This window comes from Motilimonas sp. E26 (assembly GCF_021278025.1).
GTDB lineage: Bacteria > Pseudomonadota > Gammaproteobacteria > Enterobacterales > CBDFNC01 > Motilimonas.
Genome location: NZ_JAIBHJ010000009.1, coordinates 1 through 57,671, shown reverse-complemented (window position 1 = coordinate 57,671; position 57,671 = coordinate 1). Strand labels below are relative to the sequence as shown.

The following is a 57,671-nucleotide window of genomic DNA, read 5'->3' as shown; positions in this document are numbered from 1 at the left end:
ACGCTGCGCCGCAAAACGACTCGGCAAGTGAGCATAATTAAAGGTGGTCAGGCGCGCAGGCTCAATTTCCATCACTTTAGTTAATGTGCGCGCAAAGCTCTCTTTGGTTTGATAAGGCAAACCATAAATCAAATCTAAATTGGTTGAGCGAAAGCCATTCGCTTTGGCACGTTCGAGCAACTGAAAAATAAAGCCTTCGTCTTGCTCACGGTTTACGGCTTGCTGTACTTTTTTATCAAAGTCTTGAATACCTAAACTCAGGCGATTAAAGCCTTGTTGCGCTAACAGATCAATGGTGGTCAACTCAATTTCGCGAGGATCAACTTCAATACTCATTTCGGCGTCAGGCAAAAAGGTAAATTCACTACGCAATATTGCCATCAATCGTTTAATTTGTGCTGGGTTTAAAAACGTTGGCGTACCGCCCCCCCAGTGTAGCTGACTGATCTTTCTATCTTTAAAGTACTGAGCTTGAAAACGAATTTCTTTTTCAAGATAGTCTAAGTATTGATCGGCCTTATGTTGGTGACGTGTAATGACCTTGTTGCAACCACAGTAGTAGCAAAGCTTATGGCAAAACGGGATATGCACATACAAGGATAAGTGGCGTGTAGGATAGCGCTGCGCCGCGAGTAATAAATCATCATGGCTAAATGCTTCATCAAACTCGAGCGCTGTTGGGTATGAGGTGTACCTCGGACCGCTATAGTTATATTTCTCGATGATCCCTTGATCCCAAACCAATTTTTCCACTTGTTACATCCTATTAGCAAAACTGTGACAAAGTATGGCATAGCCACTTAAACGCAAAGCTGAGCAAGAACAAAAAAGTGTAGATAAGGCCTATCTCTTTAGAGATAAATTACTGAAGCTAGATCCTGTCAGCCTTTATGTGATGGCGTATACAGATACAAAAACGGCAGTGAGGGCCCCACTGCCGTTTTTATCTTTTTGAAAACCACGATAGCTTGCTAGGGTAGCTGCCACTCTTGCAGCTGCTGCATCTCAGCCATAATCTCTTGCTCTAAGCGCTGCTCAGCTTTTTCGCGCTTTTCATCAAGTTGGCGAATTTCTTTTTTACTGCGCTCTTTACGTACTTCATGGGTTGGCATGTCTTTAACCACTTGGTACAACTTATTTAACGCTGGATATTGCTGATCAAAATCGATCGGCTTGGCTAACTTCAACTCGCCAAGTAATACGGTCAATCTAATAGCGCCTTCTGACAAATTACACTGCCCTTGCACCATGGCCTTAGCGATTAAGGTAATACTGTCCATTAACGTGTTATTTCGTTTTTCAACAGCCTTAGCTAAGGCTAACTGCTGATCTTTTACTTTGCGTAATAAAATACCGGCATAAGCTGATAAACCAATGATGACGATTAAGCCAATACCAGCAAGGATCCACCACAACATTATTTAGTCCTTTTCTCTTTCATTTTTAACATCTTGCAGCCAGCTATCATCTAAATTGCTGAACGCATCTAACATTTCATCTTCATCCCGCGATGAGTCATCTTCGTCTAGCAAGCCAAGTTGCTTTAGTAGCACTTGGTGACGCTCCATTTGCTGGTTTACCCAAGCCAGATCTTTGCTACTGACTTTTTCACCTTCGTCTATTTTATCAAGCAAGCTACCTAAGCGTTCGTCAGCTTCAAGTCTAGCCAGCTCTTTCTCAGGAGAAAGGGTTGTTTTAGGCTTAGCTTTGACCAATTTTGCTTTTGGTTGATGCTGAGCTAGTTTTACTGGCGCTAACTCAACGGCTTGCTCAGGCGTTAAAGCAATTGGCTTTTTACTGCCGGCACGAGGGTCGATTGGCTCTTTTGTTTGAGCGGATGTGACCGCTTTCTTCTCTTCTGCGTTACGGTTACCAGCTTTTAATCCTTTACGCTTTTGCAGCTTCTTTTGTAACCTTGCTTCTTCTTGATTGACTTTAATTCGCTCACCCATTTTTGGGCCATTAGCGTTTACTTTACGGGTCTTCTTCTGACGTGACATATTTTATTCTCTACTTTGAAGCAGCATCACGGCTGCATCATAAAATTCTAGCTGGTTAGTTGCATTGCTTGGCAATCCAACACATGGTTTTATTGGCTATAAAAGCTAATATGGCAGTCGTAAGCTACCTTCTCGTTTTGCTGAAACAAAATAACACCGACTTTAAACAGGTTTTGCATCTACTAAAAAGTAACAAATAGAAAGCCTTAAGCAACGCAAACTCAATTCAAAAATATTAAACCCCAGAAACACAAAAAACTGTACAAGCAACAAGGCTGGTACAGTTAATAGTGCGGCTAATTGCATTCACTAACGGCCAATCACTTGGCCCGTGACAATTGCCTAGTGCAGACCTGCGATATATTTAGACAAGATAGCAATATCTTCGTCTGTTAACTTTTTCGCGATGTCGCCCATCATACCATTCATATCGTTATTACGCTCACCACTGCGAAATAGCTCAAGCTGTGATTTGATATAAGCAGGATGCTGGCTTGAAATTTTCGGGAAACCAGACAATTCAGTACCTTCACCACGAGGGCCATGACAAGCAGTACAAGCAGGAATACCACGAGCAGCATCACCGCCCATGTATAATTTTTGTCCTGCTTCAACTACCTCTTCAGGCGTGGTCGCTGGAGACATACTTTTACCGCCATAATAAGCAGCTAAGTCAGCCATATCTTGCTCGGTTAAGCCAGCAACCATACCACCCATAATGGCGTTATTACGGCCTTTTTCACCGCCCGTTTCCATTGCCAGCTTAAATTCTTTAAGCTGCTTTTCAAGGTACTTGGGATGCTGGCCTGCCAATTTAGGGTACATATCTGTTGGTGAGTTACCATCAGCCCCGTGACAAGCAACACATGTTGCTGATTTAGTTTCTCCTGCAGCAGCATCACCTTGTGCTAAAGCGGCACCGCTGAACCCGATCATTGCTACTAGAGCTAGCGCTATGTTTTTCATGGCAATCCAATTTTATTATTAAGCTTCCAGATCACATGCTTATCCGTGCATGCTACAATCATTATTTTTATGAACACGCATATTTTACACAATTTTAAAAAAAAGTAATCAATACGTAAAACTTTCCCGCTGGAGTAAGCATTTTGACCAAGCAAACCATGAACTACAACCTTGCCCACTTTATTACAAGTGCGCCTGATATTCGCCAAATGCCCGACGATATTGGTATCGAGGTCGCCTTTGCTGGTCGCTCTAACGCAGGTAAATCCAGCGCGCTGAACACCCTAACCAGACAGAAAACCTTAGCGCGCACCAGTAAAACTCCGGGCCGTACTCAGTTAATTAACGTCTTCGAACTAGCTGAAAACAAACGTATTATCGACTTACCCGGCTACGGTTACGCGAAAGTACCAGAAGATATGAAAAAAAACTGGCAAAAAGCACTGGGGGAGTACTTACAAAAACGCGAGTCACTTAAAGGTTTAGTGGTGTTAATGGATATTCGCCACCCTTTTAAAGATTCTGACCAAGATTTAATTTACTGGGCTGTTGATAGTAACTTACCAGTACTTTGTTTGTTGACCAAAGCCGATAAGCTCAAACAAGGCCTAAGAAAAACCACGTTAAAACGGATGCGTGAAGAAGCAAAAACATTTGAAGGTGATGTAGAAGTTGAAGCATTTTCTTCAACCAAAGGTATCGGCTTAGAAAAATTAATGATTAAGCTCAATCAATGGTACTGCCCGGCCATTGAAGATGCAGAGCCAGAGCTCAAAGACGCAGAATAAATCCGCTAATACTTAGGCCGGACACATGAATGTACAATATTTGAGCACATCCTTAAACAAGTCACATTTTATTATACGAAACGCCGTGAAATCATCCTTCAAAAGCTGTTGATGGCTTAACTGCCGCTTCCCTGCGGCAGATATTCGTCTAAAAACGTCACTTATCGTTGCAAAATCATTCATGCGTTTGCCCTGCGCGAATACTGGTTTTTGATCATCAGAATAACGACAGTCTTATTTCGATAAGACTGTAATTATTTAACAATACCGTATCTTTAACACCGTTTTGAGTGAACAAATGATCTGCCTGAATGCAGATAAAGCTAATTTCTAGGCAAAAAAAAGCCTTGGTAAATTACCAAGGCGCTTAATATAGCTTTATTCAATAAGTGAAATAAAAGGTCTGAAAGATAAAATCTTAGATAAGCATCTTAGATTGACTACCTTTCCCTCTGTACCCTACAGCTAAAACTATAGTTAAAGGGGTTGAACATTTAAAGCGCTAATTTGTAATTTATTTACATCACTTGATCTAAAACATTAAATTTCACCCGCACCCAATCACAACTTCAAGTTCGCCAACCAGCGTTAGCGAACTGAGCGTTTATTAGTGTGCCTGATTCCAGTTATCACCTATGCCAGCTTCCGCCACTAAAGGCACATCGAGGGTCATCGCTTGCTCCATTAGCTGTTGTAATGTTGGAACATATTGCTCCAATTTATCTTCTGCAATTTCAAACACCAATTCATCGTGTACTTGCATGATCATTTGAATGGAGTTGTCAGATTGCTGCTCAATCCAATCAGCGACGTGGATCATGGCTAACTTGATAATATCAGCCGCAGTCCCTTGCATCGGCGCATTGATTGCTGCACGTTCAGCGGCTTTTTTACGCATCGCATTGCGTGCTTTAATATCAGGCAAATGCAAGCGTCGACCTAATAAGGTTTCCACAAAACCATCTTCCATCGCATTAGCGCGCGTGGTTTCCATATAACGTAAGACACCAGGGTAGCGTTCAAAATAGAGATCCATGTACGTTTGCGCTTCGGCGCGACCGATATTTAGCTGCTTAGCTAAACCAAACGCACTCATGCCATAGATTAAGCCAAAATTAATCGCTTTAGCACTGCGACGCTGTTCAGTGGTTACATCATCCAACGACACCGAAAACACCTCGGCAGCGGTTGCTTTATGAATATCTTTACCATCAGCAAAAGCACTCAGCAGGCCAGCATCTTGGGATAAGTGCGCCATGATCCGCAGTTCAATTTGACTGTAATCGATTGCCACTACCTTAAAGCCAGGCTTAGCAATAAAGGCTTCACGGATGCGGCGACCTTCTTCATTACGAATCGGGATATTTTGTAAGTTAGGATCGCTCGACGATAAACGGCCAGTCGCGGTGATAGCTTGATGGTAAGACGTATGTACTCGTCCCGTTGCAGAATTGACCATTTTAGGTAACTTGTCGGCATAAGTAGATTTCAGTTTACTTAAACTACGATACTCTAAAATAACCGCTGGCAGTGGGTAGTCGTATGCGAGTTCTTGCAATACTTCTTCCGCCGTAGAAGGCGCCCCTTTTGGGGTTTTTTTCACCACCGGTAATTTCATTTTCTCAAATAAAATTTCTTGTAGCTGTTTCGGCGAGCCTAAGTTAAACGGTTGCTCGGCAATAGCATGAGCCTTGGCTTCAAGGGCGATAATTTTTTCACCTAATTCATGGCTTTGCTTGTTTAATAAATCAGAATCAATCAACACCCCCGTGCGCTCAATGGTCGATAGCACATTGGCCAGTGGTAATTCCACCTCATGAAATAGTTTGGCCAGTGATGGCTGCTGCTCTAACTTAGGCCATAAGGTTTGGTGTAACTGTAAAGTAACATCAGCATCCTCTGCAGCATACACCGCAGCGGTTTCCAATGGCACTTGATTAAAAGTGAGCTGTTTCGCGCCCTTGCCCGCTACATCTTCAAAGCTAATGGCTTTATGGCCTAAATATTTCAGTGCAAGGCTATCCATGTCATGGCGATTAGACACACTGTTAAATACATAAGATTCCAACATAGTGTCAAAATCAGCACCGCGTAAAGTCACATCGTATCGCGCCAACACACTGGCATCGTACTTTAAGTTTTGCAGCACTTTTGCTTTACTTGCATCTTCCAAGATGGGCTTAAGTTGCGACAACACCTGATCCAGTGTTAACTGCTCTGGCGCATCGGGATAATCATGTGCCACCGGAAGATAAGCGGCGTCACCGGGGGCGACAGCAAATGAAAACCCAACTAGCTCAGCGAGCATGTAGTTAACACTGGTGGTTTCTGTATCAAAGGCAAATAGGGGGGCTTGCTGTAATTTAGCTAGCCATGTATCAAGCTGAGTTTGAGTTAAAATTGTTTCATATTTTGAGCTATCTAAAGTAGCCGCAGAAACCAGCTCTTCAACTTCTGCTGGCGTTGCCGAATTTGATACCACAGGCCCATCAAGCACTTCCGCTAACCAGCGCTTAAATTCCATTTTTCCGTAAAGCTCAATCAATTTATCTTTATCGGCAGGCTTGGCACTGAGATCTTCATAACGCTCAGCCAGTTCAACATCCGTTTTAATGGTTGCTAAGGTATAAGACATACGTGCTTCTGCTTCATTTACACGCATTTTCTCTGGCATCGATTTTGAGCCGCGAAAGCCCAGAGCGGGCAGCTCATCTAAGCGTTCATAAATTTCATCCATGCTACCTATACCTTGCAGCATAGCGATGGCCGTCTTCTCACCCACCCCCGGCACTCCTGGTATGTTATCTACCTTATCGCCCATTAACGCGAGATAGTCGATGATCAAATCTGGGCCGACACCAAACTTTTCCACCACACCGTCACGATCAAGCACGGTATTGGTCATGGTATTAATCAATAGCACATGATCATCCACCAATTGCGCCATGTCTTTATCGCCGGTACTGATCAAGGTATTGATGCCTTTTGCACTGGCTTGGCGCGCCAATGTGCCAATCACATCGTCCGCTTCAACCCCTTCATGGATGATGATAGGTAGGCCTAAAGCGCGAATAATGTCATGCAAAGGCTCAACTTGAGAGCGCAGATCATCTGGCATCGATGGCCGCTGCGCCTTATATTCGGCAAACATTTCATCGCGAAATGTTTTACCTTTCGCATCAAACACAACCGCAATATGACTGGGCGAAAATTGGTTCAATAAACTGCGCAGCATATTCACCACACCATATACCGCCCCGGTTGGTTCACCGGCTGAATTTGTTAAATGAGGCGGCGCATAAAAAGCGCGATAAAGGTAAGAAGAACCATCAACAAGGATGAAAGGATTTTCAGGTATCTGCGGCATAAAAAGCGTCTATTGAAAAATGATGTTGCTAGGATGCCACAAGCCCCGCCTAGGCTCTATGTTTGAACCTGTTTTTTTTATTTTCAATAGCGATAGCCTGTGGATATCTCTGTTCACAAAAACGTCTCATCTGTAACATTTACATAATAAAGTACTAGTACAAAAAGATAAGTGACTGAAAAATAAAAATAATAACCTTTAAAGTTACTTCCTAAAATAAAGCATAAAAATATAATAATTGTGGAAAAGATTTCTTGAATTTTTTCAAACTCTGTAAAACTCATTAAAATTCAGCTGAAAAATCTAAAGTGAAGGCGGTTTTAAAGTGAGATATATCGTGGAATAAATGACAGAAAGAAAAGAGGTGGGCACTACTTACACTCTGGCTGGATAGTGAATGACAGAAGCCATCATGCAAGTAGCCCCCAAACTCAACGAAACGCTGAGAAAAAGCAATGTGAGCAATGTCGTGCTTGCACTAAAACAGAAAGCGATACAAAAACCTGTAAAAGATATTTGTTAAAAAAATCTGCCGTGCCAACAAATCAAATGATAATAAATATCATTTACAAAGTAAATAACTTTAGATACTTTCTTTGTATTTGAAATTTAAGTAAAAAAAAGCCGACTATAAGAATAGTCGGCAAACTGGAAGCAATGTGAGCAATGTCGTGCCATTTGCCTAGAACATTAAGCCATGATTAGCTCGTCGCTTTAGGAGTGCTTGGACAACGAGATAGATACTAATGATATTAATTATCATTTGCAACTGTTATTTTTATCTTTTCCGCCGAGCTCTTAGGTTTACTCGCTAAGACCCCTATCGCTACCGACCTTTAAGACATAAACAACCAAGCTGAAATCGCGCATTTGCATGATATTTGAGTATAATGAAGACGAAAATTATTAAGGGGTATCCAAATGAGAGTTTGTGGCGTTGAAATTCAGGGCAGCGAAGCTGTTATTTCACTATTGGCACTCGATAAGGGGCTATTTGAGCTACCGGAATGTCGCACACGTAAATTTTTACTAAAAGACGATGCTGATCAGGCACTATTTAAAAAGTTTCAGTTTGATTTTGCAAAACTAGTCGAAGACTACAAGATTGAGAAAGTGGTGATTAAATCTCGCCCGCAAAAAGGCAAGTTTGCTGGCGGCGCTGTCGGTTTTAAAATTGAAGCAGCGATCCAACTTATTGATGGCTTAACCGTTGAGTTTATTAACGGTAACACTATCAAAGAACAAATAAAGCGTAACCCAATTGCTATCGACTTTGCCGTAACGGGCCTGAAAAAATTTCAGGAAGCTGCATTCACAGCCGCTTACGCTAACATGACCGAAAGTATGTATAGCAAAGATTAACTTGTGGCGACAAGGCAGCTTTAGTATCAAAGCTGCCTATTTCAGGCAAAGAAAAGGGGCGATGTTTTTCAACATCGCCCCTGATAGTCATAACATCTACTCCGTGATGTATGGTGCTCCCTGCACTTTGACTATGTTAGCAGCCTATCCTTTGGTTGCATTTCTCGGTTATCCATAACCTAACAAATCATCCTGATTTGCTTTCTCTCTCCATCCTGGAGGTGTCCCTTACTGCATCCTGCAGTTGTCCTTACTTCTTCCTTGATTGTCAAACATCCTGTCCGACATCGACGTTCAACATCCTGTTAAACATCTTTTTGCTTCCTGCGAGGCTAAATATAAGGGAAAACCCCAGTTAAAATACCTATAAATACCAAACAAAAATTACAATGTAATAACGCTACACCCAAAATAAAAAATAATATGATTAAAAAACAACACCTTACAAGAAAACGCCAGTTATCACCATCTACACAAAACGAAATAACCCTAGCTATAAAAGGTAAAAAATCACAATTGTAATAGCCGATCTCTCACAGCCATAAATAGACCCATTTTGACACAGCTGAGTCGAACCAATAAAACCGATACATAAACAACCTTTGGAAGCGACTCAGCCAATTCAAATGAGGCTCAATTCCCCCTGTTCGATACTCACACCGAAAAAATAAATTAAGCCTAACCTATTATTGTTAAAACACTTTATTTCTATCAGTAGGATTTAATCGAATTAAGCTAAACGAACAACAAAATTGATACTAAAGTTACAAAGGTTTGATCAATTCAGGACAAAGAATATGCAGCTCAAATATAAACTAGGCTTGCTGTTTATAGCCATTGGTTTGATCCCTGCTATTTTAAGCAGTTTCATCGTCGAGCAAATTGCAGCTAAAGCCCTAAAAACACAAGCTCATGAACAGCTATCTGGGCTTTGGAAAATCAAACAAGTACAGTTAAAAAATTACTTCGATAATAAGCAGAATGATCTTGCCGTACTTAGTAGCCTATTGAGTAATCTACAAAAAGAAAACCAAGGTCAAAGTGCACAAGAGTACATCAACCGCTATCATGCGTTACTTGAAATTTTTATACTCAAGAAACATTACTACGACTTATTCCTCATTGATCAGCAAGGCCTAGTTTTTTATTCGGTCACAAAAGAAGCCGACTACCAGACAAATATGCGCAACGGGCCCTATAGCACCTCTGGCTTAGCACAGGTTTTTAATAAGGCCACCCAACAGAAAAGCTTTCAGATTGTTGATTTTGCTCCCTATAGCCCAAGCAATAATGAGCCAGCCTCTTTTATTGCAACTCAAGTTACGCTTAACAATCAACCATATGTGCTAGCGCTACAGCTTTCTATTGATGAAATAAATAGCATCATGCAGCTGCGTGAAGGACTAGGCGACACGGGAGAAACCTACCTAGTCGGCCCAGATAATTTAATGCGATCCGATTCTTTCCTCGATCCTACAAACCGCAGCATTAAAGCGTCATTTGCTGGAACCGTTGCCAACAATGGCGTTAACACCGCAGCAACCCAAGCCAGCTTTCGCGGAGAGCAAGGTTTCGCGGTGATCCAAGATTACAATCAAAACGCGGTTTTATCTGCTTATGGAGATGTGCGTTTTGGTGAAATCCAATGGGCTTTATTAGCCGAGATCGATGAAGCAGAAGCGATGGCTGCTGTAGCCAAACTTACCAACAGTACCTATTACATTATGGGCCTATCAAGCCTAATTATTTTATTGGTTGCTTGGTTAACCACACGCAGCATTACTCGGCCACTGGGCGGCGAGCCCAGTGATATGTTGCACTTAACCAGCAATATATCCAATGGCGATCTCACTTATAATTTTACCTTTAATCCGCAAGATAGCAGTGTTTACTCCGGCCTAGGAAAAATGCAGCAAAACCTGTCTGACTTACTCAGTAAAATAGCTATCGCCAGTAAAACAATGTCAGAAAAAGCCGAAGAAACATCAGTGGTATCAAATCAAACTCGCATTTCAGCAGCAGAACAAACTAAAGAAATTGAGATGATGGCTACTGCAATGGAAGAAATGAATGCGGCAGCCAATGAGATCAATCATCATGCTAATTTGGCCGCAGAAGAAATTAGCGATATCAACCGCCATCTCAACGATGTCGATCAAGCGATTAATGACACACTAGCCTCAATGGCTGACTCCTTAAAACTAAATACCGATACAGCTGATGATATGGAACATCTCAATTTGCACAGCCAAAAAATTGGCCAAGTACTAGAAGTGATCCAAACCATCGCTGAACAAACTAACCTACTTGCGCTAAATGCCGCCATTGAAGCGGCCAGAGCCGGCGAGCAAGGACGGGGCTTTTCTGTGGTGGCCGATGAAGTGAGAGAGTTAGCGAAAAAAGTACAGATTTCCACTAAAGATATCGAAGTGGTCATTGGCGAGTTAAACAACCAAGCATCCAGTGTATCGAACTCAATGCGCGCCAGTGCCAGCCAGTCAGAGCACACCTTTAGTAAAGCCAAAGAAATGCAGCAGGCATTAAGTGAAGTGGCGAAAACCATGAACCAAATTAATGAGCATGCCATGCAAACCGCCGTCGCTGCCGAGCAGCAATCGCAAGTCACCGCCGATATTGCCCGTAGCATCAGCAATATTGGCGTTGCGGCAGAGCAAAGTAGTCAAGGCGCACTACAAACATCTGAAGCCAGTAGTAATTTAGCGCAACTTGCCGGTGAGCTGGAAAGCGTCACCCAGCTGTTTAAATTAAAGCAACCCCATTCCGCACGGGTCAGCACTTAATTCCCGTTGAGATACGATATAACCGCAACTTCAAAATGCGAGCTTCACAACATTTGAAGCTGTATGGATAGGTGATGAGCCAAGGAGCGTCATAAGCCAACCTTTAAGATCAATAGGTTACGTAAATTTAGCAACCATACGATGACATAAAATGTAACCATAGAGTGACATAACGAACGCTAACCGCTTAACAAAATAATGAGACTGTAATTTTATTACAGTTATACCGCACACTGAATAGTATCGGTATTCTGGGCCAAAGGGAGCCACTATCGGCACAGGTAACCATTGCTCTCGATAATGCTGCAGGTCACAAGGTGGTTAGCCATTCTTCATTTTCTTCACAGCCACTGGAGTTTGCGGGTGAGCACCAAGCGGATATGAACCGTTTTAACTTCTCCCCAATGCAGACTAAGCAATTGCATCACCAGCAGGCTAGGTTGGAACTCAAGTATACCAACAACAATATGTTCATCGTTGAAACTAGGGCAAATAGCGTGGCGGGCGAGAGAAAAGTACAGTAGTACCAGTTTGTCAGACGCGTGTAACCAGGGATAATATGAACCTATTGCCTAGATGGGTTTTCGCGACTGACAATTCATTCCTTGACGGACTTTACATTTGCTACCTGAGTTACTGTTCGGGTCGTTATTGTGCCCTTTGTGAGAGCCACACACTGTTGTGTTTTGTCACCCGAACCTAAAGTCTCCCTTTCAAGCTAAAAATAGGCTCAAGCAGCCACTCCAACAAGCTACGCTCTTCCAGCTTGATATCCGTTTCGAGCGTCATTCCTGGCATTAGCATGGTTTGTTCGCCAAAGGTGTCAACCCATTGTTGGGCCAGCTTTACTTGAACCCTATAGACAGGTTCATTTAATAGTACTGAGTGCTTTCTAGCTTCTTCTGGCATGATTACGGTTCGCTCAATACTCTCAATTTTGCCGTCGTAAATACCAAATTTCTGAAACGGATAAGCATCATATCGAATTGAGACGTCCTTCCCTTTTTTCAAAAAACCGGCATTTCTTACAGGAACAAAAATTTGTGCAGAGTAGGTAGTGTCAGAAGGAATAATCGTTACCAAAGGGCTATTTAATGGGGGTTTTTGACCGGGTTTTACCTGTAACCCCGTGACAATCCCAGCAATCGGGGCTTTGAGTGTATAACTCTGTATAGCTTCCTGTTTTAAAATTTCTTCGTCAATATCTCGTTGCTGTTGCAGCAGGGCTGCTATTTTATCTTCCTGTGTGCCGGGCATCAGCTGACGCTTCCCCTTCAGCTCTGTAAGCTCAAACTCTCTGACCGATTTAGAGCGTTTTAGTGCCGCTAAATCGCTTCGGATCATCGAAACTTTTTCCTGTTGCAGAGAGAGGGCTTCAGTAGATATGTGGCCCTTTTTCTCGAGGCTGGCTGCACTTTGGTAAAGCTTGTGAGTAATCTTGTATCTTTGATCAAGTGCGGCGATTTGCTCCTCAATAAACATCAGTTCAGACTGAATAGACAAAATGTCATTGTCTATATTGGATATTTCTATTGGGTGTCGAACTCTGGCCCTTTCTATGGAGGCAATAACGCTCTTTCGTTCTTCTCTGAGTGATGTGAGCAGGCTTTCTGTCAATGCTCTCCCGTCACCTAAATACTGATCGCCGTTTATTAATATTAGTGGGCTGTTTTCATCGATAAAGTCACCAATCCTGACCTTCACTTCTCGAACAGTGCCTGTGCGCTCAGCATAAACCTTACTTAAGCCCTCATCAGGCTCAATAACACCAAAAGCAGTCACTTTCCTTGGGTAGGTGCCATTCGCCAGAAACAAAACGATAGCAATTAGAAAGAGCAAAATAACGAAAGTAAGAAGTAATGAAGAAATTGTGGGTAACACGACCACATCACCATGCAAGCGATGGGAGGCGTGCTGAACTGCTTTTTCTCTGAACATAGTTATTCCCATAGTGCATTCAGTGTTACCACTAAGTTGGTTTTGTTAAATCTATGCTTTTCATAGGTTTTTATTAGGTAGGATTCTAATGCTTTTTTCCTTGATAATAAATTTTCACCTATTTGGTTTTTTATTCTAATTAATAGATTTTTACTGAGCTTTATTTTGATAATTATTTAACATTTAATCAAATATACTTTTTATTTAACGATACTTAGGTATAAAAACTTTTTCCTTATTAGTATCTTCTTAAAAAATACAAAAATTGAGGGTTTTATACATTATTCGTTTGGTTAATTATCTTTCCGGTCTTAAATAGGGAGTTTTATTAAATGTTTGCTAAATCTGCACTTGATAAGCTGAAGCTATCTGGTCACTCACGACTTTCAGTTGTGCGCCAGACTGAAGCTGCAGAATGCGGATTGGCATCTCTGACAATGATAGCGGCCTATTATGGTTACGATAAAGATCTTATATCTATGCGCCGTCAGTTCAGTGTTTCAACTCATGGTTTAAATCTTAAACAACTTATGGAAATGGCAAGAACTATAGGATTATCTTGTCGGGCATTAACCCTAGAGTTAAGTGAGCTAAAGGAGCTTCAGTTACCCTGTGTTCTGCATTGGGATATGAACCATTTTATTGTACTAGCGAAGGTAGGGAGAAGCAGTATAACGGTTCATGATCCGGCAGCAGGAAAACGAAAAATAGCATTGGCAGATGTGGGTAAACATTTTACCGGGATTGCTATGGAGCTTTCGCCAACTTCAGAATTTAAACAGATAAAGGAAAAGAAGAAACTCACCATCTCTCAGTTTTGGAGCAGTATAACAGGCATAAAACGAAATTTGGTACAGGTGCTATGTCTGTCTATTTTCCTTCAGGGTTTTATCATAATCGCACCTTTTTATATGCAAACGGTAGTCGATGATGTGATCCTGAGAAGTGATAGTAATCTCCTGCTGGTGCTTACATTAGGTTTTGTGCTGATGATGTTAATTAGGATATCAACCAGCTGGATACGTCAGATTGTAATATTGCGCCTTTCTAGTCAGTTGAATATTCAAATGGCAGCTAACCTTTTTCGCCATCTTATTTTTCTACCGCTGGATTATTTCGAAAAGCGACATATTGGCGATGTTGTTTCCCGTTTTGGTTCGTTGCAGGCTATCAGAAGCATGCTTACCAGTGGGCTTGTTTCTGCCTTTATCGACGGTCTGATGGCCGTTATTACCCTGACAGCCATGTTTGTCTACAGCCCAAAGCTAGCGCTAGTTGTATTACTGGTAGTGGCGATTTATGGCGCAATACGGGCATTGCTTTATCGTCCCCTAAGAAACCTGACTGAAGAGTCTATCAATGCTGGTGCAAAGCATGACTCGGTTTTTATGGAGTCAATACGCGGTATACAAACCATTAAGCTATTTCAAAAAGAGGGGGACAGGCAAAATCTCTGGCAGAACCGTCTGGCAGATTCGATGAATGCCGATATACGTATTGCCAAATGGAATATCACTTATGGAAATATTAACTCCGTGTTATTTGGTTTGGAAAATTTTTTGGTGATTTATCTCGCCGCGATGGCTGTGATGGAAAATACGATGTCACTGGGCATGTTATACGCCTTTTTAACCTATAAAAACCAGTTTGTTGACCGCATGGATGGCATTATAAATCAATTTATTAACTTCAAAATGCTAGGCCTACACCTAGAGCGTCTCGCTGACATTGCTTACTCTGAAAAAGAGAGGGGTAATCAGCTCCTTATGCAGGATAAGTCAGAAATTAAAGGTGATATTTCGGTAAAAAATCTGAGCTTTTCGTATGGTGAAATGGATCAGCCCGTGTTTAGCAATGTCAGCCTTGATATTAAATCGGGTGAGACTGTCGCAATTACAGGTTCATCTGGGTGTGGAAAAAGCACTCTTATTAAGTGTCTGATGGGGTTGTTTACTCCCAGTGCAGGGGAAATATTAATAGATGGTACCCCCTTACATCAGCTACCTGGATATCGGCAACAAATTGCGGCCGTTATGCAGGAAGACCAATTATTTGCTGGCAGCATAGCTGAAAATATAGCCTGCTTCGATGCTGAGACTGACATAGCACGAGTACAGGAAAGTGCTTTTCTGGCAGCAGTGCATGACGAAATTATGAATCTGCCCATGCAATATAACACTCTGGTGGGTGATATGGGATCAAGTTTAAGTGGCGGTCAGAAACAACGGATTATTCTGGCAAGAGCCCTCTATCGTAAACCAAGAATATTGTTCATGGATGAGGCGACCAGTCATCTTGATATAAATAATGAAGAGAAAGTGAACACTAACATAAAAGGGTTGAATATTACCCGAGTGATAGTAGCCCACAGGCCGGAGACGATTGCTTCTGCAGACCGAAAAATTGATTTTATTGCTTTATGTAAGAAGTCTGCTGAAACAAACACCTAATTGAGTAGTTATTGATATCGCTTAATGCTCCAGGCGGTATTTAAAAAGTGATGGGGCTAATATAGTTAAATTTGGAGATACAATGAAAGTTTTAAACGAAACGCAACTAGAAGTGGTTAATGGTGGTGGCTGGTGGGTACACAGAAAAGATGACACTAATAGTAGTGGATATTGCGTAGCTGATAAAAAAGAAGCTGACAGACATGTGGAAAACAACAACCGTAATGATCCTGGCGCTGATGGAAAGGATAAATGGGACGCTTCTATCGGTTGTAGTCCGGAAAAGCAGAATAAGGAAGCTGAAGATAAGCAAAATGGCTAAGTTCCATAGAGACTATTAAATAGTAAAATTCGAGCCTTATACCTTTATACATATAAAGCTCGAATTTTACCTTAATGATGTTTGTAAATATTGACTATTTTTTACACCACTAAAACCTATCACGATAAAAAATCATCGATCATAATTAGTAAATCGTTTAGCACCATATCACTAGGAGCCAGCCTTTTTATATAGGCATAGCGGCTTAAAAAACGGACACAGTACTCACCGTACAAGGTGTCATGCATTAAGATAACGGGGACGATATTAGAAATTAGCTGAGTACGAAGCACCAGTTCATGCTCAAATTTAGGTGTGTTTTGTGCTTTTTCAATCCGCCTGTACCTTTCTTCACCAATGAAAAGAGTGTCTGCTAAGCGCTTCTGACTTAGCCCAATACATCCTCTTAGCCGCTTCAGGTTTGCGCCGTATGCAGCATAGAATCTTTCTAGGATCTCAGCTTCAATATCCAGTTCACTATAGTTATCCAGTCGTTTCTCTACTAACGCGAGGTGACACATAGGCAACTGGTTAGAGGATTCTGCATGCTTTTGTGCATACTTAGCCAGCTTTTCAAAACTGGAAAAGCCGAGTTTGCTCAATCCATTTTGCAGCTTGAGAGATTTTTCATCGGATATCACATCCAGCTTTATAAGTGGCTGATAGGCCGTGTTCTTAAATAGCAGATAGGGATGCACAGCAAAAATGACATTCCAGCGTGCTATCTCATGGGCAGGCACTTTGGCTTTACCAATCTCCCACGCGTTGAGTTTACTGGGCAGTATATTGAGTCGTTTTGCCAGCGCACTTGAGGTCTTAAAACCTCTTAGTTTGCGGGTGCTTTTAAGGTTAACACCTACTGTTTGTGCCACATCCCGTGACAGTTGATTGAAGTTAAGTGACGCATTAAAACTAAAATTTTCCTTAATGACTTGCTCAAAGGCTTTATCTCTTTCCGGGGCCGTTAAAGAGAAAAAGTCGTAGAGTTTTCTTCCATCCATTGGTATCGGCTCTTGATTTTAGGGAGCGCGTTATTATAAGGATCGTGATAGATGAAAAAAGTTAAATATCAATATATATTATGGATATAAACACATAGAATTTATATTTTCATTATGCAATTGCACAGGCCGTCAACTCCTGATACTGGGTGATGTTGTTCTGGTCTAATCCCATCGGACACTTAATTTTAAGACAATATCGTCAATAGATTAAGGAAATGATATGAGCCTGAAAAAAATCACATAAAAGCTATCCTCAAGATTTTAAGGATGAAGCTGTTCTGAATATTCCACTCGCGATTGTTTCTTATTACCACAAGAGCAACCTGCACCAACCACTATCGAGTTTTGAATAGACTAACAAGACGGGCACTTTTTATATTCAATAAATATAGTGCCTTAATCGATGGCGTTTAAGGGCTAATTTATTTATGTCACTGCATGGTTTATTTATGTCAAACTATGGTTTCATTTACACTCAATGGCGAAAAGTGCATCGCCAGCGCGGTGTCTAGCATACGATTTGCAAAGCCCCATTCATTGTCACACCAAACCAATGTTTTCAATAAATTACCGTTACTTACGCGAGTTTGAGTGCCATCAATAATGGCACTGTGAGAGTCATGATTAAAGTCAACGGAGACCAGCTCAGCTTCGCTATAATCAACAATACCTTTATAAAACGAGCTGGTTTGCTGCTGCAACAGCTGATTTACCGCGTTAACGTCTACTTGTGTTTTTAAGCTAACACTCAGATCCATCGCGGTGACATTTATAGTAGGCACCCGCACTGCAATCGCTTCAAATTTATCGGCAAACTCAGGCAGAATACGCTCAATTCCCCTAGCTAGCTTGGTATTAACAGGAATAATTGAACTACTGGCAGCACGTGCGAGACGCAAATCAGAGTGGTAAGCATCAATTACTTGCTGGTCGTTCATTGCCGAATGAATAGTAGTGATAGTGCCTGACTCAATGCCAAAGGCTTGATGCAGTAAATTGATCACTGGCACAATACAGTTTGTGGTACACGAGCCATTAGACACGATGCGGTCGGCTTGGGTTAAGCTTTGATGATTCACGCCATAAATAATGGTGTGATCTAAGTCTGCCGCCCCAGGATGTGAAAATAACACCTTGCCTGCCCCCGCATGAATGTGCGCTAAACCATCGGCGCGGCTGCCAAATTTACCAGTACAATCGAGCACAATATCAACGTCTAAATCGTGCCATGGTAGTAGCTGAATATCGGCTTGATGAAAGATAGCTATCGAATGTTCTGCAACATAAAGATGTTGTTGATCAAAGTCGACTGACTGCTCAAAACGGCCATGGCTGGAGTCATATTGCAGCAAATGAGCCATCGCTGCTGGTGTAGCCAATTCATTTATCGCGACGATTTGAACTTGCTGGGTATAATTATTTTCATATAACGCCCTTAATACACTACGTCCAATACGGCCAAAACCATTTATCGCTATTTTTAACATTCCCCTACCTTAACTAATCAAACGCAACTCGCCAGCACACCTTACTTAATCTACTTGTCACAATAAAGTGTGAACTTTGTCTATATCAATTATTGTGTGTATATTGAATAATCAGCGCGGTTTATTTTTACTTTACCTTTTAGGTGCTTATTTATTGTTTTACTTAGTCAGGTTCACTCAATTCACCTTGCTAGTTTGTTGCTTTATTAGCAGCTCGGCTAGCTATGCTAATGATTTAAAACTGACACCTGAAGAAGAAGCATTTCTGACCGAACACCCAGTGATCCGAGTGTCGAACGAAACCGACTGGCCCCCTTTAGATTTTGTGGATAATCAAACCCCGGCAGGCTATTCCATTGATTATCTAGATATCATCGCCGATAAAATTGGAGCTAAGTTCGACTACGTTAATGGTTATAGCTGGTTTCAATTACTGGAACAAGCCAAAGCGAAAGAAATCGATTTAATGCATGTGGTGGCCGATTTACCTGAGCGGCAAGATTTTTTATTGTTCAGCAAGCCTTATTTTGAGCTTCATTCCGTCATTGTTACCTCCCCAAATAACGCTCATCTATCTCATTTAGCCGCACTACAAGATAGAACCTTAGCGGTTATTTCGGGCTATTACTCCACTAAATTTATTGCTAAACACTACCCGAATATTAAGCTGCTTAACGTCGCCTCTCCGGTGGAAGCTTTACGCGCAGTGGCTACCAATAAAGCTGATGCATACATTGATAATTTAGCCACGGTCAACTACCTAATCGAAAAGCATTTACTGGCAAGCTTAGTTGTCGCGGGCAGCGTTGATGTTTCTGAAGGTAAAGCCGAGACCCTACACATAGGGGTGCGTAAAGATTGGCCGTTACTCCATAGCATCATCAATAAAGCGATGGCCGAGATAAAAGAAAGTGAACTGATCGCGTTAAGAAAAAAATGGCTCGGTGAATTCGATAAGCTATCCCAAGCAAACGCCCTTAATTTAACCCAAGTAGAGCAAGACTATTTAAGCACATTAGGTATTCTTTCGTTATGTGCAGATCCCGACTGGATGCCCTACGATAAAATTGATGAGCAAGGCCGACATCAGGGACTTTTTGCCGACTATATTCAATTGATCAGTAAACGCTTAAAGCTGGATATCCTTCTTAAACCAACAGATAGCTGGCAAGCAACACTTGATGAAGCTCAAGCAGGCAATTGCGACCTTATTTCAGGTATTATTAATACCCCACAACGCCAGCACTACCTTAATTTTAGCCAGCCATTTCTTAGCTCCCCCGTTGCTATCATTAGCCAAAGTGATGCCCCCTATTTCACCTTAGAGCAGCTCAATGGTAAAACATTGGCACTCGTTGAAGGCTACTCGGATGAGGCAGAAATCACCAGAAGTTACCCCGAAATAAACATAAAACGCTATAAAGATGTGAGCGCAGGATTGGTAGCAGCCGCTACTGGCGAAGTAGATGCTACTTTAGGCACGTTGTTTGTTAGCCTGTATCACATCCAAGCGCAAGGTTTAGCAAACTTACGCTTGCACGGCTTTACTCCATTCAATAACCACTTCAGCGTCGGTATTGGCCACAAAGACCCTATACTAACGAGCATTATAAACAAAGCGCTAATCAATATAGCACCAGAGGAACACATAGCCCTACGTAAACAGTGGCTTAGTACCAATGATGCGCAACACAACTCGCAGCTGATTGAGAACAGCTTAAAAGCGGGTTTAGATATTGAGTTTAATAACGAGCTATTTACCTTAGAGCAGCAAGCTTATCTAAGCCATAAGCCTTGGATTACCATGTGTGTTGACCCAGACTGGGCTCCCTTTGAATGGATAGATCAACAGCAACAACATCAAGGTATCGTGGCTGATACTATCAAGCTTTATGAAGCAAAGCTTGGCAAGCAATTTAAGTTGATACCCTCGCGCAACTGGACGCAAACATTAGCCAAAGCAAGACAACGAGAATGTGACATCATTTCAGCTGCCGCTAAAACACCAAGTAGAGTTAAATACTTAGATTTTGGCGAAGCGTTTATGAAGCTACCAGTAGTGGTGGTAACCCGTGAGCTGCCCTACTTTATTGGTAACCTAGGGCAGATAGAGGGGGAGCCAATTGGGGTTGTTGCTGGTTACTCGCTTATTGAGTTAGTAAAAGAAAAGTACCCTAGGGCTAACATTGTTGAGGTCCGTAATGTGGAGAAAGGCATTGAGATGGTCTCCAGTGGCGAACTTTTCGCTTTCTTGGATACTGTGGCCTCGGTAAGCCATGTAATTCAACAAGGTAAAATCAGTAATGTAAAGATCAACGGAGCCACAGGCTTAGAGTGGTCTATTGGCGTCGCCACCCGTAATGATGAACCACTGCTGCGCGAGATATTTGATATCGCAACTCGCGATATCAAACCCACTGAGCACGACGAAATATTTAATCGATGGATTAATATTAAATACCTATATGAAGGCGACTATCGCAAGCTGTGGCCTATTGCACTCTCATTATTCGCTTTACTGAGCTTATTCATCTACTGGAACCGCAAGCTAAGCGCCTTAAACAGAAAAATAAACAACTACTTGGATATCATTGACCACCATGTACTCAATTTAAAAATTGATACCAATCAAAATATTATTGATGTCAGCGATGCCTTTTGCCAAACCATAGGTATCGCCAAATATAAACTGTTAAACAGTGACTTCAGGTTGTTATACGACAACATCAATTCAGAAGAAACAGAAGACAGCTTTTTTAACGCCATACAGCAGCAGCAACATTGGCAAGGTGAATTCAGCTACCGTTATAAGAATAATCAAAAGCTCACTACCCAAACCTTTCTCTCACCACTCAAACGAGGTCATCAAGTGATCGGTTTCAGTGTTATCCAGCAAGACATTACTGACAAAAAACGCATTGAAAACATCACTCGCATTGATGAACTCACAGGTTTATTTAACCGCCGTCATTTCAATGAGATTTTTCCAAAGGAGTTAGCCAGAGCTAAGCGAGATAATAAGCTGTTTGGATTTATGATCATCGATGTTGATAATTTCAAAGCCTTTAATGACACTTATGGCCACCCGAAAGGAGATCAAGTATTGATCGACTTGGCGAAAGCACTAAAAAGCAATCTTCACCGTGCCTGTGATTATGTTTTTCGCCTTGGCGGCGAAGAGTTTGCCGTGATTGTTTCTGGAGCCGTTCTCGATAGCGACATATCCGACATTGCCTATCGCCTAAAGGAATCTGTTGAAGCATTGCAAATTACCCATGTTCGTAACCAACCTTACGATATTATTACTATCTCCGTCGGAGTAAATATTGTTCATTTTGATCAAGATATTGACCAAGAAACTATTTACCAACAAGCCGATGACGCCCTTTATCAAGCCAAGGGCCACAATCGTAATTGCGTCCTACTGGCCAAACAATAAAACAAAACTATCGAAAAATTAAAGTTAATAGCCAATAGCTATTAAACCCATTGTTCTAAACCATTTCTCAAATACCAAACTATTATCCATAATAGCTTCATCAAAACGACAAACCTTTTACGAAATACAAGGAACACAATATGTTAGACAATAAAGAAGGCCAATCAGTACCTCAAGTTACATTTCATACTCGTGCTAACGATGCTTGGGTTGACGTAACTACTGACGAAATTTTCAAAGGCAAAACAGTGGCAGTGTTCGCACTACCAGGTGCATTTACGCCAACTTGTTCATCAACGCATTTACCACGCTACAACGAGCTAGCGGGCGTATTAAAAGAAAATGGCGTTGACGAAATCGTATGTATTAGCGTTAACGACACATTCGTCATGAACGCATGGTTAGCCGACCAAGAGGCTGAAAACATCCGTGTTATTCCAGACGGCAACGGTGAATTCAGCGCTGGCATGGGCATGCTTGTTGATAAAGATGACCTTGGCTTCGGTAAGCGCAGCTGGCGTTACTCGATGCTGGTTAAAGACGGCATCATCGACAAAATGTTTATCGAGCCAAATGAGCCTGGCGACCCGTTCAAGGTGTCAGACGCTGATACTATGCTGAACTACATTAATGCCGATGCCAAAGCGCCAGAAGCCATCAGCGTTATCACTAAGCCAGGTTGTCCTTTCTGTGCTAAGGCTAAGGCACTATTAAAAGAAAAAGGCTTAGTATTTGAAGAGATTGTATTGGGTAAAGATGCTAGCAGCATCACCCTAAAAGCCATCAGTGGCCGCACCACAGTGCCACAAGTGTTTATCGCGGGTAAACACATAGGTGGGAGTGATGAGCTAGCGACTTACTTCGCTTAATCAGCAACACTTAGGGCGGTAAACCCGCCCTTTACTAATCTAGCTTTTTTCCCTGATTTTATTTAATCGGCAGTGAATTCAGGCAAACAAATTCCACTTATGAGGTTGTTATGAAAATTAAACAGTTAGATGTAGCTATAATCGGTGGTGGCACAGCAGGTTTAGCAGCCTATCGTTCAGCCAAAGAGTCAACAGATTCAGTAGCCATTATTGAAGGCGGTCCATTTGGTACAACCTGTGCGCGGGTAGGCTGCATGCCAAGTAAACTATTGATTGCCGCAGCAGAAAATGCCCATCAATATGAAAAATCTGCCGCTTTTGGTGTTCACTTAGGCAAGCCAAATATTAACGGTAAAGAAGTAATGAAACGTGTACGCGATGAACGCGACCGCTTTGTTGGCTTTGTACTGGAATCCGTTGATAGCATTCCCGAGTCAGATAAAATTCAAGGTTACGCTAAGTTTGTCGACGAAAACACCTTACAAGTAGGTGATGACTTACAAATTAAAGCAAAACGCATTGTTATCGCAACAGGCTCTCGCCCTAGCTGGCCGGCCCCTTGGAATGATTTGGGCGATCGTTTGGTGGTAAATGATGACGTATTCAATTGGGACGATTTACCTGAGTCGGTGGCCGTGTTTGGTCCAGGTGTGATTGGCTTAGAGCTAGGCCAAGCATTACATCGCTTAGGCGTGAAAGTGATCATGTTTGGTGTTGGTGGCCAAGTGGGCCCATTAACCGATCCCGATGTGATGGCTTACGCCTATAAAACCTTTGCCGATGAGTTCTACTTAGATGCTGATGCTAACGTTTCAACAGTGCAGCGTGAAGGCGACAAGGTTTATATTAAATACACAGATAAGCAAGGGGTCGAGCAAGAAACCTTAGTGGATTACCTAGTTGCAGCCACGGGCCGTCGCCCTAATGTAGATAAAATAGGCCTGGATCAGCTCGACATTCAACTAGATGAAAAAGGCGTGCCGCTTGCTGATAAATACACCATGCAAACCTCGATACCGAACATTTTTATCGCAGGCGATTCCAGCAATCAAATTCCATTGCTACATGAAGCCGCCGATCAAGGCAAAATTGCTGGCCACAATGCCGGTGTTTTTCCAGATATTCGCGCCGGCCTTCGTCGCACGCCAATTGCTGCCGTGTTTAGTGACCCACAAATTGCTATGGTCGGTGAAAGCTACCGTGAGATTGAAAAGCGCCTTGGCAGTTGTGGCTGCTTTACCACAGGTGAAGTGAGCTTTGAAAACCAAGGCCGTAGCCGCGTGATGTTAATAAACAAAGGCCTATTAAAAGTGTACGGCGAAAACGGTACAGGGCGTTTTTTAGGAGCGGAAATGACCGGACCTAATGCCGAACATTTAGCACACCTACTGGCTTGGGCTCATCAAAATAAAATGACCGTGGCACAAATGCTCGATATGCCTTTCTACCACCCAGTAATAGAAGAAGGCGTAAGAACGGCATTACGTGACCTCAACTCGAAATTACATTTGGGACCAGAAATGACGCAAATGTGTATGGAATGTGGCCCAGGCTGTTAGCCCGTATATACCCTTGCTACTTGAAGCTGCAACGGAGTTGGCTAAGCTCGTTCACCTCAATCACATAGTTTATCTATGCTCATGGGAGTTGCTCACTTGCCGCCTACCTGCAACTCCAAGTAGTTTGGATATAGTTATTGCTACACAAAGCTTCGTCACGCTGACGGAGCTTTTTATTATCTAAACTGCTGAAACTTGTTCTACCTCATCAAAACACTTTCCACTGGTTGACAGAGAGCCAAATACCCTGAAAATATGACGTTAATTTTATTTATTATTCACAGGTATCCGTGGCAATGAAAATTTATCAATTTGGGCTGTTATTTGCAGCGCTTTCTCTCACAGCATGCGGTGGCGGAGATCCGATTAATTTATCAGGTAAGCCTGTTGATGGCGGCAATCCAACTACCCCCATCGAGCCAACGGCCGAATTAAAAGTAGCGATATCCAGTAGCCCCCATGCCAGCACGTTAGTAAAGTGTGTTAAAGCACAAACCCGCGCGGACTCATGCTCCCTTAACGAGCTGTCGTTTATTTATAACGAGAACCCCAATCCGACGATTGATGACATAATGAATCGCCTAGTCGTGTCTGATGATTGGATGATTAACCGTTTTCGCGATATGTTAACGGATAACAATATGCCTAATACCATCATGCCACTGTTCCAAAGTGTGCGCGCCATTGTAATTAGCTCTGATGTTCGTCCATCTTATTTTACTCCTTACTCAGGCGCTATCTATCTTGATCCAGACTATTTATGGTTAACCAATGCCGAAAAAGCCACTATTAAGAAAGAGGATGATTATCGCGCAGCATATGCGAAAAAATTCCAATTTTTAGCCACCGAGCGTTTTGTTTTTAACAATACAACTATCTCTGCGCCAGGCTCATTAAGTGATAAAACGGAGCGTAGTTTAGGTGCGGCGCTACCTGAGTTTGCGGGATTATTATTTCATGAGTTAGCCCATGCCCGTGATATTTATCATGACTCTTTTATGGTTACTTTGACCCCCTCCGATAAAAAGTTGTCAGAAATTTATCATGACCGCGACACTCCCCAAATGAGTGACCAAGTATTTGTTAGCACCTATAAACTAACCAATTCCGATATGCAGGCAATCTCTCTCAATCTCTACGGTGGGGAAGAATCTAAAGATAAAGACCAACAAGCAAGAATATTAACCTACACCGCAGCAGAGGTCGGTTCATTACTTGAGCGAGAAGGGGCTAATGACCAATACGCCTACTACAAAACCGAAGAAGATTTTGCCATGCTATTTGAAGAAAGCATGATGAAAAAACACTTTAATGTTGATCGTGATGTTGCGTATTTAGAGGTTCCTGACATCACCGACCCTAAATGTGATGATTACATTATCGGTTGGGGTCAACGCAATCGTATTGCAGCAAGTGAAGTGCGCCCACGCGCACTGGCCGTAGTGAAAAAAGCACTAGCCAATGCCAGTGGCACTGACTTAATAGAAGTAGAAGATTTTTTCAATCGCTTAGGCTCGCCGACCACCTTGCCATTAATTGGCTACTGCTCGGCCATTAATCCAAATAGCCGCAGTCTAAGTAACAGCGACTATGACCCAATGCAAGATATTATTCGCTACTAAGTGGAACACTTAAACAATGAGCCCAACAGGGTTTAACTAAATTATGCGGCCTTAGTTGGCCGCTTAATTTTTCTCAAATCTCGATAATCAAAGGGATCAATAAATACATTTTCAATCAACGCGCCAGCTGTTATCACTGCTTCTTTGGTTGCTCGAACCATTGTCGGCTCACCAAACAAAAATACCTTAAACGCCTGTAAATGGGCAAAGCGCGACAAAGCTAATTGTGCCATATTACCTTGAAAATAGCCTGCTGGTAGCTCATCCCTAACCCGAGTCTGATCATCAATACAGGCTCGATAATGAAAATTATCGACCGCTTCATCCATGGTCATTAACTGCTCATGAAAATACAGACCATCAAGGTTATGACTGCCATGGTAAAGGTACACTTGTCCCTTAAAGCCAGAATCAAGAGCATCTCTAATGACACCTAAAGCGGGAGCCAAAGCACAATCATTGGCCACCAGTAAGATGTTCATGTTATTGGGGGTAGTGCGATAAAAAGAACGACCATAAGGCCCTTGAATTTCCAAACAGTCGCCCACTTGAGCTTCATCAAATAGCCAATTACTAAGGGTACCGTTTTTCATTCGTTCAATATGAAATTCCAATGCACCTGCTCGTGAAGGCAGGCTAGCAATGGAATAACTGCGTGTTTCGCCGTCATCACGACGAATATTCAAAAACTGCCCTGCGTGGTAATAAATAGGATTGGCAGGCTCAATCTCTAACAAACACACCTTATTGTTGAGTAGACGTTTTTGCGTTATCACCGCTCGCCCGAGAAAATCTGCACGCTTACCAGAAGTGACTTCAATATCTGTATCGCAAAATGCACAACAGGTTTTAAAATAGTCTTGCATTGCAAGCGCCTCTCTTAAACCCTGTCGAGCTTCACTATCTACTTCTCCAGATATTTTTTGGAGAATACAGCTTTGGCAAATGCCCGTTCTGCAAGAATGAGGGATCTTTAACCCAGCAGCTAGCAGGTTATCCAATACAGAATGACTAGGATCGAGCGGATAGGTCTGGCCGTTAAAGATTATTTTTTTCATCGGAAACCTTAAGCAACAACATCACTCCAATCAGCTTTTAAATAGCAAACCGAGCAGTATGAATGCGTACATTCCTTTATTCAGTTGTGACTTAAGGTATAGGGGATAAACTCGCCTTGAGCGAGACAAAAAAGTCAAATTAATAACAAAAAGCCACCCTGTTTTAAGGTGGCTTGACGTCTTTTTTAAGCTTACTCGCAAATTCAGAGGCTTATCTCAGTTCGTAAACAGAGGTCGAACCACTAACTTCATTGCCTATAATTAGCAATGGTTTGCCAGTTGGGCTATCACCTTTGCTAACAAACGCCATGCCTTCTGGCCCAACATCGCCCGCCGCTTCTTTTGTTGGATTCTTAGTGAAGTCACGGTTAAGGGTATAGCTAACAAATTTTGCTTCTGCTGGCGTGGTAATATCGTAAATCATAAAGCCACCAACACGCTCCAACCCAATAAAGGCATAAGTGCGGCCATTAATTTCACCTAACGTCAGTGCTTCAGGCTCAGGTCCTTTGGCGCTTGAGCGGTCATTTTTCTTATGATTTTGCGCGCGGTCATTACTGGCGTTGAAGTTTTCACCCACACGCTCGGCAGTAATACGCTCAAAGTCGCTGCCTGAGTCGAACACTTGCTTACCATCTGCAGTCCAAATTGAAAACGAACGGGCGCCGTAAGAGTAGAAAGTGTCGTATTGGCCTTGGCTATTTTTACCTAAGGTATTAGTGATCTTTAAACGACCTAACTGCTCTTCTCCTGTCATTTTGGCTAGCTCAGGGCTAAACTGTGCTTTGCCAACTAAGTCTTCAACGCGAACTTCTTCATTGAATGATAAACAACCGTCATCTTCATCCCAGTCCAATCCGCCTTGGGCTTCACATTCTTCTTTAGTGGCATCAAAGAAATATTCACGCGCATCACCTTCGTTAGCGGTCACCACAAAGTGCTGACCATTAACGGTGTAGCTGGCCACGGAATCGGGTTGATACATCCCCACCACATGCGGCCAAGGCTGGATATTGATTTTGGCTTTACCGTTTGCAAGAACCGTACCTTTGATTGACTCAATATTATCGCGATCATTCAAGTCTAGGGCATTTTCTGCTTGGCTATAATCTTTGTAGCCTAAGCTAATCAGTTGCTTGATTTTGCCGTTGGCTACATCAACCACCGCTAATCCATTGTTTTCTTGCAGTGAGACAAAAGCCGTGCTGCTGTCTTTGGTCACCGAAATATATTCAGGCTCAAGATCTTGCGCCAAGCTCGATGCCACACCTTTCATGCTTTTACCGTACACATTTAAATCAGCTGGTACTTCAGCAGCACGCTTACCGCCTTGATTAAAGTCAGTAAAGGCCAGCTCAAGGGCTTCACTTGGCTGACCATTATTAACTTTAATCAACGATATAGAGCCTTCAGGATCGACATTATAATCACCAGACGGTTCTCCCTCATTAGCCACTAAAGCGGCTTTGCCATCTGGGGTAAAGGTGATCATATCGGGTAAAAAACCCACTCTAACAGCTTTGATAAAAGTGATTTTCTTATCGCTGCCAATTTTATAAAACGCCGCATAACCACGACCTTGACGCTTATTGCCCTTACCGTCACCTGCTTCAATCGCAACTGCGAGTAAGTCGCCTGAAACAGCCACACTGTTTGCAGCGCCTGCCAATTTATTAGCCACATCATGCTTAACATCTAATGTAGCCACTTTAGGTAGATTGTTTAAGGTCAGCTCATCAGCCACTTTAGCTTGGCTCGATAACTTGCTGGCATCAAATACATCAATTGCACCGCTTTGTGCATTGACCACAAAAATTTGTTGGCTGAGCTTGTCAAAGCTAACAATTTCAGCAGCGCTAGCATCAAACACACCAGAAGCGTGACGTGCTATTAGTGCTGGCTTAGGCGCGGAGTCAAGAGAAACTTCAGTGGGAGCTGCCGCCGTTGCTTGAAATGCCAAAACCAGGCTGCTAGCTAATAATGTTGTGGTGCCCTTAAAGTTCATGGTTTTCCTTTTTATAGTGATAATAATAAAATAGCGCTAATGCTAAGGAAAACAGTTTACATTAAGTTTCACTTTTTGTGACAGTAATGTGACAAAAAACCGAGCAATCTTAGCTAGATCTGCTCGGTTTTAGATGTTTAAGAAGAGAAAATATTATTTAATAAATTCAAACGCATCACCGTACAGATGCGCCTCTTCAATACCTTGTTGGCGGAAGTCTTCACGTGCTGCGCCTGACATTTCAAAGCGGCCAGCAATATAAACGTCATAACCTTCTAAACTAACAAAGTCTTCAAGAACGGCTTTATGTACTAGGCCGGTTTTGCCACCTGCAACTGCGCCATTTTCTACTACAGGGATATAGGTCAGATGTTCATGTTGCGCTGCTAATGCTGCTAGCTCTTGATGATAATAAAGGTGCTCTGGCTGCTGCGCGCCCCAATAAATAAACATCGGCTGTTTATTGGCGGTGGTTAGGCTGTATTCCAAAATTGATTTAGCGTAAGAAAAGCCTGTGCCACCGGCAATTAAGATTGCTGGACGTGTAGATTCTTCTCGGTAGTAAGCTTTACCTGCCGCAATTTCTACTGTTAGCTCACCTGTTTGTTTTACTTTTTCAATCACTTCCATCGCATAAGGGTTATGCTCAGAGGCACCGATGTGCAACTCAATTAAGCCAGTTGTTGGGCTGTTAGCAATTGAAAAAGGGCGTTTGTCCTTTTCACCCATCACCACTGTCAAATATTGGCCTGCAATAAATTCAGCTGGCTCAGTGGTTTTTAATACCAGCTTATAAACAAAGTCAGTGAACTGTGACAGTTCTACCAATTTACAACTATATGATTTCATAACATTTCCTAAAGCTTAAAGCTTTATTTCTAAATCCGTTAATGGCTTAGCCAAACAGGCATAAGTCCAGCCTTTGGCTTGCTCTGCATCTGTTAGCCAAGGCTCCATGGCACCGTATTCCACCTCGCCCTTAGTGCGTTGGCACAAACAACTTTGACAGCCGCCCGTGCGACAACGATAGGGAAACGGGATCTGCTGGCGAATGGCCGCCGCTAAGATGGTTTCATGCTCGTTGATATCAAATTCTACCCCATCAGGCAGCAATCTGGCTTTAAACATTTAACAATCTCATAAAATTAATCACGCTTTAACGGCGTGTCGATTTCTAACTCATGCCAGATGTCGTCAATGCGCTTTGTGACTTTCGGGTCCATGACGATGGGCTCACCCCATTCTCGATTGGTTTCACCCGGCCATTTGTTAGTGGCATCTAAGCCCATTTTTGAACCTAGGCCAGACACAGGTGAGGCGAAATCAAGATAATCAATCGGCGTATGATCAATAAGCGTGGTATCGCGCGTCGGATCCATCCGCGTGGTAATTGCCCAAATCACATCGTTCCAATCACGAGCGTTGACATCATCATCACAAACAATCACAAACTTAGTGTACATAAACTGACGTAAGAATGACCAAACGCCTAGCATCACTCGCTTAGCATGACCAGGATATTGCTTCTTAATTGTCACTATCGCCATGCGATATGAGCAACCTTCAGGCGGTAAATAAAAGTCCACAATTTCAGGAAATTGCTTTTGAATAATAGGAACAAACACCTCATTCAATGCCACCCCTAAAATTGCCGGCTCATCGGGCGGACGACCGGTGTAGGTGCTGTGATAAATCGGATTTTCTCGCATCGTGATATGGGTAACGGTAAAGACCGGGAACTCATCCACTTCATTGTAATAACCCGTATGATCGCCATAGGGCCCTTCTGGCGCCATTTCGTCAGGGTATAAGTATCCCTCTAGCACTATCTCAGCACTGGCGGGAACCTCTAGATCATTTGAAATACTTTTAACTACTTCGGTGCGGCCTCCGCGCAATAAGCCTGCAAAAGCATATTCACTCAAGGTATCAGGCACTGGTGTAACCGCACCTAGGATGGTGGCAGGATCGGCACCTAAAGCCACTGACACAGGGTAAGGCTGACCGGGGTTTTGCTGCTGAAATTCACGAAAATCCAGCGCCCCACCACGATGGGACAACCAACGCATAATCAGTTTGTTCTTACCTAATACTTGCTGACGGTAGATACCTAAGTTTTGACGTTTTTTATTTGGTCCTCGGGTAATGGTTAAACCCCATGTCACCAAGGGTGCCACGTCGCCAGGCCAACAGCGCATCACAGGTATTTTGGTTAAATCAACATCGTCGCCCGTTAATACGATTTGTTGGCAAGGTGCTTTAGAGAGCTTTTTCACCGGCATGTTAAGCACTTGCTTAAAAATTGGGATTTTCTCCCATAGCTCTCTTAGCCCTTTTGGTGGCTCTGGCTCTTTTAAATAAGACAACCAAGTGCCGACATCACGCAATGCGGTAACATCTTTTTGCCCCATGCCCAAGGCAACCCGCTCAGTGGTGCCAAATAAATTCGCCAATACAGGCATATCGTAACCAATTGGGTTCTCAAACAATAATGCTGGGCCGCCTCCCTTTAACGTACGATCCGCTATTTCAGTCATCTCAAGATTAGGGTCGATTGGCTGGCTGATCCGCTTCAATAGGCCTTGTTGCTCTAATAAAGCAATAAAATCACGTAAGTCTTTATATTTCATATGGGGCAAACCTGTTTGTCAGAGACGGGTATTATACTCAATCCACTTGAAGATGCATGTTTCAGAGCGCCGCCGTGTTTTCAGTACTAAGCAAGCTAACGCAGCAACCTAGGCCTTCAAGATGCGAACGGAGAAACATTCATCATGCTTTGAGATAAGCAGCCTAGTACGATTCAACGGCGTAAATAGTCTGCTTTACTTGAAAAGAAAAAGCTGGCGACTAGCGCTGTGGTACAGGGCCATAGTTTTTGCGGATTTCATCTAGTTCAAACAGCTGTTTAATAAGGCGTTTTGCTTCAGGGGAAGTATTGAGAAATAAACTAAGCCAGGCATTTTGGGTATCAGTATTGGCGGGGTCGCCCTCGGTTACTAACTGCACCAGACGAGACAAAATATTATGATCGGTGAGTTGCGCCAACACTTGTGCCGCTACTTCACCCATGTCTTCACTGGATAAAGCCGCCATCAAATACGATTCCGCCTGGGGAGGCATCGGCTTTAACTCTGCCATTAATTGCCAAGCATGCTCTGTTAACTCTTCGTTTTGCGCTGCAATCCAAAGCAACTCAAATGCATGCTCCGAAGGATAATTATGTTTAACCCACCAAGCGGCTTTCATACTGTGTTGATCCACAGGACGTTGCCAAAGACGCCGATAAAAAGCCTCACTGCCATTTAACATCGCAATATTGGCTATCACTAAATTGTCAGGAAAAAATACATGTTTGCTCTCAAGCTCTCGCTCTAACCATTGTAGTCGCTTTGGGTTTTGCATTGGCAACACTTTCACCAGCGACTCTTGTTGGTCTTCAATGTAGGGGTTATTACTGTTAAAAATGGCCTTCACGTCCAGCAAGCCTTGACTTAACTGACGTTTAAACTCTAAATGCTGGTTTTTGACTCGCCAGCCACGCAGCGCAGCCCGAGCCAGTGCGGGATAATCGAACGCAGGCTCGCTAACAATAAAATCTTCGTTACGTTTTTCGAGTAATACGTGCGGCCGAGATTGCGACAGCTCGACTAGCCAATTACGAATTTTCTCGTCGATATGGTCTGTCACCATCGCTTGTTGGCAGATAAGCAAGAGTAGGTATTCGTATTGCGCGCGAGGTAGGGTAATTAAGTTAGCATTTACTGTGTCTAAATCACCTTGCAGTAACAAAGGCAATAGAGAATTAAAGCGATCTTTCAGTTGATAGCTTTGTTCAATTAAAGCAACGTGACGCTCATCAATGACAAAGGTCTCGTCGTTATTGTCGGTGAAGTTGCTGGATTGAGCAATTACGGGGAAGCTAAACAACCAGACCGTCAGCCGCATCCATTTGGCGAAGGCCATTAAACACATCCTACTTTGGCATTTACCATTTGAGTGTGCGCTTAAAATAAACGAATTACAAATTTTGGCCGCAGTTAAAAAGCCATTTTAGAAGGGAGGTCACAAAGGTAACCTCCCTATTAACGATTACGATTTCTGACGCTTCATCGCATCAAAGAATTCATCGTTAGATTTAGTCATCGAAAGCTTATCGATTAAGAATTCCATCGCATCAATGTCACCCATAGGATGAACAATTTTACGTAATATCCACATTTTCTGAAGTTCATCAGCAGTGGTCAGTAATTCTTCACGACGCGTGCCACTGCGAGTAATATCAATGGCAGGATAAACGCGTTTTTCAGCAATCTTACGGTTCAGATGTAACTCTAGGTTACCAGTACCTTTAAACTCTTCGTAGATAACTTCATCCATTTTAGAGCCCGTGTCGATCAAGGCTGTTGCAATGATAGTTAAGCTACCGCCTTCTTCAACATTACGCGCCGCACCAAAGAAACGCTTGGGACGATGTAATGCATTGGCGTCAACACCACCAGTTAATACCTTGCCAGAGCTAGGAATAACGGTGTTATATGCACGAGCCAAACGCGTTACTGAGTCAAGTAAGATGATCACATCTTTTTTGTGCTCAACCAGACGTTTAGCCTTTTCAATAACCATTTCAGCCACTTGCACGTGACGACTAGCAGGCTCATCAAAGGTAGAAGCAACCACTTCACCGCGCACTAGGCGTTGCATTTCCGTTACTTCTTCAGGACGTTCGTCAATTAAAAGCACCATTAACACAGCGTCAGGGTGGTTAAAAGCAATGCTCTGCGCAATATTTTGCAGCAACATGGTTTTACCCGCTTTTGGCGGTGCAACCACTAAGCCACGCTGGCCTTTACCGATAGGCGATGCCAAATCAAGAATACGAGCGGTAATGTCTTCGGTACTGCCGTTACCACGCTCCATACGCAAACGCGCATTGGGGTGAATTGGCGTTAAGTTTTCAAATAATACCTTGTTACGGGCATTTTCAGGCTTGTCGTAGTTTACTTCGTTAATTTTTAACAGAGCAAAGTAACGCTCACCTTCTTTAGGTGGTCTGATTTTTCCTGCTACCGTATCACCGGTACGCAGATTAAAACGGCGAATTTGGCTTGGAGAAACATAGATATCATCTGGGCCAGCAAGATAAGAGCTGTCTGCACTACGCAAAAAGCCAAAACCGTCTTGCAAGATTTCTAACACACCGTCGCCAAAAATGTCTTCGCCACTTTTTGCATGCGCTTTGAGAATCGAGAAAATAATGTCTTGTTTACGTAAACGAGCTAGGTTTTCTAGCCCCATCGATTCACCAAGTTTAATTAACTCAGGTACGGGGGTATGTTTTAAGTCGGTAAGATTCATAGTTGTGGGGTTTTCAATGTGAGAAACTTGAATTAAGGGGTTAATAAACAGGTTATTGCGTATGAGAATAGCTGTTTGGAATTTTTCTAACGCTGAATAAATTAGCACTAAAACGGCAATGCGTCTACTAATTCACCAAAAATAGGGGGCACCGCGTGCCCCATATCACACTAAAAACACTATTAAGCGCATATAAAACAAGCTACTAAAGTGTTTAAAGCAGGCCTAATAAGCCTTAGATATTTTGCTCAAGAAACTCTTTTAACTGAGTTTTTGATAGTGCGCCTACTTTTGTTGCCGCTACCGCACCATCTTTAAATAATAACAACGTGGGGATACCACGAATACCAAACTTAGGTGGAGTTGCGCTGTTTTGGTCAATGTTTAATTTACCAACAGTCAGTTTGCCTTCGTACTCAGTGGCAATCTCGTCTAAGATCGGCGCGATCATTTTACATGGGCCACACCACTCTGCCCAAAAGTCAACCAATACCGGTCCGTTGGCATTTACAACATCTGCATCAAAACTTGCGTCTGTCAGTTGAACTATCTTGTCACTCATTTCTTACTCCAAAAAAATTTAGCTTCTGATGGATTTTTATCCACAAAGAGTCGTCTTATTTGAATAGATCCTGTTTCTTATTGCAAGCTTTACCTGATATGCTAACGCACATGAGCAAAACACACTTAACAGAACAGAAATTTTCAGACTTTGCATTACGCGCTGAAGTTATTTCTGGATTAGAAGCGAAAGGCTTCCACAATTGCACCCCGATTCAGGCGCTTAGCCTGCCTGTACTACTTGAAGGCAAAGATATTGCCGGACAAGCACAAACAGGCACCGGCAAAACAATCGCTTTTTTATCGGCCGTTTTCCATCACCTGTTAGAAAACCCTGCAGCAGAGGGCCGTAAACAAAATCAGCCGCGCGCGATTATTATGGCTCCCACCCGTGAACTTGCAGTACAAATTCACAATGATGCAGTATCAATGGCAAAAACCTGCAACCTCAGCATGGGGTTAATTTATGGTGGAGAAGGCTACGAAAGCCAACGCCAACAACTTGAAGCAGGTGTGGATGTGCTAATTGGCACCACTGGCCGTATTATTGATTATTTCAAACAAGGCGTTTTCTCTCTCAACGCAATCCAATGTGTTGTATTAGATGAAGCCGATCGTATGTTTGATTTAGGTTTCATTAAAGATATTCGTTATTTGTTCCGTCGCATGCCGGATCCTAAACAACGATTAAACATGCTGTTCTCTGCCACGCTGTCTTTCCGTGTGCAAGAACTGGCTTTTGAGCACATGAACGATCCCATTCATGTGCAAGTAGAAGCGGAGCAAATGACTGGCACGCGGATTAAACAGGAACTTTTCCGCCCGTCAAATGATCAAAAAATGCGTTTATTTATGACGTTAGTCGAAGAAGAATGGCCCGATAAAGCCATCGTTTTTGCTAATACTAAATATAAATGCGAACTGGTTTGGGGCCAACTTTCTGCCGATGGCCATCGTGCGGGACTACTCACTGGCGATGTCCCACAGAAAAAACGCTTAAAAATTCTGGACCAATTCACCAAAGGTGAACTGGACTTTTTAGTGGCAACAGACGTGGCAGCACGCGGCTTACACATTCCATCTGTGACTCACGTATTTAATTATGATCTTCCAGATGATGCAGAAGACTACGTACACCGTATTGGTCGTACTGGCCGAGCCGGTGAAAGTGGTCTTGCTATTAGTTTAGCCTGTGAAGAATACATCTTTAACTTACCAGCCATTGAGGAATACATTAAAACTGAAATTCCGGTCAGTGAGTTTGATGAAGATGCACTGATTGACGATCTGCCTCCTCCATTGCGTATTCATAAAGTAAAATCACCTAATACGCAAAAATTTAGAGACAAGTCAGGCAACAGATCGCACAATCATCGCAGAAAACCATAAGGTAAACCTAAGGCCTAAACCCTGAGTTTGCCCATTGCTGGCTTATAAGCTTAAGCCAGCCTATTTTGTAGGTGAACAAAGTGAGCAGTAAATCTCCTCTTTACGCAGCCATTGATCTTGGCTCAAATAGTTTTCACATGTTGGTGGTTCGCGAAGTCGAAGATGCCATTCGCACCATAGCCAAAGTAAAACGTAAAGTACGCTTAGCTGAAGGCCTAGATGATGACTTTAACCTAAGCCATGACGCGATGGTAAGAGGTTGGCAATGCTTGAGTTTATTTGCCGAACAACTGCAAGATATCCCAGCTGAAAATATTCGCATTGTCGGTACTGCCACTTTACGCTTAGCCAAAAACGTGAACACCTTTCTTGAACAAGCCGAAACCATACTCAACCATAAAATTGATATTATTTCTGGACTAGAAGAAGCTGCCACCATCTACCAAGGCGTGGCACAGACTAGCTGTGGTGAAGGTAATCGTTTAGTCATTGATATTGGCGGTGCCAGTACCGAGTTAGTGATAGGGGCAGCCTGTGATGCCTTACTGCTTAACAGTGTTAACATGGGCTGCGTTACTTGGCTAAAACGTTACTTCCCAGATCAAAAATTAAACGACACTAACTTTAACGCTGCGATCAACGGCGCTAAACAAGTACTAAAAGATGTCGCACAAGATTACCTTAATCTCGGTTGGCAAAACTGTGTCGGCGCTTCTGGTACCGTGCAGTCACTGCAAAACATTTTAAAAGCCCAAGGGCTTAATGAACAAGTCACCTTAGACAAGCTACTTGAACTGAAACAACAAAGCATTGAATGCGGCTCACTCGGCAAGTTAAAGTTACAAGGGTTATCCAGTGAGCGCTTAGCCGTATTTCCAAGCGGACTAGCCATTTTAATCGCTATTTTTGAATATCTTGATATTGATTCGATGACCTTAGCTGGCGGTGCGCTGCGTGAAGGTTTGGTCTACTCAATGATCGGTGAATCTCAATATCAAGGCGTGCGTGAACGCACCTTAAAAAGCCTAATAAGTCGTTATCAAATCGATCAAAAACAAGCACTACATGTTAAAAAGACGGCTGTGCAACTTTATAAAGCCATCACTAAAGTCATCGAATTAGACGATGAAGTGGCGTTACCCATGCTAACGAGTGCAGCGACCTTGTACGAAATAGGCCTATGTATTGAGTATAAAAAAGCACCACAGCACGCTGCTTACATAATTGATAATATCGATTTACCCGGTTTTACCCCTGCACAAAAACAGTTGCTTGCAGCTTTACTCTTTAACCAAAGAGGCAAGTTGGCGCTCGACATGTTTGCTCAGCAAAATGCCCTAGACTTAAGCCAGGCCGTCAGTTTATGTCGATTACTCAGGCTTGCCATCATTCTTTGCATGCGTCGCACCAAGGGCTCTATCCCCAATTTCACCTTAAGTGATGATGATGGCGCATGGACTCTTAGCTTACCTTCAGGTTGGCTAGCAGAGCACGCATTACGAGCAGCAGAGTTAGAGATAGAAGTAGAGCAAGAATTAAAAGCAGGGTTACAATTAACACTCGTTGAACAGCCCTTTTAAACTCGCTTGCTTGATTTACTCAGACATAAAAAAACCTGCCGCAGCAGGTTTTTTTATCGCTCAGATTTAGTATTAAGTTAACGCTAAATTCAATTGCGAACGAAATGGCAATCGCTCTAACTTTTTTTCCAGCTCTAGCTGCGCCATTTGAATTTGCTGTAACTGCAAACCTGGACTGGTTTTTTGCTCATCCAACTCAAGTTGAATGTGTAATTCACGTCCCACTTTAGTTAAACCAGCCAAACGAAACTTCACTGGGCTTTTTGCATCTAAACTGTGCACACATTGGTCAACTTGTTTCTCTAAACTATCGTCCGCTTTCATGTGCAATATTTCACGTACCGCACCTTGCACCATATTCAGGGGCATACGTATAAAGTAACAACTTACCATTAACATCATCACCGGATCAGCGTAAACGGCCCACTTAGCAAAGGGCGATGACTGCAGTAAAGCTGAAATAACAAAGCCAATCAATACAGCTAAGCTCAAGTAACCATCCATTTTCCACTGGGCATTTTCAGCTTCAAGTAAACCTGACTCTTCTGCTTTAGAAGCTCGGCTCATATAAGCAAAAATAACAAAACAGCCTATCGTGTTGATCACACCAATTAGCAGTGAAATATTGACATCAATTAAACGACCACCGGCGAAAAGAGACACCATAGCACCGTAAAAAGCATAGGCACATAAGATAAAAATGACACTGCCCTTGATGATCAGCACTAAAGGTTCAAAAATGGCACGGCCGAAAGGAAAAGCCTTGTCTCGAGGAGCGTCAATAATTCTGACAGCTAGTACAGATAATAATGTTAATGCAACACTGACTAAGGAATAAAAACCATCGAATGCAATAACCAAAGAACCCAGCATTAGACCAAACACAATAGACAAGATTGCAAAAAAAGCCGCCAACCATGCCGATAAAACCAGCAAACTTCGCTCTTTATTTGCGCTGTTACTCATATAACCCCCGAAACCATAAGATGACATGAGTGTCTGCTCAAATGTGTTTTTTTTCAAAAGGAGAAATAGAAAAAATCCACACGAAGAACACAGCATTGAAATTAATACATATAAATCAAAAGCTTAACCAATAAAAATAGAGTCAATATATTTGACGCTGAGTGACAGCATTTTTTACGGGCGATTTATTAAGGTTAATTGTGTCAGAATTGAAATAAAGAGAGCACAGCTCTACCTTATAAAATAAGTAAATAAAATCAATTAGATGTGTGTATTTCGTGTAATTAGTAAGAAAATAGGTATTCCGTAACTTGCTCTGCTAACCACTCCATTGCTGGGTGGGTTTGGCTAAAATCAGGGGTTAATAAACAAAATTCCTCTTGTACCAAACCATAAGAGTGACGAATGACACCTAACTGTTCTTCGCGCAAATACGACTTAATTAAAGGCTCGGGCAACACGCCCCAAGCCGACTCTCGTAAAATCGCATCCAGCATGTGTTCAAAGCTATTAAAGCCGATAAAGCGACTTGCCATCGGTGCTAATTCGGGGTTTTCTTTAAGGTTCAAATAGGCCAAACAAACTTGCAGTTCACGGCGTAAGTCAAAGTCTTCCACTCGACGCATTTTTGCCAGCTTGTGCTCACTGCGACACACCGACATCATGCGTATTTTGCCTAAGCGCTGATATTTCAAGCTCGGCATATCATCTAACACGTAGTCAATGCCAAAAGCATAATCTACCTGCTTAAGCTCGATCATCGACGCCAAATCACCACTAGAAGCTTGCACTAGACTGAATGAGGTGGCGGGATACTTTTTACTTAACGCTAAGGAAGTATCACGCCAAAAATCACCGGGCAATGAATCATCACGAGCGATCCAGATTTCGGCAGCAAAGGTATCTTCTTTCGCGCGGCACATATTTTTTATACGATCGGCGGTGGAGACTAAGTTTTCGCAATCACGCAAAATCGTTTTGCCCGCTTCACTTAGCTCCAAGCGATTACCGGAGCGAATGAACAACTCAACGCCCAAGTCTTTCTCTAGGCTTTTTAACGCCATGCTTAGGCGGGTACGGTTACTGTTAAGTAAACGCGCCGCTTCAGCAATGGAGCCTAACTCTGCCACACGGCAGAAGATTTCAACTTGGGCTAAGTTCATCTGTTAGCTTATTCGCCAACCTCTTCCGTCGCCTTAGCTTCATTAAGCCAAGTCGCTACATCTTTAGCAAAGTAAGTTAAAATACCATCGGCGCCAGCCCGTTTGAAACACAATAGCGACTCAAGTACACACTCTCGCTCTTTTAGCCAGCCGTTGATAATGGCCGCCTTATGCATCGCATATTCACCACTCACTTGGTAAGCAAAGGTGGGGACGCCAAACTCAGATTTTACCCGCTGTACAATATCAAGATAAGGCATACCCGGTTTAACCATCACCATATCGGCACCTTCTTGCAAATCCATCGCCACTTCTTGCAACGCTTCGTTACTGTTAGCAGGATCCATTTGATAGGTCGACTTATTGCCACCTTTTAGATTACCGGCACTGCCGACCGCATCACGAAACGGGCCGTAGTAATGAGAAGCATACTTGGCGCTATAGGCCATGATCTGGGTATTAACAAAACCAGCAGCTTCTAGTGCTTCACGAATGGCACCAATACGGCCATCCATCATATCCGATGGCGCAACTACATCTGCACCCGCTTCTGCATGAGATAAAGCTTGTTTAACTAAAATGTCAGTGGTGACATCATTTAGCACATAGCCTTGCTCATCAATAATGCCGTCTTGACCATGGATAGTGAAAGGATCCAGTGCTACGTCGGTGATCACACCTAACTCAGGGAACACGGCTTTCAAAGCGCGAACAGCTTTTTGTGCCAAACCTTTGGGGTTATAGGCTTCTTCTGCCAATTCACTTTTTAGTCCTGCTGGCGTGACAGGGAATAGCGCCACAGCTGGCACTCCTAAGGCCACCAGCTCTTTGGCTTCTTCAAGCAATAAGTCAATAGAAACACGGCTGACACCCGGCATCGACTCCACCGCTTCACGGCGATTATTACCTTCTACGATGAACATGGGGTAAATCAAGTCATTGACACTTAAGGTGTGTTCAGCGACTAAACGACGAGAAAAATCATGCTTACGGACACGACGAGGGCGACGATGGGGAAATCCACCAACAAAATTAATCGACACGCGGCTACTCCTGTTGCTACTAAAGCGCTAAATAATACCGACACATTATCATAAAGGCAGGATTTTATCAGTGATTACAAGGCGGTCGCCGGTTTACGTGCGAGGCGCTTTTGCTGCAAGTGGTAACCGACAAAAGTCAGAAAAAATACGGCCAAACCATACAGCACATCCACGCCCATCAACAACGCAACGCCACCACAAAACAAGGTGGTGAACCAAGCCCAATATCGCCCTATCCCTGATAATAATTTAATGGCCGCTAGCCCCGCCGCTAAATAAATCAAGACAAAAACAGCATTAGCATACGCCAGTAAACTAGCAAACGACCAGTCTAGCCATGCGCGCAATCCCAGTACAGCAGCAATCAGCAATACCACCACTAACACGGCAAGTGCTGGGCTTGAATTTGCATTAGTTTGTCCCAGCCGTTTAGGGACATAGCCCTGTTCGGCCATACTTGCGAGCATTCTAGCAAAACTCAACACGTATAAGTTAACCGCACAAAAACACGCAATAAAGCCCACTAAAGCCATTAATCTATGGCCCCAATCACCCAACGCGGATTGCGCAACAAATAAGACAGAGAGCAGGTTTTTAGCTTCAGAGCCATAAGCGCTATATTTAAGCACAGCAATACTGAGCACAAAATAGATAGATCCAGCCATGAGCACCCCCAGAAAAACCGCACGTGGGAAATCAACTTCAGACCGTTTAAAATCATTAGAAACATGGCAAATAGCTTCAATGCCGACAAAGCACCAAAAGATCGTTGCCATTGATTGCCCTAATTGCCATGGCATTAATTCTCCCTCAGGTAACGGCTGTTCTGACTGCCACAACGCCACACCACAAATGGCAATAATAATCGCTGTAACAATAAAGCTAAGCAGGGTTTGAAAACGCACCGAAGTGGTTAACTTCAATACATTAAGCAACAGAATAACCACTAACATTAGCAGCTCAATCAATATGCTTGTCGCGAGTGACCAATTAAATAACTGAGTTAAGTATGCCGCCCCAGTGATCAGCACAACGGGCGGCCCAATCGGCGCAATAGAGACGTATAACCAAGCTAAGCTCGCTGACGCTTTAGTGCCAAATGCCAATTTCACAAAGTGTGCAGTGCCGCCTTGATTCGCATAACGCTTACCTAGGGCTGCAAAAGTAAACACGATAGGTAAGATGGCAAACGCCATTAACAGCCAAGCCAACAAAGAATAAACACCCGATTCAGTCGCCACTAGCGCCGGCACCAATAATACTCCCGAGCCCAGTAACGTAGCCAACAGCATGCCGGCTCCCTGAATAACGCTAATATTGCCATGCTGTTTTGACATACACTTCGCTTAAAACGTTAAAAAATCAGTGTGCTAATAAATTCCTGATATGTCAATTAGCCCACTGTAAACCCTTAACCCTAGTATAATTTTTAGCTCGTAGTATATAGCCGATCAACTAGCAGCTGGATGCTTCAGAGCCTTACCTAAACGCGTATCAATGCATGCTGAAATTAAGCCCGTCTAGCCTGATGGGCTTTAGTTGCCACTAATATGAGAATTTTGCCACCGCTCACATAGCCCAGCCTCCAGTTCTGTGTATCCAGTGTTAGCATCGCAGTAAGAAAATCGACCCATACATTTGCAACGAGCATTTTCAGGCTATAATAAAGTGTGGAGGCTGAGACATGCAGATAGATAACGTACAAAGTCTGAATATATCTCCTGCTTCAGGGGTGCAACCTGCAGCAGCAAGCCAAGTCGCGTCAAAAACCTTAGCGCCTTCACCACAAAAAGAATTTTTAGCTCTCTCCCAAGAGGCTGAGCGTCTAGCACAACAAAATCAAACCAGCGCGACCGATTCAGTCAAAGTCAGCGCATCCACCGGGCAAAGCTCGGCGCAAGGCTCCCTCACTGAGCAACAAGCCATTGCCTTGTATCGAAAAATAGCGAGCTTACTGTAGACGATATGGAGTGACTCTAATCCGAGTAAAAATAAATATCCCACCAATCTCATTAACCACGTGATAAAACTTGTTTCACTCTAGAGCGTTATGATATTCCTAATACCAGCCAATAGACCCGCCTTAAAGTTGCTTAGGTATATTGCTTATTCACCCTCGGAGCTCGTATTTCAAGGAATGTCATTTGCGCTTTAATCTCATCACCCAGCTCGTTGTCACCTTATCCATCCTCAGCCGTCCAGCTTGGGCTATCGAAGACAACAGTAATACTTATACCCAATCAACCTGGAGATGCTTGATTTCAGCAAGTGTTTACAGGCGTTTAGGCAAGGTATTGATTGCAGGTAATGGCTTCCCCTTATCAAAATCAATCACGCGGCATAAACGCCTGTAAAACTTGCCCTTTGGGAGCACCACCGTGCTTTCACTACGTTGTTACGCTAATTTAAAAGGTGCCTACATTCTTGCATTAGCGTGCCTAGTATTGAAAACACGGTGGCACTCTGAAACATGCATCTTCAAGTTGATTGGGTATATTGCTATGGGCTTGATTCCTTTACGCCAGAATGGGCTGAGAACGCACGTGAATCAAAATACAAACTAAAAGTGCAAAAAGGAGACTTTATCGCGGTTCCAATCCCGCTGTCAGACCCTACATTAGGCTCAGGTATTGTTGGCGTTGCGGCTTATTACTATGGACAAACTGAACAAGAAAAAGAACAGCAGCCGCCAAACGTGACACAATTATTTAGCATGTACACCAACAACAAAAGCTATGGCATTGGTATTAACCAACAGAATTATTGGCAACAAGATAAATGGCGCTTTAACGCTACCTTGGCTTATGCCGACCTACAGCTTGACCTACTTGATGAAAACATTGCCAATATCCCCTTTAAAGTGGGTTGGCAAATCAATGGTGTCTTTGCCAAGACTCAGCTACTTCGCAGTGTTGCTGATAATTGGTACCTCGGCATACAAGCGAAATGGATTGAGAACGAGCAAACTTTCTCTACCTCATTAGACCGCCAAGATTGGCTATTTGCATCACAAACGCAGTCCATTGGAGCGGGTGCACTACTACAATACGACAGCCGCGATAATCAAACCAACGCTTATAATGGTCAGCGCTTTGAACTGGACGCCATGTTTAACGACCAAGCCCTTGGTAGCACCAATACATACCAGTCCTACCAAATACGCTATCGTTTTTATAAGCAATTACTCACGCCATTAATTTTTGCATTCGAAGCAAGAGGCTGTAACAAAAAAGGTAATGCCCCGCTGTGGGATTACTGCACCATCGGCCTAAGAGGATTTTCTGCCACCAACTACCTTGATAAAACCAGTGTTTCCAGCCAAGCTGAATTACGATGGCGTGCTTGGAAGAACTTAGGATTTGTTGGTTTTGCTGGCGCTGGCGAGCATGCCAAAACCATTAACAGCCTTGGTGAGCATGATGCTATTGCAAGCTATGGCGTAGGAATTCGCTACATGGTGTTAGAATCACAACGAATTAATTTACGCGTGGATTACGCAAAATCTAATGACGATGATGCTGTGTACTTGTCGGTCACCGAGGCGTTTTAGATCTTTTCAGCTGTCGAGGTCAACAATGAAAGGTATCAGCAGAAAACTGTCACTCAGTATTTTGGCTTTTCTCGTTTTTTCTAATCATGTTGAGGCTACAGAGCAAATCTATCAAACACCTGCAGCCTTAATACCTACCGAGATACCGACGACACCTATTGCTGGTTTGATCAACCCTTTGTTAGAGGCCGCCAATCCCCAACTGCTAGGCCAGTCCCTCGGTCAAATGCCCCTGCTCACTTTTATTTATCAAACACAGCAATACCAAATACTCTGGCGCGATAAGCAATACGCAGGTCAAGTGATCCAACTACTTGCGCAAGCTGACCAAGACGGGTTAAACCCTAACGACTATCATCTCGCCACACTGCAATCTTTGCACTTAAATTTACAACAAGCGAATCAACAAGCACTCGAGCCCAACGACCAAAGCAGCGCAGCGCAATTTGATATATTGCTCAGCGATGCCGTACTGACGTTTGCCCATCACCTCCATAATGGCAAACTCAACCCAGCAGAGCTTGACCCTACTTGGAATTATGATCCAGCCGCACTTGAGCATAATGCGACTTCGGTGCAACTATTGCAGCATATTCAACAGCAAACCATTGCCGAACTATTCGAGCAGCAACGCCCACAATATGATTTATACGGTCAACTTAAGCAGGCATTAGCACGCTACCGTGCCATCGCTGAGCGCTATCCATTTGAAGTGATCACAATTGACATAAAATCAATCAAGCCTGGAATGCTTCACCCTGCCATCCCGCTGCTTAAAAAACGTTTGCAGCAACTTGGTTATTCCTTTCCCGAAATCACTAATGAAGCCTTTGAAAGCGCCCTAGAACGTGAACAAACGTATCACCTTGCATGGGTAGAAACGATCAAGCAATTCCAGCAGCACCATGATCTCGACACAGATGGTGTGATTGGCCCCGCGACATTAGCGGCATTAAATATCCCCTATCAACAGCGAGCAGAAAAGATCAAAATCAATTTAGAGCGAGCACGCTGGCTGGCAACTGATCTCAGCCAAGAGTTTATCATCGTCAATATAGCCGGATTTGAATTATTTTTTTATCAAAGCGGTCAATTAAACTGGCAAACTAAAGTAATGGTAGGCACTCCACTCAATGCCACTCCAGTATTTAAATCGCAGCTGCAATATCTTGAGTTCAACCCGACTTGGACAGTACCGCGCAGTATTTTAAAAGAAATGTGGCATAAGATTCTTAATGAACCTGATTACCTAATAAAGCAACAGTACCAAGTGGTGCAAAATAATGGCCGTCCCGTTGAGTTAACAGAAATTGACTGGGAGGCCTATACGGCACGAAATTTTCCCTATCACTTAGTGCAGCAACCTTGGAAAAATAACGCCCTGGGACAAGTGAAGTTTATTTTCCCTAATCGGCACTCTGTTTTTTTACACGATACTCCGCAAAAACGTTTGTTTAACTCAGCACAACGCTCATTTAGCCATGGTTGTATTCGAGTTGAAAACCCCATGGAGCTAGCGCGACTATTACTCAATGATGATGCTAATTGGTCAGCACAAAACATTGCCCATGTTGTCGCCAGTGAAAAGCGGACACGAGTTAACATTAAACGGCCCATCGATGTATTTCTAATGTACTGGACCGTGAGCGTAAGTGGTGAAACGGTTAGCTTTCATCACGATCTATATCAACGCGATGACCTACTACTAAAACGACTATAAGTAAATCATACGCCGACTAAAAAGCTGAGTTACCTAAGCAAACTGAGCGGCCAACGTATTTTCGAAAACTTCAGCGCAGAGATGAAAAACGGCTTAAATTTATCCAACCATAGTGGTGAACTGACAGCCCATAGGATTAATGTTACAAGCATCAATCACTCGCGTTTCTACCCAGCTAATACTATCAACGACCACAATTCCCTTGCCATGACTTGCCGTGCTCCATACTTAAACTGCTGCTATTCAAGAGAAAAACCCCGACAATATTTGGGAATTTAATCCCATTTGAATGCGATAGATCTCATTCTAGTAAAATTGAAATTGACCCTATGGCAACGGGAAGATACATTCAGTTTAGAATTTATTTTGTCATAAAAGTGTCACAAAAGACTATTTAATAATTTTTCGCCTCATATTAATCAAGGAGTTGTAATGTTTAACAAGATTGTTGTTGCTATGTTAGCAGTAGGTGCTATGGCACAAGTTAATGCCAAATCAATGGATAACCTGTCACTAGAATTAGGCCCATCTGTGCTCAATACCGAACTATCCTCTGCTTCTGGTTTAGTTTCTCACGGTAAAGCACTATATGCGGTAGGTGATGACTCACCTTGGTTATTTAAACTCAACCAACGCTTTAATATTAAAGATAAACACCTAATCAAAGACTATCCAATGACCGAAGACGGCCGCATTGTCAAAGCAGTTAAGCCTGACTATGAAGCAATGGCAATGGTAGAGCACGAGTTAAAAGACTGGTTCCTTGTTTTGGGCTCAGGCAGCAAAGCGGAGGTGCGTGAATGGGGTTACATGATCGCCAAAAACACCAAGCAACAGATTGAGACATCACTTGCGCCTTTATACGCTCAATTATACCAAGCAGGTGGTTTTAGTGGTGACCAAGAGTTGAACATCGAAGGCTTAGCCATTGCCAAAGACAAAGCGTTCATCTTTAACCGTGGCAACTCAGGCGGCAATTTGATCTTTATGCTAGATAAAGCAGAGCTAGTTGATTACATGGTTGGTAAAATCACTCAAGTAACTGAGCTAAAAACCTTTAACGTAACGCTACCGACCGTGGCAGGTTTTGAAGCTGGGCTATCTGGTGGCGAATTCTGGGTTGAAGGTAAATCACTTGTCTACACAGCCTCAGTTGAAGCAACAGGTGATGCTTATAACGATGGTGAAATTCTGGGTAGCTTTATCGGCCTTATTCCATTAAAAGCATTCAAAAAAGAGCAGCAAAACATTGATTTAACCGCTACCTCTGTACCATTGCTAAACGAAATAGGTGAGCCAATCATCACCAAAGTTGAGTCTATTGCTATTGTAGAAAGTGACAAAGAGGAAATCTCTGGCGCACTTGTTAGCGATAACGATGACGGTACTAGCGAGTTCTTCTCATTTGAACTAGAAGTGGAATAGAAAGAACCCACACTATTGAGATACTAGCTATCGCGACCCAATAAAAATCACCGCCGCGCTATTATCTTGATCTTATTAATATCACTAAGCTCACCTACCCTTATCCCTTTAGGTGAGCTTTTCCTCCCTACCTAGCTAAGGTAACATGCACACTTCCACTCATATCAGGAACACCAGCATGAAAGCCAGCGCCGTCCATATCTTAGTTAAGCAACGTGATAAATGTGAAAAGCTGAAACAACAGCTCGACAAAGGTGCCGATTTCGCCAAACTCGCCAAACTTCACTCTGTTTGCCCTTCAGGCAAAAAAGGAGGATTTTTAGGCGAATTCCGTAAAGGCACTATGGTTAAAGCCTTTGATGATGTTGTCTTTAAGCAAGAGCTCTACAAAGTGCACGGCCCAATCAAAACCAAATTTGGCTTTCACCTAATTAAGATCCTCTATCGTAGTTGATAGCTTATTACCCAGCTAAGCTGTAAAATAGGTGCATCCACCAACAACTCCCATACACTTTCTAGCTTAGAAGCCGCTATACTTAGGCGCGAATCAAGCTTTAAGTGACGATGAGATAGAGGACGTGTCAATGAGTGAACTCAATCCTTACCAGCCCATTGCATGTGATAAGTATGACTACCTCGAGCTGGCGTGCCTTAAACAACAACCTTTACACTTGGTGCTGATAGATCAAAGTTGTCACCTTGTGATTCCTCACACGCTACGCATTAAGTCGGATCGAGGCGAGTGGCTAGAAGCCGAAGAAAATGGTCATCCTCAAGCGTTTCGACTTGATAGCATTAGTAAATTTAAGTTTGCCGAAATCAGCCTCCCGCAAGACTGGATAAACTTAGCGCCATATAAAAATGACTAAATTATGATTGATATAACGCGAACATAAAAAACAAAAAAAATCAAAATCTTAAATATTAATCAACCCAAAAATCCCCCAACCTCCCAGCAGCAAACAGACGCCAATTCGCATAAAAAAAATGAACATCGCTATACTCAACAAACAGAGGCAACTTGCCTGCCAGGGAGAAAGAGCATGGATCTACAAATTAAACACAAAATGATTTTGGCCTTACTCGTGCCATTATTATTGCTCGCTTCTATCAGCATACTAGCGGTTAATGTAATGGGAAAAATAGACCATAGCCTGAATAGTTTATATAACGACAGAGTTGTGCCTCTCGAAGACTTAAAAATCATTGCTGATGAATATGCCGTTTCGGTTATCGATGCCATTAACAAAGCCAACGCAGGGGGCATAAGTGCACAAGAAGCCGCTCTCGCCCTACAAAAAGCAACACGTACAATTGAACAACGCTGGGAAAAATACCTATCAACAACACTAACAACCAAAGAGCAGCAACTCGCACAAGAAGCCGATAAGTTGTTTACACCAGCCAACAATGCGATAACACACCTCCACAGTAAACTGGCCTCATTCAATGGCAACCTTTCCGGACAGCTCACTCAAGATATTATGCCTTTATACCAAGTCATCGATCCCATAAGCAGTAAAATATCTGAATTAATTAGCCTACAACTTCATGTGGCAAAAGAAGAAAGAGGAGCTGCGCATCAGGCTTACATCACCTCAACTAAATGGTTTATCACACTGACTATTTGCGCATTATTAGCCAGTATTATACTGGGGATTTGGGTTAACCGTAGCGTAATGAAGCCTATCACCAACATTTTAAGTACACTTAAAACAGTCAGAGAAGAGCTCGACCTTAGGGTCGATTTTAAGGTCTATAACAATGATGAATTAGGCCAAATCTCAAAAGATCTGACTGGGGTAATCCAACATCTAGGTAAAATTTTAAACGGCATTAGCCAAGCCGCAATGACCATCAATGAGTCAAGTGATGAGCTGAGCCGCTTTACTCAACAAACTAACGAACGAATGTCATTGCAACAAAATGAAACCGAACAGACAGCCACCGCAATGAACCAAATGACGGCCACAGTGCAAGAAGTCGCACAAAGTGCCAACTCGGCAGCAGACTCGGCAAGAGAGGCTGATAACACGGCCACTTCCGGTAACGAGATAGTACAAAAATCCATCCAAAGCATGTCAAAATTATCAGCACAAATTGAGCAAACATCCGTCGTCATCAATCGGTTGAATGTAGAGAGCCAAAATATCGGGCAGGTACTTGAAGTAATAAAAGGTATTGCTGAACAAACTAACTTACTGGCTCTTAACGCTGCAATTGAAGCCGCCCGTGCCGGTGAACAAGGCAGAGGTTTTGCAGTTGTAGCTGATGAAGTAAGAACGCTGGCACAACGTACACAAAAATCGACGTTAGAAATTGAATCTATGATTGAAAAATTACAATCAGGAGTACAAGAGGCTGTCACGGCAATGGAGCTTGGCACTCATGATGTTAAAGATGCCAATGATCATACCATTCAAGCAGGAGATGCTTTAATTAAAATTGTTAACTCGGTTGATGTCATCAGCGACATGAACACCCATATCGCGACGGCGGCAGAAGAGCAAAGTAGCGTTGCCGAAGCCATTAACCAAAGCATAATAGCTATCAGTGATATCGCAAAAACAGCCAGTACCGCAGCACAAGAATTAGAAATATCGGTGGGTCAACTAAATGAGGTTGCTGTTAACATGCGCTCTCAGGTCGGCGAGTTTAAGCTTAAATCAGAGCATTAACTATGGCTTTACACTTATTCAAGCAGTAAACGAAAACTTAAAGAGAGAAAAACTGCTCGCTGGTCGCTGTGGCTTGTTTAATCAATTCAGCTATATTCTGTCCTCGAGCATCTGCGATAGTTTGCGCAATATGAGGCAGATATTGCGGTAGGTTACGGCTCGATTTTGGCTTAGGACGCAACGTGCGCGGCAATAAATACGGGCTATCTGTTTCTATCATCAAGCGGTTACCTGGGATGAGTTTAACTGCTTGATGTAAATGTAAGCCACGGCGCTCATCACAAATCCAGCCGGTGATGCCAATATGTAAATCAAGATCGAGGTAAGCTTTTAAATCATCTAATTCACCTGTAAAGCAGTGCAATACGGCAGCAGGTAAGCGATCCCGATAAAGTTTGAGAATATCAATAAATCGAGCCCTTGCATCACGCTCATGCATAAACACCGGTAATTGCAGCTCGACCGCTAACTCAAGCTGCTGCTCAAATACTTTATCTTGCACTGGTCGAGGTGAAAAATCTCGATTGTAGTCTAAGCCACACTCCCCCACCGCTTTAACTTGAGGCAAGGCCCATAATTCACGTAACGATGCCCATGTTGATTCAGACACACTTTTTGCATCATGCGGGTGCACCCCTGCCGTGGCATAAAGATAACCGGGATATTCAGCAGCAAGCTCAGCTGCGGCTTGGCTTTCGGCTAAATTAGTACCGGTAACTATCATTCCTGTTACGCCCGCATCTTGGGCTTGTGCGATAACTTGCCCCCGGTCTTTATCAAAGCGCTTGTTGGTTAAATTAATACCGATATCGATCATGCAGATTCACTCCCATCATCTGCTGGTGCTTTCACATAAAAACGAGAAAACAGCAAGCCTAACTCAAATAACAACAGCATAGGAATCGCTAGCATGGTTTGTGAAATGATATCTGGCGGCGTCAATAACATACCAATCACAAACGCAGCCACCACAATATAAGGTCGCTTAGCTTTAAGTTGGGCTGGCGTCGTGGCCCCAGTCCAACAAAGTAACAAGGTTGCAATTGGGATTTCAAATGCTAGGCCAAAAGCAAAAAATAATTTAAGAACAAAATCTAAATAACTACTAATATCGGTAGCAATGGTGACGCCTTCGGGCGCTACCGAGGTAAAGAATTGAAACGCAAGGGGGAAAACCACATAGTAAGCAAACGCTATACCACCATAAAATAGCACCGCACTAAAAAATACTAACGGGGCGACCAGCTTTTTTTCGTGTTGATATAAACCTGGCGCAATAAATCCCCAAGCTTGATACAACAAATACGGCATTGCTAAGAAGATACTTAGCACTATGGTTAATTTAATGGGCGTGAAAAAAGGTGTCGCAACATCCGTTGCTATCATACTGGTGCCTTCAGGAAGGCGACTGGTCAGAGGCTCAGCAACAAAATAGTAAATATCATTGGCAAAGTAGACTAGGCCAAGAAAAATCACCGCCACCGCCATCACAGCGCGTAACAAGCGGTTACGCAGCTCCATTAAATGACTAATTAATGGCGCCGCAGATTGCTCTGGTTTTACGTCAGACATTTATTTCTTTTCCTGCTCGTCGCCCTTTATGTCAACAGACGGGGGGACATCATTATTTACCACACTCGACTCAGGATCCGAAGCAGCTGGATTTTTAGCATAAGGTCGAGTGACTGACTCTGCCGCTTGTTTTAAGCTTTCTACTGATTCATGTAACTCGGGTGAAATATCTTTCAACCCCTGTTGCTCAGCCTTACGCAAATTTTCATGTAACTCATGAATCTTCAACTCTTGGGAAAGCTCATTCTTCATTGTATTGGCAGTCCCTTTCACGGTGCGAACCCAATGCAACACCGTTCGTATCGCAACAGGTAAACGCTCAGGGCCTAATACAATCAAACCAATCACTGAAATAAGGACGATTTCCCAAAAACCGATATCAAACATAGCGGGTTAATCCTGCTCTTTTTGTTTGCTTTTTTCGTCTTTTGGATCCAAATCTGCTTGTTTCTTTTGTGCTGGATCAGCCAAATTTTTGGTGCTATCTGCAGAGTCATCATCGCTCATGGCTTTTTTAAAGCCCTTTACCGCCCCGCCAATATCGCCACCCATGTTACGCAATTTTTTTGTGCCAAATAATAAAATCACTATTGCCGCAATGATCAGTAACTGCCAAATGCTAATGCCACCCATAATGTTATCCCGTTTATAAAGTTAGATGATTAATATAAGTTTAAAACCACTGAGCAATAACGCTCTCTTATGCTTAGTTTACTCTAAAGTTGCACCAAACAATGTTACTCTTTTGCGGTGTGTAAATAAGCTTTAACACAAGCCAGCCCCCCTAAGACGGCCGCTATTTTTGCCAGTGTATCTTGCTCACCATATAGCACAGCCCCAGCCACTAATAATGCGCCGCCCAATATGCCCCAAAATCGACTTTTTGCCATGTTACGGCTATGTTGATGAAAAGCTCGCTGCATTTTGTTTAATTGATGTTGCTGGTTTCTAAACTGTTTTAGCCCGTCATAAATTAGCTCGGGAAATTCAGGTAACTTCTCAGCCCAAAATGGTGCTTTATCTTTCACCGCGTTAATAACAGATTTAGGGCCTACCTGCTCCATCATCCAGTTTTCCAGAAATGGTTTAGCTGTTTTCCATAAATCAAGCTGAGGATAAAGCTGACGGCCTAAGCCTTCGATATACAATAACGTTTTTTGCAACAACACTAATTGCGGTTGCACTTTCATATTAAAACGACGCGCAGTATTAAATAAGTTAAGTAATACATGACCAAATGAGATTTCTGATAACGGTTTTTCAAAAATCGGCTCACACACGGCGCGGATCGCAAATTCAAACTCTTCTACTTTAGTTTCGATGGGTACCCAACCTGAATCAACATGTAGTTGAGCCACTTTACGGTAATCACGATTAAAAAAGGCCAAGAAATTTTCCGCTAAATAGCGTTGGTCTTCTTTATTGAGTGTGCCAACAATACCGCAATCAATGCCTATCCACATCGGGTCTTCGGGATGTTCACGCGAAACGAAAACGTTCCCTGGGTGCATATCTGCATGAAAAAAACTGTCACGAAACACTTGTGCAAAAAAGGTCTCAACACCGCGCTCGGCCAATAACTTCATGTTAGTGCCTTGCGCTTCCAGTGCCGCGATATCTGAAACAGGAATACCGTAAATTCGCTCCATCACCAACACTTTATGAGTGCAGTAATCACTGTATATTTCAGGCACATACAATTCTTTCGAGCCCTCAAAATTACGCCGTAACTGAATAGCATTAGCGCCTTCACGCATCAAGTCCAGTTCATCTATGATGGTTTTTTCGTATTCTTCAACCACCTCAACCGGACGTAAGCGATCTGCTTCAGGGGCATATTTGGCAACAATCTGTGCCAGTAACTTCATTAATTGCACATCCGCCTTAATAATTTGACCGATGCCAGGGCGAATAACTTTCACCACCACCGCGCGGCCATCCTGTTTTAAGGTGGCAGTATGTACTTGAGCAATGGAAGCTGAAGCCAAGGGAGTGGCATCAAAGTCATCAAAAATATTCTCAACTTTGTCACCTAAATAGCGCTCAATCTGCTCAATAGCCAGATCGCCGCAAAAGGGCTTCACTTGATCTTGTAGTAAAGCTAACTGCTCGGCAAACTCAGGCGGTAATAAGTCACGCCGAGTAGACAGCATTTGGCCAAGCTTAATATAAACGGGGCCGAGTTCTTGCAGCGCTAAGCGACAGCGTTCCGGCAGCGCCATGTCTGGAAATTCATTCTCAATCCAAAACAAAGCCTTGCGACCAAAACGGCTGCCTAAAGGTAGGTGCTCGTAGGGGACTAACTCATCTAAACCATATTTTAAAAAAGTTTTAGCGATCGCATAAAAACGACCTATCTCTGCAAACTTCATCATTTAGTTACTTGCTCTGCCAATTGCGCTAGCCGTGCCGAGGTAGCATGAGTGCGTTTTTCAAGGGCGCTTACTTCATCACAAAAATAAGCCACTTCGAGTGGTCCCGGTGCCAACCGGTATTCTTCCGTAATGATTTCACCAATATTATGCTGTAATCGGCAAAGTTGCTGGCCAGCTAAGCGTTTAACTTGCAACAGCCCATAACAAAGTTTGTGCGCGAAAACATCACCCAAATAACGTGATAACTCGTCTTCCCAGTCAATGTCCATTTCTGTCAACAACTGCGCAAACTGCTGCAATAACTGAATATCACCTTCAACTTCGAGTTTTTCTTGCTTAATGAGCGAAGTGGTTTTAGCGCTGTCTTTTAACTCATCCAATGCCGAAATTGAAAGCTTAACCAGCACATCTGGCTGGCCTTCATATTCACCCAGCACATCAACTTGTTGCAAGCTAATAACAAAGTAGAAAGGGCTAGGTAACTCTTTCAACTCTATAGAAAATACCTTACCTGCGAGTTTTTTTCGCCGAGCTTGCCCTTGCCGATCCAATAATTGCAGTGAATTAATACCGGTTTCAACACCGGCACTGATCAGGCTTAATAAAGGCATAGCTTACTCCTAGAACTTATAACCGCGGTGCAAGGCAACAATGCCGCCAGTCATATTAAAATATTCAACGCCTTCGAAACCAGCGTCTTCCATCATTCCTTTCAAGGTCTCTTGGTCAGGATGCATACGAATACTTTCGGCTAAATAACGATAACTGTCAGCATCATTAGCCACCAGCTTGCCCATAGCAGGAAGAAAGTTGAAGGAATAAAAATCGTAGAGCTTACTGAGTATTGGCTGGTCTGTTTTAGAAAACTCTAAAACTAACAAACGCCCACCCGGTTTTAACACGCGGAACATAGAGCGAATAGCTTTATCTTTGTCGGTGACATTGCGTAAACCAAAGGCGATAGTGATCAAGTCAAAATGGTTATCAGGGAAAGGCAACGCTTCTGCATTTGCTTGCACATACTCAACATTACCTTCAATACCAAGATCACGTAGCTTGGCCCGCCCCACCTTTAACATTGAATCATTAATGTCAGCGAGTACAACATGGCCCTGCTCTCCCACCACGCGAGAAAATTTAGCCGTTAAATCACCAGTACCACCTGCCAAGTCAAGTACCTTTTGGCCAGGACGAATGCCTGAGCAGTCAATAGCAAAACGCTTCCAAATACGATGAATGCCAAATGACATAAAGTCGTTCATAATATCGTACTTGGTCGCCACTGAATGAAACACCTCAGCAACTTTATCGGCTTTTTCAGCCTTGGCTATGGTTCGGTAACCAAAATGCGTCGTTTCGTCATGCTTAGCGTTATCATGGGCCGCTTGATCAACCTGCTCCGTCATCATGTATCCTTAAATTCCTGACTAGGCAGCTAGTTTACTTGATGCCGCGCCACCACTCCAGCAATTACCCACAGATAGCAACAGGCAAAAGAAACAACCAAATGCCATGCAACCCCAATAAGAATAGCGATTAGATTGATTCAGCATGAATTATGTATGAATTATAGTTAATGAAAAAAGAATAAAAGCAACTAAAACAAAGGGATAAAAATTAACAGACAAGTGAAACATCAATAAAAACGACAGATATTCTACTTTTCTCAGCTACACTGGATTTTGACAAACAGAGAGATTTTACGGTTACTCTCTGCTGCGATGTAAATAGAGCTCACTTGCTCATAATCGGTTAAGGATTCGCGCTTATGGGGATAAGGGTCGCATCCTTATTGAGCGCCAATAATTATGACAAGTGAGCCGCTTCCAATTTATTATTTGTTTATATAAGCCACCACTTCCACAGCGCCAAAAATCTCAACTACAATAATTCTAACTATTTATTAAATCGATCCTTTTCGATATTCCTACCGAATTATTTATCCATGAATAAAAGGAATATATGTCTTTAGTCACTAAATTATTGTTGCTGATTAGCGCAGTTGTGCTTTCGGTGATGCTTATTATGGGCTTTTACATTATTCAGAATGTAAAAAAGGTCGATAATAAACAAGTGCAACAGTTATTGCACAGTTACTTAAGTTTGGCTGAAGCACGATTTAACGATCGAGCTGAGTTTTTAATACACAACGCCATTGTTACTGCGCAAAACCCCAACGTACAAGATGCCCTGCAACGTCATCAACCGCAAAATATCTCCACCCAACTCAATAATATTGTCGCCCTGTATCCTTACTTAACTTACATTTTAGTGTTAGACATGGATGCCGATATTCTTGCTGCAAGTAATCGAGATAGTTCTGGCTCCGTTTTTAACACCGTCACCTGGCTAGGGAAAAGTAGCTTAAGCCACCCTTTATTTCCCAATAGTTCAGCCCACCAACCCCTCATAAGTAACCCTAATGTCGATCCTTGGCTATCACAACAAAACACACTGCAACAATGGATCATGGCACCGGTGATACAAAAAGGCGACCAACTTGGCTGGGTCGTATTGTCATTTGATTGGCAAACCGCCAGCGAAGACACTTTATTACAGCTAACAAAAGAGCAAAATAGCCGAGGCTCAGCAATCATTGACGCCCTGATCACCAATCAGAGCAACATTGTTATTGTTAGCTCTACCCCTTCCCAAGAAGGTAAGCCCTTTTTAGCCAGTGACGACATACATGTTATTAGTCAACCGATACAGGTGGCTAACCAGTCAATGAATATTTATCTGCTCCATGATAAAGCACAGCTTAACGCTGTCTTTGCTCATACTGAGCAGTTAATGCTCAGTATGGTTGCCGGCATGACCATCCTGCTTATAACAGCTTTGTACTGGGGCTTACAACGTTACTTATTTAATAGAATAGCCATTTTACACCAAGGCACAGAACTGTTAGAACAAGGAGATTTTGGTTATCGGCTACCTAATTTGGGCCAAGATGAACTAGGCAAGCTCGGAAGTGCTTTCAACCATTTAGCAGAAAGCTTAGCCTACTCAAAGGCTCAACTAGAGTACGAAAAGCAAACCTTAGATGACAGAATTTTAGCTCGCACCCAAGAATTAGAAATAGCCAACAAGAAAGCAGAGGCTAGCGCCCAAGCCAAGAGTGAATTTCTTGCCGCCATGAGTCATGAAATTCGGACTCCTATGAATGGCGTGCTCGGCACTGAGGAATCCCCTGATGATTTCATTAAAAATCATAAATTTAAGTAGAATGGCATCTTTCCGTATGATCTAATGAA

Annotated in this window: 48 protein-coding genes (1 of these 48 running past the window's edge); 21 read left to right on the top strand and 27 right to left on the bottom strand. The window is 42.9% G+C overall.

Annotated elements, in window-relative coordinates:
- From hemN to K1M91_RS09860, 4 genes are all read right to left on the bottom strand, one after another.
- On the bottom strand, nucleotides 1–726 hold the 5' portion of the coding sequence (gene hemN / locus K1M91_RS09875) for an oxygen-independent coproporphyrinogen III oxidase (protein WP_232801669.1). The gene continues 615 nt to the left of window position 1, outside the view; the window shows 726 of its 1,341 coding nt (coding positions 1–726); its start codon is at nucleotides 724–726; its stop codon lies beyond the left edge, outside the window.
- A gap of 245 nt (nucleotides 727–971) precedes the next feature.
- Entirely contained in the window at nucleotides 972–1,418 is a 447-nt protein-coding gene (locus tag K1M91_RS09870; RefSeq protein ID WP_232801587.1) for a DUF2489 domain-containing protein, read from the bottom strand.
- A 3-nt stretch (nucleotides 1,419–1,421) separates the two neighbouring features.
- Entirely contained in the window at nucleotides 1,422–2,000 is a 579-nt protein-coding gene (gene yihI / locus K1M91_RS09865; RefSeq protein WP_232801586.1) for a Der GTPase-activating protein YihI, read from the bottom strand.
- 342 nt (nucleotides 2,001–2,342) lie between these two features.
- Nucleotides 2,343–2,966, bottom strand: coding sequence for a c-type cytochrome (locus K1M91_RS09860; RefSeq protein ID WP_232801585.1), 624 nt, complete (start codon nucleotides 2,964–2,966; stop codon nucleotides 2,343–2,345).
- A 143-nt stretch (nucleotides 2,967–3,109) separates the two neighbouring features.
- Here K1M91_RS09860 and yihA point away from each other — a divergent pair, with 143 nt between their 5' ends.
- Nucleotides 3,110–3,754 (top strand): ribosome biogenesis GTP-binding protein YihA/YsxC, encoded by a 645-nt coding sequence (gene yihA, locus K1M91_RS09855; protein ID WP_348983265.1) that lies wholly within the window; start codon nucleotides 3,110–3,112, stop codon nucleotides 3,752–3,754.
- A gap of 607 nt (nucleotides 3,755–4,361) precedes the next feature.
- Here yihA and polA read toward each other — a convergent pair.
- Nucleotides 4,362–7,121: a DNA polymerase I gene (gene polA, locus K1M91_RS09850; RefSeq protein WP_232801584.1), complete on the bottom strand. Its 2,760-nt coding sequence runs from the start codon at nucleotides 7,119–7,121 to the stop codon at nucleotides 4,362–4,364.
- Between the two features lie 397 nt (nucleotides 7,122–7,518).
- Here polA and K1M91_RS21390 point away from each other — a divergent pair, with 397 nt between their 5' ends.
- The 3 genes from K1M91_RS21390 (at nucleotide 7,519) to K1M91_RS09840 (ending at nucleotide 11,284) form a co-directional block, all read left to right on the top strand.
- Complete coding sequence (locus K1M91_RS21390; protein WP_282561121.1) at nucleotides 7,519–7,644, top strand: hypothetical protein; 126 nt, start codon at nucleotides 7,519–7,521, stop codon at nucleotides 7,642–7,644.
- Between the two features lie 398 nt (nucleotides 7,645–8,042).
- Nucleotides 8,043–8,483, top strand: coding sequence for a DUF3010 family protein (locus K1M91_RS09845; RefSeq protein ID WP_232801583.1), 441 nt, complete (start codon nucleotides 8,043–8,045; stop codon nucleotides 8,481–8,483).
- 797 nt (nucleotides 8,484–9,280) lie between these two features.
- Nucleotides 9,281–11,284: a methyl-accepting chemotaxis protein gene (locus K1M91_RS09840; RefSeq protein WP_232801582.1), complete on the top strand. Its 2,004-nt coding sequence runs from the start codon at nucleotides 9,281–9,283 to the stop codon at nucleotides 11,282–11,284.
- Nucleotides 11,285–11,983: 699 nt separating this feature from the next.
- Here K1M91_RS09840 and K1M91_RS09835 read toward each other — a convergent pair.
- The gene (locus K1M91_RS09835) at nucleotides 11,984–13,222 is read right to left on the bottom strand and encodes an HlyD family efflux transporter periplasmic adaptor subunit (RefSeq protein ID WP_232801581.1); all 1,239 of its coding nucleotides are present in this window, start codon (nucleotides 13,220–13,222) and stop codon (nucleotides 11,984–11,986) included.
- Between the two features lie 332 nt (nucleotides 13,223–13,554).
- On the opposite strand from K1M91_RS09835, the gene K1M91_RS09830 reads away from it, so the two are divergent.
- On the top strand, nucleotides 13,555–15,672 hold the full coding sequence (locus K1M91_RS09830) for a peptidase domain-containing ABC transporter (RefSeq protein WP_232801580.1): 2,118 nt from the start codon (nucleotides 13,555–13,557) through the stop codon (nucleotides 15,670–15,672).
- Nucleotides 15,673–15,754: 82 nt separating this feature from the next.
- Nucleotides 15,755–15,994 carry a hypothetical protein gene (locus tag K1M91_RS09825; RefSeq protein ID WP_232801579.1) on the top strand — a complete coding sequence of 80 codons (240 nt, stop codon included), beginning with the start codon at nucleotides 15,755–15,757 and terminating at the stop codon, nucleotides 15,992–15,994.
- Nucleotides 15,995–16,113: 119 nt separating this feature from the next.
- Here the strand turns inward: K1M91_RS09825 and K1M91_RS09820 are convergent, their stop codons facing one another.
- Nucleotides 16,114–16,995 (bottom strand): helix-turn-helix domain-containing protein, encoded by an 882-nt coding sequence (locus tag K1M91_RS09820; protein WP_232801578.1) that lies wholly within the window; start codon nucleotides 16,993–16,995, stop codon nucleotides 16,114–16,116.
- A gap of 455 nt (nucleotides 16,996–17,450) precedes the next feature.
- Complete coding sequence (epd, locus tag K1M91_RS09815; RefSeq protein WP_232801577.1) at nucleotides 17,451–18,485, bottom strand: erythrose-4-phosphate dehydrogenase; 1,035 nt, start codon at nucleotides 18,483–18,485, stop codon at nucleotides 17,451–17,453.
- A gap of 76 nt (nucleotides 18,486–18,561) precedes the next feature.
- On the opposite strand from epd, the gene K1M91_RS09810 reads away from it, so the two are divergent.
- The 4 genes from K1M91_RS09810 to K1M91_RS09795 all read left to right on the top strand — a co-directional run bounded on the left by K1M91_RS09810 (nucleotide 18,562) and on the right by K1M91_RS09795 (nucleotide 25,974).
- Nucleotides 18,562–21,924, top strand: a complete 3,363-nt coding sequence (locus K1M91_RS09810) for a transporter substrate-binding domain-containing protein (protein ID WP_232801576.1) — start codon at nucleotides 18,562–18,564, stop codon at nucleotides 21,922–21,924.
- Nucleotides 21,925–22,064: 140 nt separating this feature from the next.
- Nucleotides 22,065–22,793: a glutathione peroxidase gene (locus K1M91_RS09805; protein WP_232801575.1), complete on the top strand. Its 729-nt coding sequence runs from the start codon at nucleotides 22,065–22,067 to the stop codon at nucleotides 22,791–22,793.
- A 110-nt stretch (nucleotides 22,794–22,903) separates the two neighbouring features.
- Nucleotides 22,904–24,352, top strand: a complete 1,449-nt coding sequence (locus K1M91_RS09800; RefSeq protein ID WP_232801574.1) for a dihydrolipoyl dehydrogenase — start codon at nucleotides 22,904–22,906, stop codon at nucleotides 24,350–24,352.
- 296 nt (nucleotides 24,353–24,648) lie between these two features.
- Complete coding sequence (locus tag K1M91_RS09795; RefSeq protein WP_232801573.1) at nucleotides 24,649–25,974, top strand: hypothetical protein; 1,326 nt, start codon at nucleotides 24,649–24,651, stop codon at nucleotides 25,972–25,974.
- A gap of 41 nt (nucleotides 25,975–26,015) precedes the next feature.
- On the opposite strand, the gene K1M91_RS09790 is transcribed toward K1M91_RS09795, so the two are convergent.
- The 8 genes from K1M91_RS09790 to trxA form a co-directional block, all read right to left on the bottom strand.
- Entirely contained in the window at nucleotides 26,016–27,032 is a 1,017-nt protein-coding gene (locus tag K1M91_RS09790) for a 2Fe-2S iron-sulfur cluster binding domain-containing protein (protein ID WP_232801572.1), read from the bottom strand.
- 211 nt (nucleotides 27,033–27,243) lie between these two features.
- Nucleotides 27,244–29,037: a choice-of-anchor I family protein gene (locus K1M91_RS09785; protein ID WP_232801571.1), complete on the bottom strand. Its 1,794-nt coding sequence runs from the start codon at nucleotides 29,035–29,037 to the stop codon at nucleotides 27,244–27,246.
- Nucleotides 29,038–29,190: 153 nt separating this feature from the next.
- Nucleotides 29,191–29,886, bottom strand: coding sequence for an NAD(P)H-flavin reductase (gene fre / locus K1M91_RS09780; protein ID WP_232801570.1), 696 nt, complete (start codon nucleotides 29,884–29,886; stop codon nucleotides 29,191–29,193).
- Between the two features lie 15 nt (nucleotides 29,887–29,901).
- Nucleotides 29,902–30,165: a 2Fe-2S iron-sulfur cluster-binding protein gene (locus K1M91_RS09775; protein WP_232801569.1), complete on the bottom strand. Its 264-nt coding sequence runs from the start codon at nucleotides 30,163–30,165 to the stop codon at nucleotides 29,902–29,904.
- Nucleotides 30,166–30,182: 17 nt separating this feature from the next.
- Nucleotides 30,183–31,667, bottom strand: a complete 1,485-nt coding sequence (ubiD, locus tag K1M91_RS09770; protein ID WP_232801568.1) for a 4-hydroxy-3-polyprenylbenzoate decarboxylase — start codon at nucleotides 31,665–31,667, stop codon at nucleotides 30,183–30,185.
- Nucleotides 31,668–31,887: 220 nt separating this feature from the next.
- Nucleotides 31,888–33,003, bottom strand: coding sequence for a hypothetical protein (locus tag K1M91_RS09765; protein ID WP_232801567.1), 1,116 nt, complete (start codon nucleotides 33,001–33,003; stop codon nucleotides 31,888–31,890).
- 126 nt (nucleotides 33,004–33,129) lie between these two features.
- Nucleotides 33,130–34,395, bottom strand: a complete 1,266-nt coding sequence (rho, locus tag K1M91_RS09760; protein ID WP_232801566.1) for a transcription termination factor Rho — start codon at nucleotides 34,393–34,395, stop codon at nucleotides 33,130–33,132.
- A gap of 235 nt (nucleotides 34,396–34,630) precedes the next feature.
- On the bottom strand, nucleotides 34,631–34,957 hold the full coding sequence (gene trxA, locus K1M91_RS09755) for a thioredoxin TrxA (RefSeq protein ID WP_232801565.1): 327 nt from the start codon (nucleotides 34,955–34,957) through the stop codon (nucleotides 34,631–34,633).
- Nucleotides 34,958–35,067: 110 nt separating this feature from the next.
- On the opposite strand from trxA, the gene rhlB reads away from it, so the two are divergent.
- Complete coding sequence (gene rhlB, locus K1M91_RS09750; protein ID WP_232801564.1) at nucleotides 35,068–36,345, top strand: ATP-dependent RNA helicase RhlB; 1,278 nt, start codon at nucleotides 35,068–35,070, stop codon at nucleotides 36,343–36,345.
- 80 nt (nucleotides 36,346–36,425) lie between these two features.
- On the top strand, nucleotides 36,426–37,925 hold the full coding sequence (gene gppA / locus K1M91_RS09745) for a guanosine-5'-triphosphate,3'-diphosphate diphosphatase (RefSeq protein ID WP_348983264.1): 1,500 nt from the start codon (nucleotides 36,426–36,428) through the stop codon (nucleotides 37,923–37,925).
- Between the two features lie 72 nt (nucleotides 37,926–37,997).
- Here the strand turns inward: gppA and K1M91_RS09740 are convergent, their stop codons facing one another.
- From K1M91_RS09740 to yjeH, 4 genes are all read right to left on the bottom strand, one after another.
- Complete coding sequence (locus K1M91_RS09740; protein ID WP_232801563.1) at nucleotides 37,998–38,891, bottom strand: cation diffusion facilitator family transporter; 894 nt, start codon at nucleotides 38,889–38,891, stop codon at nucleotides 37,998–38,000.
- A gap of 284 nt (nucleotides 38,892–39,175) precedes the next feature.
- Nucleotides 39,176–40,054, bottom strand: a complete 879-nt coding sequence (locus tag K1M91_RS09735) for a LysR family transcriptional regulator (protein WP_232801562.1) — start codon at nucleotides 40,052–40,054, stop codon at nucleotides 39,176–39,178.
- A gap of 8 nt (nucleotides 40,055–40,062) precedes the next feature.
- Entirely contained in the window at nucleotides 40,063–41,097 is a 1,035-nt protein-coding gene (gene hemB, locus K1M91_RS09730; protein ID WP_232801561.1) for a porphobilinogen synthase, read from the bottom strand.
- 74 nt (nucleotides 41,098–41,171) lie between these two features.
- Nucleotides 41,172–42,434, bottom strand: coding sequence for an L-methionine/branched-chain amino acid transporter (gene yjeH, locus K1M91_RS09725; protein ID WP_232801560.1), 1,263 nt, complete (start codon nucleotides 42,432–42,434; stop codon nucleotides 41,172–41,174).
- A gap of 347 nt (nucleotides 42,435–42,781) precedes the next feature.
- On the opposite strand from yjeH, the gene K1M91_RS09720 reads away from it, so the two are divergent.
- The 8 genes from K1M91_RS09720 (at nucleotide 42,782) to K1M91_RS09685 (ending at nucleotide 50,470) form a co-directional block, all read left to right on the top strand.
- A complete protein-coding gene (locus K1M91_RS09720; protein ID WP_232801559.1) occupies nucleotides 42,782–43,057 on the top strand; it encodes a hypothetical protein in 276 nt (91 codons plus the stop codon).
- 184 nt (nucleotides 43,058–43,241) lie between these two features.
- Nucleotides 43,242–43,451, top strand: coding sequence for a hypothetical protein (locus tag K1M91_RS09715; protein ID WP_232801558.1), 210 nt, complete (start codon nucleotides 43,242–43,244; stop codon nucleotides 43,449–43,451).
- A gap of 116 nt (nucleotides 43,452–43,567) precedes the next feature.
- Nucleotides 43,568–44,647 carry a BamA/TamA family outer membrane protein gene (locus K1M91_RS09710; protein ID WP_232801557.1) on the top strand — a complete coding sequence of 360 codons (1,080 nt, stop codon included), beginning with the start codon at nucleotides 43,568–43,570 and terminating at the stop codon, nucleotides 44,645–44,647.
- A gap of 25 nt (nucleotides 44,648–44,672) precedes the next feature.
- Nucleotides 44,673–46,367 (top strand): L,D-transpeptidase family protein, encoded by a 1,695-nt coding sequence (locus K1M91_RS09705; RefSeq protein WP_232801556.1) that lies wholly within the window; start codon nucleotides 44,673–44,675, stop codon nucleotides 46,365–46,367.
- A 432-nt stretch (nucleotides 46,368–46,799) separates the two neighbouring features.
- The gene (locus K1M91_RS09700) at nucleotides 46,800–47,792 is read left to right on the top strand and encodes a hypothetical protein (protein WP_232801555.1); all 993 of its coding nucleotides are present in this window, start codon (nucleotides 46,800–46,802) and stop codon (nucleotides 47,790–47,792) included.
- A gap of 178 nt (nucleotides 47,793–47,970) precedes the next feature.
- Nucleotides 47,971–48,246: a peptidylprolyl isomerase gene (locus K1M91_RS09695; protein WP_232801554.1), complete on the top strand. Its 276-nt coding sequence runs from the start codon at nucleotides 47,971–47,973 to the stop codon at nucleotides 48,244–48,246.
- A gap of 130 nt (nucleotides 48,247–48,376) precedes the next feature.
- Nucleotides 48,377–48,661 carry a Rho-binding antiterminator gene (locus K1M91_RS09690; RefSeq protein ID WP_232801553.1) on the top strand — a complete coding sequence of 95 codons (285 nt, stop codon included), beginning with the start codon at nucleotides 48,377–48,379 and terminating at the stop codon, nucleotides 48,659–48,661.
- 174 nt (nucleotides 48,662–48,835) lie between these two features.
- The gene (locus K1M91_RS09685) at nucleotides 48,836–50,470 is read left to right on the top strand and encodes a methyl-accepting chemotaxis protein (protein WP_232801552.1); all 1,635 of its coding nucleotides are present in this window, start codon (nucleotides 48,836–48,838) and stop codon (nucleotides 50,468–50,470) included.
- Nucleotides 50,471–50,507: 37 nt separating this feature from the next.
- Here the strand turns inward: K1M91_RS09685 and K1M91_RS09680 are convergent, their stop codons facing one another.
- The 7 genes from K1M91_RS09680 to ubiE all read right to left on the bottom strand — a co-directional run bounded on the left by K1M91_RS09680 (nucleotide 50,508) and on the right by ubiE (nucleotide 55,823).
- Nucleotides 50,508–51,287 (bottom strand): TatD family hydrolase, encoded by a 780-nt coding sequence (locus K1M91_RS09680; RefSeq protein ID WP_232801551.1) that lies wholly within the window; start codon nucleotides 51,285–51,287, stop codon nucleotides 50,508–50,510.
- Nucleotides 51,284–52,042 (bottom strand): twin-arginine translocase subunit TatC, encoded by a 759-nt coding sequence (gene tatC, locus K1M91_RS09675; protein WP_232801550.1) that lies wholly within the window; start codon nucleotides 52,040–52,042, stop codon nucleotides 51,284–51,286. Before tatC ends, K1M91_RS09680 begins: the two co-directional genes overlap by 4 nt.
- On the bottom strand, nucleotides 52,043–52,429 hold the full coding sequence (gene tatB, locus K1M91_RS09670; RefSeq protein WP_232801549.1) for a Sec-independent protein translocase protein TatB: 387 nt from the start codon (nucleotides 52,427–52,429) through the stop codon (nucleotides 52,043–52,045). It lies immediately after the preceding gene.
- Nucleotides 52,430–52,435: 6 nt separating this feature from the next.
- Nucleotides 52,436–52,675 carry a Sec-independent protein translocase subunit TatA gene (gene tatA, locus K1M91_RS09665; protein WP_232801548.1) on the bottom strand — a complete coding sequence of 80 codons (240 nt, stop codon included), beginning with the start codon at nucleotides 52,673–52,675 and terminating at the stop codon, nucleotides 52,436–52,438.
- A gap of 104 nt (nucleotides 52,676–52,779) precedes the next feature.
- On the bottom strand, nucleotides 52,780–54,414 hold the full coding sequence (ubiB, locus tag K1M91_RS09660; RefSeq protein WP_232801666.1) for a ubiquinone biosynthesis regulatory protein kinase UbiB: 1,635 nt from the start codon (nucleotides 54,412–54,414) through the stop codon (nucleotides 52,780–52,782).
- Entirely contained in the window at nucleotides 54,414–55,028 is a 615-nt protein-coding gene (locus K1M91_RS09655; RefSeq protein ID WP_232801547.1) for an SCP2 sterol-binding domain-containing protein, read from the bottom strand. Before K1M91_RS09655 ends, ubiB begins: the two co-directional genes overlap by 1 nt.
- 9 nt (nucleotides 55,029–55,037) lie before the next feature.
- Nucleotides 55,038–55,823, bottom strand: coding sequence for a bifunctional demethylmenaquinone methyltransferase/2-methoxy-6-polyprenyl-1,4-benzoquinol methylase UbiE (gene ubiE, locus K1M91_RS09650; RefSeq protein WP_232801665.1), 786 nt, complete (start codon nucleotides 55,821–55,823; stop codon nucleotides 55,038–55,040).
- Between the two features lie 556 nt (nucleotides 55,824–56,379).
- On the opposite strand from ubiE, the gene K1M91_RS09645 reads away from it, so the two are divergent.
- A complete protein-coding gene (locus tag K1M91_RS09645; RefSeq protein ID WP_282561119.1) occupies nucleotides 56,380–57,642 on the top strand; it encodes a HAMP domain-containing protein in 1,263 nt (420 codons plus the stop codon).
- Nucleotides 57,643–57,671: the final 29 nt, after the last annotated feature.

Bases quoted from the DNA above. Each gene is read 5' to 3' on its own strand.
- rho (WP_232801566.1), bottom strand. From the start codon at position 34,395: ATGAATCTTACCGACTTAAAACATACCCCCGTACCTGAGTTAATTAAA.
- K1M91_RS09740 (WP_232801563.1), bottom strand. From the start codon at position 38,891: ATGAGTAACAGCGCAAATAAAGAGCGAAGTTTGCTGGTTTTATCGGCA.
- K1M91_RS09765 (WP_232801567.1), bottom strand. From the start codon at position 33,003: ATGGCCTTCGCCAAATGGATGCGGCTGACGGTCTGGTTGTTTAGCTTC.
- K1M91_RS09830 (WP_232801580.1), top strand. From the start codon at position 13,555: ATGTTTGCTAAATCTGCACTTGATAAGCTGAAGCTATCTGGTCACTCA.
- tatC (WP_232801550.1), bottom strand. From the start codon at position 52,042: ATGTCTGACGTAAAACCAGAGCAATCTGCGGCGCCATTAATTAGTCAT.
- ubiD (WP_232801568.1), bottom strand. From the start codon at position 31,667: ATGAAATATAAAGACTTACGTGATTTTATTGCTTTATTAGAGCAACAA.
- K1M91_RS09795 (WP_232801573.1), top strand. From the start codon at position 24,649: ATGAAAATTTATCAATTTGGGCTGTTATTTGCAGCGCTTTCTCTCACA.
- K1M91_RS09705 (WP_232801556.1), top strand. From the start codon at position 44,673: ATGAAAGGTATCAGCAGAAAACTGTCACTCAGTATTTTGGCTTTTCTC.
- K1M91_RS21390 (WP_282561121.1), top strand. From the start codon at position 7,519: ATGACAGAAGCCATCATGCAAGTAGCCCCCAAACTCAACGAAACGCTG.
- K1M91_RS09775 (WP_232801569.1), bottom strand. From the start codon at position 30,165: ATGTTTAAAGCCAGATTGCTGCCTGATGGGGTAGAATTTGATATCAAC.
- K1M91_RS09735 (WP_232801562.1), bottom strand. From the start codon at position 40,054: ATGAACTTAGCCCAAGTTGAAATCTTCTGCCGTGTGGCAGAGTTAGGC.
- polA (WP_232801584.1), bottom strand. From the start codon at position 7,121: ATGCCGCAGATACCTGAAAATCCTTTCATCCTTGTTGATGGTTCTTCT.
- K1M91_RS09825 (WP_232801579.1), top strand. From the start codon at position 15,755: ATGAAAGTTTTAAACGAAACGCAACTAGAAGTGGTTAATGGTGGTGGC.
- K1M91_RS09720 (WP_232801559.1), top strand. From the start codon at position 42,782: ATGCAGATAGATAACGTACAAAGTCTGAATATATCTCCTGCTTCAGGG.
- K1M91_RS09685 (WP_232801552.1), top strand. From the start codon at position 48,836: ATGGATCTACAAATTAAACACAAAATGATTTTGGCCTTACTCGTGCCA.
- K1M91_RS09840 (WP_232801582.1), top strand. From the start codon at position 9,281: ATGCAGCTCAAATATAAACTAGGCTTGCTGTTTATAGCCATTGGTTTG.
- K1M91_RS09655 (WP_232801547.1), bottom strand. From the start codon at position 55,028: ATGCCTTTATTAAGCCTGATCAGTGCCGGTGTTGAAACCGGTATTAAT.
- K1M91_RS09695 (WP_232801554.1), top strand. From the start codon at position 47,971: ATGAAAGCCAGCGCCGTCCATATCTTAGTTAAGCAACGTGATAAATGT.
- tatA (WP_232801548.1), bottom strand. From the start codon at position 52,675: ATGGGTGGCATTAGCATTTGGCAGTTACTGATCATTGCGGCAATAGTG.
- rhlB (WP_232801564.1), top strand. From the start codon at position 35,068: ATGAGCAAAACACACTTAACAGAACAGAAATTTTCAGACTTTGCATTA.
- K1M91_RS09790 (WP_232801572.1), bottom strand. From the start codon at position 27,032: ATGAAAAAAATAATCTTTAACGGCCAGACCTATCCGCTCGATCCTAGT.
- K1M91_RS09710 (WP_232801557.1), top strand. From the start codon at position 43,568: ATGCATCTTCAAGTTGATTGGGTATATTGCTATGGGCTTGATTCCTTT.
- K1M91_RS09870 (WP_232801587.1), bottom strand. From the start codon at position 1,418: ATGTTGTGGTGGATCCTTGCTGGTATTGGCTTAATCGTCATCATTGGT.
- ubiE (WP_232801665.1), bottom strand. From the start codon at position 55,823: ATGACGGAGCAGGTTGATCAAGCGGCCCATGATAACGCTAAGCATGAC.
- K1M91_RS09645 (WP_282561119.1), top strand. From the start codon at position 56,380: ATGTCTTTAGTCACTAAATTATTGTTGCTGATTAGCGCAGTTGTGCTT.
- K1M91_RS09680 (WP_232801551.1), bottom strand. From the start codon at position 51,287: ATGATCGATATCGGTATTAATTTAACCAACAAGCGCTTTGATAAAGAC.
- K1M91_RS09800 (WP_232801574.1), top strand. From the start codon at position 22,904: ATGAAAATTAAACAGTTAGATGTAGCTATAATCGGTGGTGGCACAGCA.
- K1M91_RS09820 (WP_232801578.1), bottom strand. From the start codon at position 16,995: ATGGATGGAAGAAAACTCTACGACTTTTTCTCTTTAACGGCCCCGGAA.
- K1M91_RS09690 (WP_232801553.1), top strand. From the start codon at position 48,377: ATGAGTGAACTCAATCCTTACCAGCCCATTGCATGTGATAAGTATGAC.
- trxA (WP_232801565.1), bottom strand. From the start codon at position 34,957: ATGAGTGACAAGATAGTTCAACTGACAGACGCAAGTTTTGATGCAGAT.
- fre (WP_232801570.1), bottom strand. From the start codon at position 29,886: ATGAAATCATATAGTTGTAAATTGGTAGAACTGTCACAGTTCACTGAC.
- epd (WP_232801577.1), bottom strand. From the start codon at position 18,485: ATGTTAAAAATAGCGATAAATGGTTTTGGCCGTATTGGACGTAGTGTA.
- yjeH (WP_232801560.1), bottom strand. From the start codon at position 42,434: ATGTCAAAACAGCATGGCAATATTAGCGTTATTCAGGGAGCCGGCATG.
- ubiB (WP_232801666.1), bottom strand. From the start codon at position 54,414: ATGAAGTTTGCAGAGATAGGTCGTTTTTATGCGATCGCTAAAACTTTT.
- K1M91_RS09845 (WP_232801583.1), top strand. From the start codon at position 8,043: ATGAGAGTTTGTGGCGTTGAAATTCAGGGCAGCGAAGCTGTTATTTCA.
- K1M91_RS09700 (WP_232801555.1), top strand. From the start codon at position 46,800: ATGTTTAACAAGATTGTTGTTGCTATGTTAGCAGTAGGTGCTATGGCA.
- K1M91_RS09805 (WP_232801575.1), top strand. From the start codon at position 22,065: ATGTTAGACAATAAAGAAGGCCAATCAGTACCTCAAGTTACATTTCAT.
- yihI (WP_232801586.1), bottom strand. From the start codon at position 2,000: ATGTCACGTCAGAAGAAGACCCGTAAAGTAAACGCTAATGGCCCAAAA.
- K1M91_RS09860 (WP_232801585.1), bottom strand. From the start codon at position 2,966: ATGAAAAACATAGCGCTAGCTCTAGTAGCAATGATCGGGTTCAGCGGT.
- K1M91_RS09835 (WP_232801581.1), bottom strand. From the start codon at position 13,222: ATGTTCAGAGAAAAAGCAGTTCAGCACGCCTCCCATCGCTTGCATGGT.
- tatB (WP_232801549.1), bottom strand. From the start codon at position 52,429: ATGTTTGATATCGGTTTTTGGGAAATCGTCCTTATTTCAGTGATTGGT.
- K1M91_RS09785 (WP_232801571.1), bottom strand. From the start codon at position 29,037: ATGAACTTTAAGGGCACCACAACATTATTAGCTAGCAGCCTGGTTTTG.